This is a genomic window from Cronobacter sakazakii (assembly GCF_000982825.1).
Lineage (GTDB): Bacteria > Pseudomonadota > Gammaproteobacteria > Enterobacterales > Enterobacteriaceae > Cronobacter > Cronobacter sakazakii.
Genome location: NZ_CP011047.1, coordinates 2,057,332 through 2,115,002 on the forward strand (window position 1 = coordinate 2,057,332; position 57,671 = coordinate 2,115,002).

Sequence of the window (57,671 nt, forward strand, 5' to 3'; positions counted from 1 at the left end):
TCCGCCGTGGACAGCGGCGTGCTTAACATCACCGACTACGTCACGCCGGATCCGTGGCGCGGCTTCTTTGGTAAGAAACGCTATGGCGCGGATATCTATGATATCTACGGCCAGGTCATTGAAGGACAGGGCCGTCTGGCGGCGCTGCGCTTTGGTGGCGACGGCGATGAGCTGAACCGCGGCGGCAAACCGCCGGTCAACCATGTGACTATCATCGCTGAACAGGCGGTGCCGGTGCAGTTAAACGACCAGGGTGAAGGCACAATTACGCTGCCTGTCGGCGACTTTAACGGTGAACTGCGCGTGATGGCGCAGGCCTGGAGCGACGACCGCTTCGGCAGCGGCGAAAGCAAAGTGATTGTGGCAGCACCGGTGATTGCCGAGATGAGTACGCCGCGCTTCCTCGCGGGTGGTGATACCTCGCGCCTGGCGCTGGATGTCACGAACCTGACCGAACAGCCGCAGCAGCTTAACGTCACCTTTAGCGCCAGCGGGCTCGTGCGCCTTGATGCGCAGTCGAGCCAGCAGGTGAACCTGAAAGCGGGCGGGCGCACAACGCTGTACGTGCCGGTCGCCGCCAGCAACGGGTTTGGCGATGGCGCGGTACAGGCGCAGATCACCGGGCTTTCACTGCCGGGCGAACGTTTCGCGCCCATCAACCGCGAATGGAAAATCGGTGTGCGCCCGGCGTATCCGGCACAGACTATCAACAGCGGCGCGATGCTGCGCGCAGGTGAAATCTGGACTGTACCGGCCACGCATCTGCAGGGGCTTAACGCCTCCACGCTGGAAGGCCGATTGCTGTTAAGCGGTCGTCCGCCGCTGAACATCGCCCGCTACATTGAAGAGTTGCGCGCGTATCCGTACGGCTGCCTTGAGCAGACTACCAGCGGCTTGTTCCCGTCGCTCTACACCAATGCCGCCCAGCTCAAAGCGCTCGGCATCAAAGGCGACACCGATGAACAGCGCCGCGCGGCGGTGGATATCGGCATTGCCCGCCTGCTGGAGATGCAGCGTGAAGAGGGCGGTTTTGGGCTGTGGGATAAAGAAAGCCCGGAAGAGTACTGGGCGACGGCCTATGTGACCGATTTCCTGGTACGCGCGGGCGAACAGGGCTACAGCGTGCCGGCTGATGCTTTAAATAAAGCTAACGCGCGCCTGCTGCGTTATCTCCAGGATCCGGCCACCATCGCGCTGCGCTACAGCGAAAATAACGCGGCCTCGCGCTTTGCGGTGCAGGCCTATGCGGGCCTGGTGCTGGCTCGTCAGCAGAAAGCGCCGCTCGGCGCGCTGCGCGACCTCTGGGAGCATCGCGCGCAAGCGGGCAGCGGTCTGCCGCTGGTGCAGCTTGGTGTGGCACTGAAACTGATGGGTGATGCGCCGCGCAGTAAGGCCGCGCTGGATCTGGGCCTTAAAACCGAGCGGCCGCATAACGACGTCTGGATTGGCGACTACGGCAGCGATCTGCGTGACGATGCGCTCAAGCTGAGCCTGCTGCAGGAATATAACCTGCAGGCTGACACGCAAAGCACGCTGCTTAACGCGCTCTCCGATGAAGCGTATGGCAAGCGTTGGCTCTCGACTCAGGAAAGCAACGCGCTGTTCCTGGCGGGCCGCAATCTGGTAAACCAGCCGGGGAACTGGCAGGCGCAAACCACGCTGCAAGGCCAGTTCATGGGTGGCGACAAAGCGCAGAGCGTAGCGCTTAACGCCGATCAGCTTGGCGCATTGCAGGTGACTAACACGGCCCAGACCCCGCTCTGGCTGCGTCTTGACAGCCAGGGGTACCCGGACGTTGCGCCGCAGCCGTCAGGCAACGTGTTGCATATTGAGCGTCACTACCTCAACAGCAAAGGCGAGTCGATTTCGCTCTCAAATCTCAAGAGCGGCGAGCTGGTGCTGGTGTGGCTTGAAGTTTCAGCCAGCAAAACGGTGCCTGACGCGCTGGTGGTCGATCTTCTCCCGGCCGGGCTGGAGCTTGAAAACCAGAACCTGGCGAACGCCAGCGCCAGTCTGAGTAGCGCGGGTGAGGCGAGCGATCTCATTAACCGGATGCAGCAGATGGATATTCAGCATATGGAGTTTCGTGACGACCGCTTCGTCGCGGCGCTGCCGGTGAACGAAGGCGTTAACGCCACGCTGGTGTATATGGCGCGTGCCGTGACGCCGGGCACCTACAAAGTGCCCGCGCCGCAGGTGGAGTCGATGTATGTGCCGCAATGGCGTTCGACCGGTGCGACTATCCCTGCGCTGACCATCAACCCCTGACAGGTGAGCTGTGATTAAAAGCCTGTGTAAAAGGCGCCGCCGCTGGATAATTCTGGCGGCGGCGCCGCTTTTATTGTGCGCTGCGCTGTGGCTTGCCGATAAGTGCTGGCCGCTGCCGTTGTATGAAGTGCAGCCCGCGCGCGTGGTCGTGGCCCAGGACGGCACGCCGCTGTGGCGCTTCGCCGACAAAAACGGCATCTGGCGCTACCCGGTCACCATTAACGATGTCTCGCCGCGTTACCTTGAGGCGCTGCTGAACTATGAAGACCGCTGGTTCTGGCGTCATCCCGGCATTAACCCGCTCGCGATCGCGCGCGCGGCCTGGCAGGATCTGCGCTCCGGCTCGGTTGTCTCCGGTGGCAGTACGCTTACCATGCAGGTGGCGCGCCTGCTGGATCCGCATCCGCGTACCTTTGGTGGCAAGCTGCGTCAGGTATGGCGGGCGATGCAGCTTGAATGGCATCTCTCCAAAGCCGAGATCCTCACGCTCTATCTGAATCGCGCGCCGTTTGGCGGCACGCTGCAGGGAATCGGGGCAGCCAGTTGGGTATATCTCGGCAAACCGCCTTCGCAACTTGGCTATTCCGATGCCGCGCTGCTGGCGGTGCTTCCACAGGCACCAAGCAGGCTCCGGCCTGACCGCTGGCCTGACCGCGCGCAGGCGGCGCGCGACAAAGTATTGCGCCGCATGGCGACGCAGGGCGTCTGGAGTGAAAAACAGGTACGCGAGTCGCTGGAAGAACCGGTCTGGCTGGCTCCGCGCCAGATGCCGCAGCTGGCGCCGCTGCTCTCACGGCGGCTGGTGACGCAGCGTCGCGACACCAAAATCACCACTACGCTTGACGCCGCTTTACAGCGTCAGCTTGAAGATCTCGTGCTGAACTGGAAAGGCCGCCTCCCGGCGCGGACATCGCTGGCTATCCTGGTGGTCGATCACACCACCATGGAAGTGCGCGGCTGGGTCGGTTCGGCGGATATTAACGATGATGCCCGCTTTGGTCATGTCGATATGGTGACGGCGATTCGTTCACCCGGTTCGGTGTTAAAACCGTTTGTCTACGGGCTGGCGCTGGATGAGGGGCTTATTCATCCGGCGTCGCTGTTACAGGATGTGCCGCGTCGCTTCGGGGATTACCGGCCCGGCAATTTCGACAGCGGTTTTAACGGGCCGGTGAGCATGAGCGAGGCGCTGGTGCGGTCGTTGAACCTGCCCGCCGTTCAGGTGCTGGAAGCCTATGGGCCGAAGCGCTTTACGGCGAAGCTGCGTAATGTCGGGCTGGCGCTGCGTTTTCCGCCGACGGCGCAGCCAAGCCTCGCGGTGATCCTGGGCGGCGCGGGTGCAAGACTTGATGAGATTGTGGCGGCCTACAGCGCTTTCGCCCGTCACGGTCAGGCGGCGCGCTTGCGGGTGGTGAAGGGCGATCCGCTGGTAGAGCGTCCTCTGATGTCGCCGGGCGCGGCATGGATTATCCGCCGCATCCTTGCGAACGAGGCGCAGCCGCTGCCGGACGGCTCGCTGCCGCAGGTGGTGCCGCTCGCCTGGAAAACCGGCACCAGTTACGGTTATCGCGATGCCTGGGCTGTCGGCGTGACGTCGCGCTATCTGATTGGCGTCTGGACCGGCCGCCCGGATGCGACACCGGTCGCCGGACAGTTTGGTTTCGCAAGCGCCGTGCCGGTGCTGAATCAGGTCAATAACCTGTTACAGGCGGGGGCCGCCTCGGCGGTGCAGCAGGCGAGACAACCCGTCGATCCGCGCCCGGCTTCGGTGTCGGCAGGTACCATCTGCTGGCCGGGCGGGCAGCATTTACCGGCGGGAGACAGCAACTGTCGCCGCCGGTTATCGACGTGGCTTCTTGATAACAGCGAACCGCCAACGCTGCTTGCCGAAGGGCAGGAGGGGAGCCGGGGCATTCAGTTCCCGCTGTGGCTGAATGCGAAGGGCGAGCGGGTGGCAGCGGATTGCCCGCATGTTTCCGAAAGCCGTCTGTTGCTCTGGCCGCTGCCGCTTGAACCGTGGCTGCCGCCCGCCGAGCGGCGGGCCGCCCGCCTGCCGCCGGTTTCAGCGCAGTGTCCGCCAGTTCATCAGCAGGATCAGGTGCCGCTGCTGCTTACCGGCGTGCGCGAAGGGGCTGTGCTGAAACGACTGCCAGGGCAAGCCGCGTTGTCGCTGCCGCTGCGCAGTCAGGGCGGCGGCGGACGCCACTGGTGGTTTTTAAACGGCGAACCGCTCGATAAAGAAGGCGACAGCGTGACGCTGACCTTTGATAAAAGCGGGGATTATCAGGTTTTGCTGATGGATGAAGCCGGGCAGATTGCGGCTGCGCAGTTCCGGGTGAAATAAGGAAAGACGCCTGAAAAGCACGCTTATGGCATGAAGTGTTGCCGAAGCTCATATTATTTTAAAAAAATGTTATCCCCGAAGGTAGGCAAGGCTTTCGATGCTCATTATAATCGCCGCCAATTCTAAACTTGCCTGTCGGGCAAACAGAACAACTTACAGAGGTAATCATGGCAATCGAGCGTACTTTTTCCATCATCAAACCGAACGCAGTCGCTAAAAACGTTATCGGCAGCATTTTCGCGCGTTTTGAATCCGCAGGCTTCAAAATCATCGGTACCAAAATGCTGCACCTGACCGTTGAGCAGGCGCGCGGTTTCTATGCCGAGCACGAAGGCAAGCCGTTCTTTGACGGTCTGGTGGAATTCATGACCTCTGGCCCGATCGTAGTTTCCGTACTGGAAAGCGAAAACGCGGTACAGCGTCACCGTGACCTGCTGGGCGCGACCAACCCGGCAAACGCGCTGGCAGGTACTCTGCGCGCTGACTACGCAGACAGCTTCACCGAAAACGGCACCCACGGTTCCGATTCCGTTGAGTCTGCTAACCGCGAAATCGCCTACTTCTTCGGCGAAGGCGAAATCTGCCCGCGCACTCGCTAATAAGCGAAACGGCAAAGAGACATTTACATTTTATTTTCATGATGTCGCTTTAAGCCGTGGCGTCACTGCCATAGAATTTGTACAATGCTGCGCCCCGGATGAGCCTGCTCTGACCGGGGCGTTTCTTTTTTATCAACCCTCCAGAGGCCGTAACGTGTAACAACGAGGCCAGGATCGAATATGTCTGAACACATTGTCACGCCTGAGGATGCCTCAGCGGCGCCTGCTATTAAATCTGAAAAAATTAACCTCCTCGATCTGAACCGCCAGGCGATGCGCGAGTTCTTCAAAACGCTGGGTGAAAAGCCGTTTCGCGCCGATCAGGTGATGAAATGGATGTATCACTACTGCTGTGATGATTTCGATGAGATGACCGACATCAACAAAGTGCTGCGCGGTAAGCTCAAGGAAGTGGCGGAAATCCGGGCGCCGGAAGTGGTCGAAGAGCAGCGCTCTTCCGACGGCACCATTAAGTGGGCGATTGCGGTCGGCGATCAGCGCGTCGAGACGGTCTATATTCCTGAAGATGACCGCGCCACCCTGTGCGTTTCTTCCCAGGTGGGCTGTGCGCTTGAGTGCAAATTCTGTTCGACGGCGCAGCAGGGCTTTAACCGTAACCTGCGCGTGTCTGAAATTATCGGCCAGGTGTGGCGCGCGGCGAAAATCATTGGCGCGGCGAAAGTGACCGGCCAGCGTCCTATCACCAACGTGGTGATGATGGGCATGGGCGAGCCGCTGCTGAACCTGACCAACGTCGTTCCGGCGATGGAAATCATGCTCGATGATTTTGGCTTTGGGCTGTCTAAACGTCGCGTTACGCTCTCAACCTCCGGCGTTGTGCCGGCGCTGGATAAGCTTGGCGATATGATTGACGTTGCGCTGGCTATCTCCCTGCATGCGCCGAACGATGAAATTCGCGATGAAATTGTGCCTATCAACAAAAAGTACAACATCGAGACGTTCCTCGCTGCCGTGCGTCGTTATATCGGCAAATCCAACGCCAATCAGGGCCGCGTGACCATCGAATACGTCATGCTGGATCACGTGAACGACGGCACCGAGCATGCGCATCAACTGGCGGAACTGCTGAAAGATACGCCGTGCAAAATCAACCTGATTCCGTGGAACCCCTTCCCGGGCGCGCCGTATGGCCGCAGCTCTAACAGCCGTATCGATCGCTTCTCTAAAGTGCTGATGAGCTACGGTTTCACCACGATCGTGCGTAAAACGCGCGGTGACGATATCGACGCGGCCTGTGGACAGCTGGCAGGCGATGTTATCGATCGTACCAAACGCACTATGCGCAAGCGTATGCAGGGTGAGCCGATTGCCGTTAAGGCGGTCTGACAGCGAGCCAAAAGCCGGTAAGGTCACGCGAACAGGCTATCGCGTGACCACTTTCCGCACAGGCGCAGCGATTGCTGCGTAAAGAAGCGTGCAGGGTAAATAATTACGGTGCGTTTCTCTGTGCTTTGAGGCAGTATGTAGCGTCGCAACAACATGTTAGCTGGGGCTTTCTGGCTTATCTGGCGTTACTTAACAGACACCGGATAAAAAGCTGGCTATGGTTAACTAACGTTTCTGCTTATCGCCTGCGGCGTTATGCCGTCTGAGGCGTTAAAATACGGAAACGGGTAACGGATACGCGTTATGTGCGTGTTCGATGAGAATGATTTCGCGGTATGGGCAGACAGGGCAGCGAAACGTTGTCTTATTCCTGCCGGTGCCAGGTTCCTAATGAAAACAGTACCAGCAGTTGTAGCTAATGAATACTGAAGCCACTCACGAAGAAAATGCACCACACACCACGGGTGAGCGTCTGCGCCTGGCCCGTGAACAACTGGGACTCAGCCAACAGGTTGTGGCGGAACGTTTATGCCTGAAGGTATCGACGGTTCGCGACATCGAAGAGGACAAAGCGCCTGCCGATTTGGCTTCCACGTTCCTGCGCGGCTATATCCGTTCTTATGCGCGTCTGGTGCACGTTCCGGAAGAAGAACTGCTGCCGATGCTCGCCAAACAGGCGCCGGTGAGAACCGCTCAGGTTGCGCCGATGCAAACCTACGCGCTTGGCAAAAGCCGTAAAAAACGTGACGGCTGGCTGATGAGTTTCACCTGGCTTGTGCTTTTTGTGGTGGTCGGCCTGACAGGCGCGTGGTGGTGGCAAAACCACAAAGCGCAGCAGGAAGAAATCAGCACCATGGCGGATCAGTCCAGCGCTGAGCTGAGCCAGAACGCGGCCAACAGCCCGCAAGCCGTTCCTCTGAATACCGATAACACCGCTGACGCGTCGCAGGATCAGGCGACGCCGCCTGCCGATTTGCCGTCTGGCGATACGCAGAACACCGCGTCTAACAACCCGCAGCCGACGCCGATGCCGTCGCCAAATACGGCGAGCCAGCAGCCAGTGGTGGTGCCGCCGAGCCAGGCGAACACCGACACCGCGGCGCAGCAGAATACGACGCAGCCGGCACAAAGTCAGCTGCCGGTAGGCCAGGCCTCCACTGCGCCTGCGGCGGACGCCAACGCGCTGGTGATGAATTTCACCGCCGATTGCTGGCTTGAAGTGACTGACGCGACCGGTAAGAAATTATTCAGCGGTCTGCAACGTAAAGATACTAATCTGAATCTGTCCGGTCAGGCGCCGTACCGCCTTAAAATCGGCGCGCCGTCGGCAGTGCAGATTCAGTACCAGGGCAAACCGGTGGATTTGAGCCGTTTTATCAGAACTAACCAGGTTGCACGTCTGACCCTCAATGCCGAACAATCAGTAGCGCAGTAACAGACGGGCAATGAGGGAGATTTGTCATGCATAATGAAGCGCCCATTCAACGTAGAAAATCGAAACGGATATACGTCGGTAACGTCCCCATCGGCGATGGCGCTCCCATCGCCGTGCAGTCGATGACCAATACCCGCACGACGGATGTCGAGGCGACGGTAAATCAAATCAAAGCGCTGGAGCGCGTGGGCGCGGATATCGTTCGCGTCTCGGTGCCGACGATGGATGCCGCCGAGGCGTTTCGTCTCATCAAGCAGCAGGTCAGTGTGCCGCTGGTCGCGGATATTCACTTCGACTACCGCATCGCGCTTAAAGTGGCGGAATACGGTGTCGACTGCCTGCGCATCAACCCCGGCAATATCGGCAATGAAGAGCGCATTCGTACCGTCGTGGATTGCGCACGCGATAAAAACATTCCGATCCGCATCGGCGTGAACGCCGGATCGCTTGAAAAAGATCTTCAGGAAAAGTATGGCGAGCCGACGCCGCAGGCGCTGCTGGAATCCGCCATGCGCCATGTCGATCATCTCGACAGGCTGAACTTCGATCAGTTTAAAGTGAGCGTGAAAGCCTCTGACGTTTTCCTGGCGGTCGAGTCTTATCGCCTGCTGGCGAAACAGATCGATCAGCCGCTGCATCTTGGGATCACCGAGGCGGGCGGAGCCCGTGCTGGCGCGGTGAAATCCGCGATCGGTCTTGGGCTGCTGCTCTCTGAAGGGATCGGCGATACATTGCGTGTTTCGCTCGCGGCCGATCCAGTGGAAGAGATCAAAGTCGGTTTCGACATTCTGAAATCCCTGCGTATTCGCTCGCGCGGCATTAATTTTATCGCCTGTCCGACCTGTTCCCGCCAGGAGTTCGATGTTATCGGCACGGTGAACGCGCTGGAGCAGCGCCTGGAAGATATCATTACGCCGATGGACGTTTCTATCATCGGTTGCGTGGTGAATGGTCCGGGTGAAGCGCTGGTCTCCACACTTGGCGTCACCGGCGGCAACAAGAAAAGCGGCTTCTATGAAGAAGGCGTACGCAAAGACCGCCTCGATAACGACGACATGATTACGCAACTCGAAGCGCGCATTCGCGCCAAGGCCTCGATGCTCGACGAGAGCCGTCGTATCAGCGTGCAGCAGCTGGAAAAATAACGCAAACGTGGGAAGCGGCGTGCTTCCCGTGTATGATTGAACCCGCGAACCGCCCCAGCCACACCGGAGCGGTCTGTTTCGGGTTCATTTTTTGTATAGAAAAAGAGAATAAACGTGGCAAAAAACATTCAAGCCATCCGCGGCATGAACGATTACCTGCCGGGCGATACCGCCATCTGGCAGCGCATTGAAGGCACACTCAAGCAGGTGCTCGGCAGCTACGGTTACAGCGAAATCCGTTTGCCGATTGTAGAGCAGACCCCGTTGTTCAAACGCGCTATCGGTGAAGTGACCGACGTGGTTGAAAAAGAGATGTATACCTTTGAGGACCGCAACGGCGACAGCCTGACCCTGCGTCCTGAAGGCACCGCGGGCTGCGTGCGCGCCGGCATCGAACATGGTCTGCTGTACAATCAGGAACAGCGCTTGTGGTACATCGGCCCGATGTTCCGTCATGAACGTCCGCAGAAAGGCCGCTATCGTCAGTTCCATCAGTTAGGTGCAGAAGTGTTTGGCCTGCAGGGCCCGGATATCGACGCTGAACTCATTATGCTGACGGCCCGCTGGTGGCGAGCGCTGGGCATCGCTGAGCACGTGTCGCTGGAGCTGAACTCCATCGGTTCGCTGGAAGCGCGCGCTAACTACCGCGATGCGCTGATTGCCTTCCTTGAGCAGCACGTCGATAAGCTTGATGAAGACTGCAAACGCCGCATGTATTCGAACCCGCTGCGCGTGCTCGATTCCAAAAACCCGGACGTCCAGACGCTTTTAAACGACGCGCCAGCGCTCGGCGATTATCTGGATGAAGAGTCCCGCGAACATTTCGCGGGGCTGTGCGCGTTCCTTGACGATGCCGGTATCGCTTACACCGTTAACCAGCGCCTTGTGCGCGGCCTCGACTACTACAACCGCACCGTGTTTGAGTGGGTGACCACGAGCCTCGGCTCGCAGGGGACCGTCTGCGCGGGCGGTCGTTACGATGGCCTGGTTGAGCAGTTAGGCGGACGTGCTACCCCGGCGGTGGGCTTCGCGATGGGCCTTGAGCGCCTCGTTTTACTCGTTCAGGCGGTTAATCCGGAATTTACGGCGGATCCTGTTGTCGATATATACCTGATTGCGTCCGGCAACGGCGCGCAGTCGGCGGCAATGCAACTGGCCGAGCGGGTTCGTGACGCGCTGCCGGGCTGCAAGCTGATGACCAACTATGGCGGCGGCAACTTCAAGAAACAGTTCGCGCGCGCGGACAAATGGGGCGCACGCATCGCGCTGGTTCTGGGCGAGGACGAAGTCGCCAACCGTCAGGTTGTGGTGAAAGATTTGCGCTCAGGTGAGCAGCAGGCGCTTGCGCAAAGCGAGCTGGCCGCGCATCTGCAGACGCTGCTGGGCTGATTTCCCGGCGACATATCGTTAAGGAGAAGGACTGCGTGGAAATTTACGAGAACGAAAACGAGCAGCTCGACGCGGTAAAGCGTTTCTTTGCTGAAAATGGCAAAGCGCTGGCGGTGGGTGTGGTATTAGGGATTGGCGCGCTCGTCGGCTGGCGTTTCTGGAACGGGTCGCAGGTCGATTCCGCCCGCGAAGCCTCGCTGCATTATCAGAATGTAATGACCGATGTGCGCGCTGACGATCCGAAAACCCTGAGCGCGGCGCAGCAGTTCGTCGCTCAGAATCAAAACACCTACGGTGCGCTGGCCGCGCTGGAACTGGCGCAGCGTTATGTGGATAAAAACGATCTCACCAACGCCGCGCAGCAGTTACAGAAGGGCCTTAAGAACACGAAGGACGAGAATCTGCGCTCGCTGATTAATCTGCGCCTGGCGCGCATTCAGATCCAGCAGAAACAGGCGGATGCCGCGCTGAAAACCCTGGAAAGCGTCAAAGGCGAAAACTGGTCGGCGATGGTGGCCGATCTGCGTGGCGATGCGCTGCTGAGCAAAGGCGATAAGCAGGGCGCGCGTGATGCCTGGAGCAAAGGGGCGGATGATAAAAATTCTCCGGCGCTTGGCGATATGATGCAGATGAAAATCAATAACTTGTCCATCTGAGAGGGACCCGATGCAATTGCGTAAATTAGTTCTGCCAGCGATGCTTTCCGTCACGCTGTTAAGCGGTTGCTCACTGTTTAGCGGTGAAGAAGACGTAGTGAAAATGTCGCCGCTGCCGACTGTCGAAAACCAGTTCTCGCCGCAAGTCGCGTGGGACACCTCCGTGGGCAGCGGGATTGGCGATTTTTATTCCAACCTGCACCCGGCGTTTCTTGATGGCAACGTCTACGCGGCTGACCGTCGCGGCACGGTGAAAGCCGTGAATTCGCAGGACGGTAAAGAAATCTGGAGCATCGATCTCTCTGAGAAAACCGGCTTCTTCTCCCGTAACCGTCCGGCGCTGCTCTCAGGCGGCCTGACTGCCGTCGGCGCGCACGTTTACGTGGGCAGCGAAAAAGCGCAGGTGTATGCGCTGAACACGTCTGACGGCTCCATCGCCTGGCAGACCAAAGTGGCGGGCGAAGCGCTTTCCCGTCCGGTAGTCAGCGACGGCCTGGTGCTTATCCATACCAGCAACGGTATGCTGCAGGCGCTGAACGAAAGCGACGGCGCGATTAAGTGGACCGTCAATCTGGATATGCCGTCGCTCTCGCTGCGCGGCGAATCCGCACCGGCGTCCGCCTTTGGCGCAGCCATTGTCGGCGGTGATAACGGCCGCGTCAGCGCGGTGCTGATGCAGCGCGGCCAGATGATCTGGCAGCAGCGTATTTCGCAGGCGACAGGTGCGACCGAAATCGATCGTCTGAGCGACGTCGATACAACGCCGGTTGTTGTTAATGGCGTGGTGTATGCGCTGGCGTACAACGGCAACCTGACCGCGCTGGATCTGCGCTCCGGTCAGATTATGTGGAAACGCGAGCTGGGCTCGGTGAATGATTTCATCGTCGATGGCGGGCGTATCTACCTGGTGGACCAGAACGATAACGTGCTGGCGCTGAACGTGGAAGGCGGCGTAACGCTCTGGACACAGACGCAGCTGCTGCACCGTAATCTGACCGCGCCGGTGCTCTATAATGGATCGCTGGTGGTCGGCGACAGCGAAGGTTACCTGCACTGGATGGATACCGATAACGGCCGTTTTGTGGCTCAGCAAAAAGTGGACAGCTCCGGCTTCCAGACTGAGCCGGTCGTGGCGGATAATAAAATCCTGATCCAGGCCAAAGACGGTACGCTTTACGCGATTTCGCGTTAACAGACAGGCGTAGCACAGCTAAAACGGCTCCTGATTAGCGCAGGGGCCGTTTCCTGTTTTCTGAAGCCCGTGGATTTTCTGCGGGTTTAACAATGATTTATCAGTAATGAGGCTTTAAGAATGATACCTGTGGTCGCGCTGGTCGGGCGCCCTAACGTCGGAAAATCCACGTTGTTCAACCGTTTAACCCGCACCCGGGATGCGCTGGTAGCGGATTTCCCGGGGCTGACGCGTGACCGCAAATATGGTCGTGCTGAAGTGGAAGGACGTGAATTTATCTGTATCGATACCGGCGGTATCGACGGCTCGGAAGAGGGCGTGGAAACCCGCATGGCGGAACAGTCGCTGCTGGCGATTGAAGAAGCCGATGTGGTGCTTTTCATGGTAGATGCCCGCGCTGGCCTGATGCCGGCGGATGAGGCAATCGCTAAACATCTGCGCAGCCGCCAGAAACCGACCTTCCTGGTCGCTAATAAAACTGACGGTCTCGATCCGGATCAGGCGGTCTCTGATTTCTATTCGCTTGGCCTCGGTGAAATTCACCCGATCGCCGCTTCTCATGGTCGTGGCGTGACCTCGCTGCTTGAACACGTGCTGGTGCCGTGGATGGACGATGTCGATCCGCCGGAAGAAGTGGATGAAGAAGCCGAATACTGGGCGCAGTTTGAAGCTGAGCAGAACGGTGAACTCGTCGAAGAAGAAGAGGACGATTTCAACCCGCAGGATCTGCCGATCAAACTGGCTATCGTTGGTCGTCCGAACGTAGGTAAGTCCACACTCACTAACCGTATTCTTGGTGAAGACCGCGTCGTGGTTTTTGACATGCCGGGCACCACGCGCGACAGCATCTACATTCCGATGGAGCGCGACGGACGCGAATTCGTCCTCATCGATACCGCGGGCGTGCGTAAGCGCGGCAAAATCACCGATGTGGTGGAAAAATTCTCGGTCATCAAAACGCTGCAGGCGATTGAAGACGCCAACGTGGTGCTGCTGGTTATTGATGCGCGTGAAGGCATTTCCGATCAGGATCTCTCGCTGCTGGGCTTTATTCTCAACAGCGGTCGTTCGCTGGTTATCGTCGTCAACAAGTGGGACGGCCTGAGCCAGGAAGTGAAAGAAGAAGTGAAAGAGACGCTGGATTACCGTCTCGGCTTTATCGATTTCGCCCGCGTACACTTTATCTCTGCGCTACACGGCAGTGGCGTTGGTAACCTGTTTGAATCGGTACGCGAAGCCTATGACAGCTCCACGCGCCGCGTCAGCACGGCGCTGCTGACACGCATTATGAAAATGGCGGAAGAAGACCATCAGCCGCCGATGGTGCGTGGCCGCCGCGTGAAGCTGAAGTATGCGCATGCGGGCGGTTATAACCCGCCGATTGTGGTGATCCACGGCACTCAGGTGAAAGACCTGCCGGATTCCTACAAACGCTATCTGATGAACTACTTCCGCAAATCGCTGGATGTGATGGGTACGCCGATTCGCATTCAGTTTAAGGAAGGCGCGAACCCGTTCGCCAACAAGCGCAACACGCTGACGCCAAACCAGTTGCGTAAGCGTAAGCGCCTGATTAAGCACATCAAGAAAAGTAAATAACCGAAGCGGGAGTCATCATGACTCCCGCTGTGTTTTCAAGGAGGTCTCACGTGGAATTACGTTGTCCGAACTGTCAGCACGAGCTTGAACAAAGCGAGCGCGGCGCGCATTGCTATGCATGTCATCAGGATTACCAGGTCGAGGCGCGCTGCCCGGAGTGCCATCAGCCCCTGGAAGTGCTGAAAGCGTGTGGTGCGGTGGACTATTTCTGCCGTAACGGCCACGGTCTCATTTCCCGTAAACGCGTGGAATTTACGCTGCAGGCGCACTAGTCGCAGATGCAGTCTTCGCCACGCTTCCAGAGCTCGCGCAGCCCTTCCGGCGCGGCGTTTTCCGGCACCAGCAGAACGATGTCGGCGTAGCCCGCCTGATTATGCTGCGTCCAGAGGATCTGGATGCGGAAGTAGCGCTGATCGCCGCCCCCGGGCGAATCGGACTGTCCGGGCGGAAACGCCTGTGGCAGAGCCTGGTGCAGAATATCGATAAGCCGTTGACGCTGCTGGGCGTTTAACTCAGCGACGGCGATACGCCGCTGACCGGCCAGGCGTGGCATATACGCCACGCCGCCTTCACGCGCCAGCTCCACGACGGCGTCATCCGTCAGATCTGGCAAATCCATCACAACACCCCTGTGGTTTTCCACGCCTGTTCAATTGCCTGCGCCACACTGTCGCCGGAGCGTTTACGCCCCTGCTCGATAGTCAGCTTCGCGAAGCTGGCGAAATCCGCATTTTGCGAGAGTGAGCGGTCACAAACCGTGTCATACCACGCATAACCGGCTTTCTCCCAGGCGTACCCGCCGATGGCTGTCGCCGCGAGATAAAACGCGCGGTTAGGTATGCCGGAATTGATATGCACGCCGCCGTTATCCTCGCGGGTTTTCACATAATCTTTCATGTGGCCGGGCTGTGGATCTTTGCCGAGCAGCGGGTCATCATACGCGGTGCCTGGCTCTGACATCGAGCGCAGCCCTTTGCCGTTGATGTCTTCCGCCAGTAGCCCTTCGCCGATGATCCAGTCCGCCTGATCTGCCGTCTGCTGGCGCTGATACTGTTTCACCAGCGAGCCGAAGACGTCAGAAAGCGATTCGTTGAGCGCGCCCGCCTGTTCGAAATAGATAAGCCCGGCTTCGGTTTCCGTCACGCCGTGGCTAAGCTCATGGCCCACCACGTCAATGGCGATAGTAAAGCGATTGAAGATTTCGCCATCGCCGTCGCCAAAGACCATCTGCTGGCCGTTCCAGAAGGCGTTCTGGTATTCCTGCCCGTAATGTACCGTACCGCTGAGCACAAGGCCTTTGTTGTCGAGCGAATCGCGCTTATACGCTTTCCAGAAAAAATCGTGCGTCACGCCCAGATAGTCGTAGGCTTCGTCCACGGCGACGTCGCCGTTGGATGGCGCGCCTTCGCGGCGCACAAGCTCGCCTGGCAGCGTTTCGCGGTTCTGCGCGTCATAGATATCGCGCTCCAGCTTGCCTTTGGCGGAGACATGCGCGGCAGCGGTCTCTTTGGGCTGATGCGCCATCAGGGTCTGGACGTGGGTGAGGGTCTGGCGCGCTTTCTGCTGCTGGGGCTCTGAGCCATGATCGATAATGCGGCGCAGGATGTACGGGGGAATAACGGTTGGATAACGTGACTGGTTCATTAGGGTCTCCTTACACGGCAAGTGCCGTTGAAAAAACCAACACTTGCAGTATAGTTCGCGACCAGTCCGGCGCTGCTGAGGTTTATCCGGTTTTCTTTTTGCGCGTTTTTTTGGCGGGTGTAATTTGACGCACTTCGCTTTCCACCCAGCCGTCGGCAAGCCGCGTAGTCAGCATATCGCCGGGCCGCACCTGCTTCGTCGCCTTCAGCACGTTGCCATCCTGCGCCGTGGTGACGCTGTAGCCGCGTGCAAGTGTTGCGAGCGGGCTGACGGCCTCCAGATGCGTAATGGCGTTGCCGAAGCGCTCACGCGTGTGGCTCAGGCGGGCCGCGATAATCTGCCCGAGGCGATACTCCAGTTGCTGAACGCGCGCCGAGGCGCGATGCAGACGCGGCAGCGGCTGCTGCTGGTTCAGACGTTGCATCAGGCGGGTCTGACGCTGCGTTGCCTGGCGCATCCGGCTGTCCAGCGCGTTATCCATACGCTGGCGCAGGCGCATCAACAGCGTTTGCTGGCGGGCGAGGCGCAGCTGCGGGTGCTGCTGTTCAAGACGGTGATGCAGGCGCGTAAAGCGCTGCTGGCGGTTAGCCAGCGAGTAGTCCATCGCCATTTCCAGACGCTGCTGCAAGGCCTGTACCTGGCGCAGCAGTTCAAGCTGGTTGCGGCTGACTATCTCGGCGGCGGCGGACGGCGTTGGCGCGCGCAGATCCGCGACGAAATCGGCGATAGTGACGTCGGTTTCATGGCCGACCGCGCTGACGACCGGAATGCGGCTTGCGAAAATCGCCCGCGCGACGCGTTCGTCGTTAAAGCTCCACAAATCTTCCAGCGAGCCGCCGCCACGCCCGACGATTAACACGTCGCATTCATCACGCAGGTTGGCAAGCTCAATGGCGCGCACAATCTGCGCGGGCGCGTCGTCGCCCTGTACGGCGGTCGGGTAGATAACCACCGGTAACGACGGATCGCGACGGCGTAAGACATTCAGCACATCGTGCAGCGCTGCGCCGGTTTTCGACGTAATCACGCCCACCTGGCGCGCCGGGGAGGGCAGCGGCTTTTTCAGCGCCGGATCGAACAACCCTTCGGCGGCGAGCTGCTGCTTAAGCTGTTCATAGCGCTGTTGAAGCAAGCCTTCACCGGCAGGCTGCATGCTTTCGACGATGATTTGATAGTCGCCGCGCGGCTCGTAGAGCGTGATATTGGCGCGCACCAGCACCTGCTGGCCATGTTGGGGGCGGAACGTCACGCGACGATTGCTGTTGCGAAACATCGCACAGCGCACCTGGGCGGTGTCGTCTTTGAGCGTAAAGTACCAGTGACCGGACGCGGGCTGAGTGAAGTTGGAGATTTCGCCGCTGATCCAGACCTGGCCCATCTCCTGCTCAAGCAGCAGACGCACGCTCTGGTTAAGGCGGCTGACGGTAAAAATTGAGGGTGTCTGAGTAAGCGGCATGTGAGCTGGATCAAATTTTAAATCAGCGGGTTATTCAATCGATAGTAACCTTCGCGCAGACCAGCGCAACCTTTTTTCGCAAAAAAATGTAGAAGCAATCGGTTACGCTCTGTATAATGCCGCGGCAATATTTTATCTGTTCTCATTCACCCCAGGTTGAGATATTGCCCATGCTACGTATCGCTAAAGAAGCACTGACGTTTGACGACGTCCTCCTCGTTCCCGCTCACTCTACCGTTCTGCCGAACACCGCAGATCTCAGCACGCAACTGACCAAAACCATCCGCTTGAACATCCCGATGCTTTCTGCGGCGATGGATACTGTCACGGAAGCGCGTCTGGCGATTGCCCTGGCGCAGGAAGGCGGCATCGGCTTTATCCACAAAAACATGTCTATCGAGCGCCAGGCGGAAGAAGTTCGCCGCGTGAAAAAACATGAATCCGGCGTCGTGACTGACCCGCAGACCGTCCTGCCGACCACCACCCTGCGTGAAGTGAAAGAATTGACCGAGCGCAACGGCTTCGCAGGCTACCCGGTTGTGACTGAAGAGAACGAACTGGTCGGTATCATCACCGGGCGCGACGTGCGCTTCGTGACCGATCTGAATCAGCCGGTCAGTGTTTACATGACGCCGAAAGCGCGTCTGGTGACCGTTCGCGAAGGCGAATCCCGCGACGTTGTGTTGGCGAAAATGCACGAAAAACGCGTTGAGAAAGCGCTGGTCGTGGATGAGAGCTTCCACCTGCGCGGCATGATCACCGTAAAAGATTTCCAGAAAGCCGAACGTAAACCGAACGCCTGTAAAGACGAGCAGGGCCGTCTGCGCGTCGGTGCGGCGGTGGGCGCGGGTGCCGGTAACGAAGAGCGTGTTGACGCGCTGGTTGCCGCAGGCGTTGACGTGCTGCTGATTGACTCTTCTCACGGCCACTCCGAAGGCGTGCTGCAACGCATTCGCGAAACCCGCGCGAAATACCCGGATCTGCAAATCATCGGCGGTAACGTCGCGACGGCCGCAGGCGCGAAAGCCCTGGCGGACGCAGGCGTCAGTGCGGTGAAAGTGGGCATCGGTCCTGGTTCTATCTGTACCACCCGTATCGTAACCGGCGTGGGCGTACCGCAGATCACCGCCGTGGCGGACGCGGTAGAAGCGCTGGAAGGCACCGGTATTCCGGTTATCGCGGACGGCGGCATTCGTTTCTCAGGCGATATCGCCAAAGCGATCGCGGCGGGCGCAAGCGTCGTGATGGTTGGCTCCATGCTGGCTGGCACGGATGAATCCCCGGGCGAAATCGAACTCTACCAGGGCCGCGCATATAAATCCTATCGTGGCATGGGCTCGCTCGGCGCGATGTCCAAAGGCTCTTCCGACCGCTATTTCCAGACCGATAACGCCGCTGACAAGCTGGTGCCGGAAGGCATCGAAGGCCGCGTCGCGTATAAAGGCCGTCTGAAAGAAATCATCCACCAGCAGATGGGCGGCCTGCGCTCCTGCATGGGCCTGACCGGCTGCGCTACGATCGACGAACTGCGCACCAAAGCGGAATTCGTGCGCATCAGCGGCGCGGGCATTCAGGAAAGCCACGTTCACGATGTGACCATCACCAAAGAGTCTCCGAACTACCGTATGGGTTCTTAATTTTCTTCGCCCGGCGTTCGCGCCGGGCGTTTACTTTGTATCAGCTACTTTCTGGAAAACGCGTCAATGACGGACAACATTCATAAGCATCGTATCCTAATCCTCGACTTCGGTTCTCAGTACACCCAACTGGTGGCCCGCCGCGTGCGTGAGCTGGGCGTTTACTGTGAACTGTGGGCCTGGGACGTGACGGAAGAGCAAATCCGCGGCTTTAATCCGAACGGAATTATCCTTTCCGGCGGCCCGGAGAGCACCACTGAAGAGAACAGCCCGCGCGCGCCGGAATATGTCTTTAACGCCGGTGTGCCGGTGCTTGGCGTTTGCTACGGTATGCAGACCATGGCGATGCAGCTGGGCGGCCATGTGGAAGGTTCTAACGAGCGTGAATTTGGTTATGCGCAGGTAGAAGTTAAAACCGACAGCGCGCTGGTGCGTGGTATTGAAGATGCGCTGAGCGCCGACGGCAACCCACTGCTGGATGTCTGGATGAGCCACGGCGATAAAGTGACCGCCATTCCGTCTGATTTCGTGACCGTCGCCAGCACCGAAACCTGTCCGTTCGCGATCATGGCGAACGAAGAGAAGCGTTTCTACGGCGTGCAGTTCCACCCGGAAGTGACCCACACCCGTCAGGGCCTGCGTATGCTGGAGCGCTTTGTGCGCGACATCTGTGAGTGCGAAGCGCTGTGGACGCCGGCGAAAATCATCGACGACGCGGTTGAGCGCATTCGTCAGCAGGTGGGTAACGATCGCGTGATCCTGGGCCTCTCCGGCGGCGTGGATTCCTCAGTGACCGCCATGCTGCTGCACCGCGCGATTGGCGACCGTCTGACCTGTGTATTTGTTGATAACGGCCTGCTGCGCCTGAACGAAGCCGAGCAGGTGATGGATATGTTCGGCGACCATTTCGGCCTTAACATCGTTCACGTTCCGGCGGAAGCGCGCTTCCTTGACGCGCTGGCGGGCATCGACGAGCCGGAAGCCAAGCGTAAAACCATCGGCCGCGTATTTGTGGAAGTGTTCGACGAAGAAGCGCTGAAGCTAGAAGATGTGAAATGGCTGGCGCAGGGCACTATCTACCCGGATGTGATTGAATCTGCGGCGTCTGCCACCGGCAAAGCGCACGTGATCAAATCTCACCACAACGTGGGCGGCCTGCCGAAAGAGATGAAAATGGGCCTCGTCGAGCCGCTCAAAGAGCTGTTTAAAGACGAAGTGCGCAAAATTGGTCTGGAGCTGGGCCTGCCGTATGACATGCTCTATCGCCACCCGTTCCCGGGGCCGGGTCTCGGTGTGCGCGTGCTGGGCGAAGTGAAAAAAGAGTACTGCGACCTGCTGCGCCGCGCCGATGCTATCTTCATCGAAGAGCTGCGCCGTGCGGATCTCTACGACAAAGTGAGCCAGGCATTCGCGGTGTTCCTGCCGGTGCGCTCTGTCGGCGTGATGGGCGATGGCCGTAAGTATGACTGGGTCGTCTCACTGCGTGCGGTCGAAACCATCGACTTTATGACCGCTCACTGGGCGCATCTGCCATACGATTTCCTGGGCCGCGTTTCCAACCGTATTATCAATGAAATCAACGGCATTTCCCGTGTGGTTTATGATATCAGCGGTAAGCCGCCCGCGACGATTGAGTGGGAATGATTTCGCAGCTTTCCGACGCATTCATAAGCAATTAAACGTCAATCAACCCTCTGTTTATACAGAGGGTTTTTTTATAGTGGCGCATTGCTATTTCACCGGCACCTTCCGGGCGGAATGGTTGAGAGCGGCCTGTCACGGTAATAAAAAACGTGCCCTTAACGGCATGAAAAGGAGCGACAGTTAAAAAGCCGATTCCTGTATCAGGTAAAACAAGGTTGAAACACATGGCAACATGGGTAATGACTCCAACTTATTGATAGTGTTTTATGTTCAGATAATGCCCGATGACTTTGTCATGCAGCTCCACCGATTTTGAGAACGACAGCGACTTCCGTCCCAGCCGTGCCAGGTGCTGCCTCAGATTCAGGTTATGCCGCTCAATTCGCTGCGTATATCGCTTGCTGATTACGTGCAGCTTTCCCTTCAGGCGGGATTCATACAGCGGCCAGCCATCCGTCATCCATATCACCACGTCAAAGGGTGACAGCAGGCTCATAAGACGCCCCTGCGTCGCCATAGTGCGTTCACCGAATACGTGCGCAACAACCGTCTTCCGGAGCCTGTCATACGCGTAAAACAGCCAGCGCTGGCGCGATTTAGCCCCGACGTATCCCCACTGTTCGTCCATTTCCGCGCAGACGATGACGTCACTGCCCGGCTGTATGCGCGAGGTTACCGACTGCGGCCTGAGTTTTTTAAATGGCGGAAAATCGTGTTGAGGCCAACGCCCATAATGCGGGCGGTTGCCCGGCATCCAACGCCATTCATGTCCATATCAATGATTTTCTGGTGCGTACCGGGTTGAGAAGCGGTGTAAGTGAACTGCAGTTGCCATGTTTTACGGCAGTGAGAGCAGAGATAGCGCTGATGTCCGGCGGTGCTTTTGCCGTTACGCACCACCCCGTCAGTAGCTGAACAGGAGGGACAGCTGATAGAAACAGAAGCCACTGGAGCACCTCAAAAACACCATCATACACTAAATCAGTAAGTTGGCAGCATCACCCTGCTCTGCGTCTCGCCGCTCCTGGCCTTTGCATAATCAAGATGAGAGATGATGTGATGAACACTATACACACTGCCGGGCTGTGGGAGAATTTCCTACAGATTGTGAAAACTGAAGTGAAACCGGCGCTGGGCTGTACTGAACCTGTCTCTCTCGCGCTGGCGGCCGCTACGGCGGCATCCTTTCTTGCGGGAGATGCGCAGCGCCTGGAAGCGACCGTATCACCGAACCTGATGAAAAACGGTATGGGAGTCACGATCCCCGGAACGGGGATGACAGGTTTGCCGGTGGCGGCAGCGCTGGGCGCTTTATGCGGGGATCCAGCATGCGGTCTGGAGGTGCTTAAGAATGTCACCCAGACTGATGTCACCGAAGCCATACGGTGGACTGCGCAAAAGCAGGTGCGGATCGCTATTGATCCTGACTGCAAAGCGGTGCTGTATGCGCGGGTTCGGGTCTGGCATGGAGAGCATCATGCCACGGCCACTATTGCTGACGATCATACCAACATCATCCGTATTGAGCAGGGCGACAGGGTGATTTTTCATCGCGACGCCAGCGCGCAGAAAAACCTTACGGTGAATCTGCCTGCGTTCTTCCAGGATATTTCGCTGAAGGATATTTTACACTTCGCCCGGAATGCCGCCTTTAGGGATATTGCGTTTATTCTTGATGCGGCTGCACTAAATGACGCGCTTTCTCTGGAAGGGCTGCGTCAAGAATGGGGGTTGCATATTGGCGCCACGCTGGCGCGGCAGCGCGGGCGGGAGCTTATCGGCGATGATTTGTTAACCCGTATTCTCATCCGTTCTTCTGCGGCTTCTGATGCACGTATGGGGGGCGCACCTCTGCCCGCCATGAGTAATTCCGGTTCAGGGAACCAGGGGATTGCGGCCACCATGCCGGTAGTGGTGGTCGCAGAATATACTCAGGCAAGCCAGGAACAACTGGCGCGGGCGCTGATGCTCTCACACCTGACGGCGGTCTATATTCACAGCAAACTGCCGACGCTATCCGCACTTTGCGCGGCGTCCACGGCCTCAATGGGAGCGGCGGCAGGGATGGCCTGGCTGCTGGGCGGCGATCTGAAAACCATTGCTATGGCGATTAACAGTATGGTAGGGGATATCACCGGCATAATCTGCGACGGCGCTTCGAACAGCTGTGCCATGAAAGTCTCTACCGGGGCAGCCTGCGCGCTCAAAGCGGTGCTGATGGCGCTCGATAATACGGCGGTTACAGGCCGGGAAGGGATTGTCTGCGACGATGTTGAGGATTCGCTGAACGCGCTTTGCTCGCTGGCCTGTCACGCAATGCAATATACCGATAAACAAATTATTACCATGATGATGCATAAACCTGTCTGACCGGAACAGCTAATTCCTGTTAAACATACGCTCGCCGCAAGGCGTTATATCGATAATACAAAAACGCCCGTTAATCGTCGATTGCGGGCGTTTTCTGGCGTCGCAAGGGAAGCTTAAGACACTAGCGCTGCTGCTGTTGCTGCGAGGAGGCGTCGAGAGGCATGCTGATTTGCTGGGCCTGGACTTTATCCTGGTGGTGATACCACGCGCCGATGGCGGAGTAGATAAAGCGACCAAAGAAGAAAAGAAAACTGATAAGCAGTACAATACGGGTCATTCGACCGTTGAATCTGTCCCGTCTTCGTATGCTGGTGGCCTGTGACACGCCTTTACCCTTCAGGTTTACCCGTCAACTGCGGGCGACGTAAATATTAAGGCACAGCGAGCCGAAGAGGTCAATTATTCATCATGTAAATTTCCGTACGAATCTGCCGCGGATGATTTTTATCAATGGATTTAAGCATTTGATGCATAACGCGATAAGAGTCTTTTTCTGCAAATGCCGGTTCGCGTATGGTGCGGTTGCATTACTTGATGTATATCAAAGGAAAGCGGTTTCCTGTGGCTAAGATTGGCTAACCGCGCCGCGTCCGGCTCAGGTCTGTCGCGCTTCTCAACAGCCAGGTCGGATGCCTGCCTGAAATTCTTGCCCGGGAACGGGACCCTGGTATCGAGCATCTATGTTATCGGTTGAAACACTCAAGAAAAATAAAGATCAGTGGTGGGCTCTGCCGCTGGTGTTACCGCTGTTGTTATTACCACTCGCCCGCGCAGGCAATACTTACGTGCATATTGAAGGCGGTCTGGTGGTGCTTTATTACCTGCCGCTGTCGCTGTTTAGCGCCTTTCTGATGATTTATGGCCGTCGCGCGCTGCCCGGCATCGGCCTTGGCATCGTTGTCTATTATCACCGCAATGTGGGGTTATTAGATCTCTCGGTCACGCTGCTGAATTTCTTTGTCCCGATAACGCTGAGCTGGGCAGGCTACCGTATTTTCGCGCCAGGTCAGCACGCGGTTTCCTGGTGGCATTCACGCAGCGGCGCGCAGCGTATGTTCTGGCTGGTGTTCTTTAACGCCTCGGTCTTTATGCTGTTTTACCAGATAGCCGCGTTTCTCGGGCTCTATGAACGTCCAACGTCACTGACGGGCGATAATCCTTTTACCGTATTGACGCTTATCAGCTATCAGGCCGTACTGGTCGGCTGCCTTACGGGGATGCCTTTTTTCTATCTGCTGATTCGCGTGCTGTGCCACCCGCGCTATCTGAAGAGTTTTCTCTCGCAGGCGCGTGCCCAGCGCGATAAGAAAGTCAGCAAAATCGAAGTGGTTGTCTGGCTCGGCGTGATTCTGTTCCTGCTTGGCTGTCTGGTGCAGCCGACGGGCGACAGCAGTTCGCTGTTCAGTACCACCTATACGCTTTCATTACTGTTGCCCGTGATGCTCTGGGGCGCGATGCGGTTTGGCTATTTCTTCATCACAACCGTCTGGATGCCGGTGCTGGCTGTGTTATGTCATTTCTATTATCTCTACTTCCCGTCGGTACCCGGCTACGAAACCCAGATGGTGGTCAATACCTCCAGCTATGGCGTCTTTTCGCTGGTGATTGTCTTTATGGCGCTGACGGCCACCCGCCAGCGCACGATGCATCTGCGCGGCCGTCGTCTGGCGTTAATCGATCCGTTAAGCCACATGCCGAATCTGCGTGCGCTGAACCGGGATCTCGGCAAAGCGCCCTGGTCAGTGCTGTGCTTTATGCGTATTCCCGAGCTTGAGCTGCTGGGGCGCAACTATGGCGTCATGCTGCGCATTCTCTATAAACAGCAGATGGCGGCGTGGTTGCGCCAGATCCTGCTGCCGGATGAGCTGGCGTACCAGCTTTCCGGGCACGATTTAGTGCTGCGTATTCACACGGAATCGTATCTTGAGCGCATCGACGCGCTGGATAAACGCGTGCGGCAGTTCCGCTTTATGTGGGATGGTATGCCGTTACAGCCGCAGGTGGGTATCAGTTACAGCTTTGTGCGCTCGCCGGTCACGCATCTGCATTTGTTGCTTGGTGAAATGAGCACCATGGCGGATCTGTCGCTTGCCACCAATCAGCCCGAAAGCTTGCAGTGTCGTGGCGCAAACCACGTGCAGAAAGCTGTAAAGCTGAAAGTGGATATGCTCAACCGCCTCCAGCAGGCGCTAGATAATCATCATTTCCGGTTGATGGCGCAGCGTATCGAAGGGATGCGCGGCGACAGCTACTACGAAATTCTGTTGCGTATGCGCGGTGATGACGGCGAACTGATTGCCCCGGAGAATTTCCTGCCGGTAGCGCATGAGTTCGGTCTCTCGTCGCGCATCGATCTGATGGTGCTGGAAAGTACACTGCAATTTATGGATGAGTGGCGCGAACAGCTGCCAGGCAGCCGTTTCTCTATCAACCTGACGCCTGCCACAGTCTGTCGCGTGCCGTTTCCGGGCGAGGTCCAGCGGCTGCTGGCGCGTTATCACATTGAGCCCTGGCAACTGATTTTTGAAATCACTGAAAGCCAGTCGTTCACGAATGTCGAACAGACGCAAATGACGCTCTCGCGACTGCGAGCAATGGGGTGTAGCATTGCAATTGACGATTTCGGCACCGGCTATGCGAGCTACGCGCGGCTGAAAAGCATCAATGCCGATATTTTAAAAATCGACGGCAGTTTTATTCGCAATATCGTGACCAGCAGTCTGGATTATCAGATTGTTGAATCGATGTGCCATCTGGCGCGGATGAAAAATATGCAGGTGGTGGCGGAGTATGTTGAAAGCGAAGAGATCAAAAACGTCGCTTGTTCGCTCGGTATCGATTATCTGCAGGGCTATGTGATTGGTAAGCCGCAACCGCTGGAGTCGCTTATCGCGGCGAAGCCCCAAGCGCAGGCATAAAAAAAACGGTGAGCCAGGCTCACCGTTTCGTGTTTCAGGCGGCCACTTCCGGGCTCGCTTCTTCTTCAATATTCAGCTTCCAGCCGGTAACGCCTTCCCAGTACTGCTGCTCACGTTCGAGATCCAGCAGCACCAGCGCGTTCTGGCTGAACCAGTCGTGCGGGAAACGCAGCGTCCAGTGATTCTCATCGGTATTCAGCACCAGCGTCGGCGGTGTGGTGGTCGCCTGACGCTGATTGTTCAGCAGTACGCCAAGGCGCAGCAGCTGGATAAGCGGCAGGAACTGCTTTTTCTTGTACAGCGTAAAGCGCGGCAGCTCGTCGAGCTTAATCGCCTTACGGTGATAGCGCACCAGCGTCGCCATCATCATTTGCTGCTCCTGATTAAAGCCCGGCAGATCGCTGTTCTGAAGGATATACGCCGAATGGCGGTGCAGGCCGCTGTGGTTAATGCCAAGCCCGACTTCATGCAGCATCGCCGCCCATTTCAGGAGCGCCGCCAGCGACGGGTTCGCAAGCTTAGGATTCTGCTGCTCCCACTGCTCATACATCAGCATCGTGGTATCCAGTACCCGGTGCGCCTGTTCTCTGTCGATATGGTACTGATTGGCGAGGCTCTGCGCGGTGCGAATGCGGATATCCTGATGGCGGAAACGGCCTTCCATCTCGTACAGCACGCCTTCGCGCAGCGCGCCGTCTGAGAGACGCAGCTCGCGGATCGCCAGCGCGTCAAACACGCCGCAGAGAATAGCCAGCCCCGGCACGAAGACGACTTTGCGCTCTTCCGACAGGCCCGGCAGGGTAAGCGCGGAGAAGTGGCCGAATTTCAGCACTTCATCGCGCAGCATATCGAGGCGATCCGGCGTGATAAAACCGTCTTTTTCGCCCATCTCTACCAGCACTTCATGCGCGGCTTTGATGGTGCCGGAAGCGCCCAGCGCCACGGTCCAGCCTTTAAGACGATACTGCCAGGCGAGGCTTTCAAGCTTTTGCACGGCGGCGAGACGCGCGCGGCGGAAATTATCCGGCGTTATCTCACCGTTCGGGAAGAAATGCTGCCCGAAACTGACGCAGCCCATGCGGCGGCTTTCCACCAGTTGCGGCTCGAAATCTTCGCCAATCACCAGCTCTGTCGAGCCGCCGCCGATATCGATAACCAGCTTACGCCCGCGCTCTGGCTGCGTATGTTCCACGCCCATGAAAATCAGGCGCGCTTCTTCATTGCCGGAGATAATTTCAATCGGGTAGGGGATAACCTTTTCCGCGCGACGCAGGAAATCCGTCGCGTTAGCGGCCTGGCGCAGCGTGTGGGTGCCCACGATGCAGACTTTCGCCGCGGAAAACCCCTGCAGGCGCTCGGCGAACAGGGAGAGGCAGGCGAGGCCGCGCTCCATGGCCTCTTCGCTCAGCATATTATTTTCGTCCAGCCCATCGGCCAGGTGTACGCGCTGTTTCAGACGACCAATGATTTGCATGGCGCCATCCACCACACGGGCAATCACCATATGGAAGCTGTTAGAGCCGAGATCGACCGCAGCAAATTCCTCCGGTCGTGGAGCATCAGAAGTTATCGGCATAGATTATTCAGGCTGTTCCAGAGATTTTATGTAATCGTAAATCGCCAATTGTGCGCGAACTTTGCGGCGATTACCACGCGGCACATAGCGATTACTCAGTTCTTTGTCCACATAACGGGCCTTCACCGTATCACTGAACAGGATATCAATGATATCCAGAATGCGCTGTTTCAGGCGCGGGTCCAGCAGCGGCGCGGCGACTTCAATGCGGTAGTCGATATTACGCGTCATCCAGTCGGCAGACGACAGATAAACGCGCTTATCGCCGCCATTTTCGAAAATATAAACCCGGTCATGTTCGAGATAGCGGTCAACGATACTGATGACCTGAATATTGTCGCTCAGGCCTTCCAGTTGCGGGATAAGCGAGCACATGCCGCGAATCAGCAGATTCACTTTTACGCCGGAGCCGGACGCCGCGTAGAGCCTGTCCACCAGCCCTTTATCGACGAGGTTATTAAGCTTAAGCGTAATCCCCGACGGCAACCCCTGCTGCGCGTTGGCTATCTCCTGATCGACCATTTCATAAAGCAGGCGGCGCGAGTTTTGCGGCGACACCAGCAGGTAATCGAAACTCACCGGGCGGTAAGGGTTTTCAATAAAGTTAAATACCCGGCGCACTTCGTTGGTGATGCGCGCATCGGCGGTCAGCAACGAGTAGTCGGTATAAAGGCGCGCGGTTTTCTCGTTAAAGTTGCCGGTGCCGATATGCGCGTAGCGCACCACGTCGTCACCCTCTTTACGCGAGATGAGAAACAGTTTGGCATGGATCTTAAGGCCCGGCGCTGAGAAGATCACATGTACGCCCGCTTCGGTCAGGCGTTTCGCCCAGTGAATATTCGCCTCTTCATCAAATCGCGCCTGCAATTCCACCACGACGGTCACTTTTTTGCCGTTGTGGGCGGCGTGGATCATCGAGTCGATAATGCGCGAGTCTTTCGCCACGCGATAGATATTGATTTTGATGGCCAGCACGCTCGGGTCAAACGACGCCTGGCGCAGCAGTTCCAGCACATGCTCGAACGTGTGATACGGGTAGTAGAGCAGCACGTCGCGCTCGCGAATGGCGTCAAAGCCGTTGCGGAATTGATCGAACCAGATGTGGCGCAGGCGCGGCAGCGGTTTGTTGATCAGATTCGCTTTGCCGACATTCGGGAAGCTAATGAAATCTTTAAAGTTATGGTAGCGACCGCCCGGCACGATGGAGTCATAGCGGGAGATAGAGAGCTTCTCGCGCAGCATTTGTACCATCGCATCCGGCATATCGCGCTGGTAAACGAAACGCACCGGCTCGGCGGTGAGACGCTGCTTGAGGCTTGAAGACATCAGCTCCAGCAGGCTCGATTCCATCTCATGCACCAGATCGTATTCCGCGTCGCGCGTCATTTTCATGGAATAGGCGTTCAGCGCGTCGTAATCGAAAAAGCCTTTAAAGATATCATCCAGGCAGAAGCGCAGAATGTTATCCAGCAGGATCATCGGCTTGCGGCGGCGCGGGGTTTCGGGCGGAAGATTCACGAAGCGCGGCACTTTATCCGCCGGGATCTCCAGCAGCGCGTAGCGAATGGATTCGCCGCGAATAATTTCGACCGCCAGATAGGTGTAATCGTCTTTCAGAAACTGCACCAAATCGGTGTCGCGATTAATCAGCGTTGGGGTGACGTGCTGGCGCAGATAGTGTTTGAAGTAGTGACGCAGCCACACCTGCTGGTTTTCAGAAAGCTGGCGTTCGTTAATCAGAAAGATTTGGTTGCGCGCCATCTCCAGCAGCAGATCGTTATACAGGCCGTCGAACTCCTGATCTGCCTTCAGCACCCGCGACTGGATCTTGCCCAGCAGGTGGCGCGAATGAGAGTTAGAACCCTGCTCTTCGCTGATGATAATGCGCCGCTTAAGCTCGGCAAACCGGACCTTATAAAACTCATCAAGGTTGTTAGAGTAGATGCCCAGAAAGCGCATGCGCTCAATCAGCGGGTTAGATTTATCCGCCGCTTCCTGCAATACGCGTTCGTTGAACGATAACCAGCTCAGTTCTTTTTCGATATAAAGCTTTTCCTGACCCATTACTACTCACACTCCGGTTGATTAACTCGGGACGTGGCAAATCCGTCTCGGGGTTATTATGGCGAGCTTTGTCATGCTCTGTCCAACTGTGCCAGAAAAGTATGACAGTTATCCGCAGGCTTACGAGAAAGCGGCAAAAAAGCCTGTGAAACCGTGATGTTGGCGGACAAGTTTTCCGTGTCGATGACGGAATTAACGCCAGACGAGAGAAAAAATAAAGGGCCTCGTGGCCCTTTAATCACTCGTCAGAAGCGTAACCCTGCGGCGGGAGCGGATGCCCGTCCAGCCAGGCGCGGCCCTCGCGCATCGCGAGGCGGCCCTCGACAAACCAGCTCACCACCAGCGGGTAGATGGCGTGCTCTTGCGCCTGAACGCGCGCGGTGACGTCTTCTTCGCTGTCGCCGGGAAAGACCGGGACGCGGGCTTGTAAAATCACCGGGCCGCCGTCCAGCTCGTCCGTGACAAAATGCACCGACGTGCCGTGCTCGTCATCGCCGTTGGCGAGCGCCTGGCGGTGCGTATGCAGCCCCGGATATTTCGGCAGCAGGGAAGGGTGAATATTCAGCAGCCGTCCTTCATAGTGCGCCACAAAGGCCGGGCTCAGAATGCGCATATAGCCCGCCAGCACCACCAGATCCGGCGCGTAGGCGTCTATCTCCTGCATCAGCTCACGGTCAAACGCCTCGCGGCTGGCAAAATCAGATGCGCTTAACGCATGGGCGGGAATGGCGGCCTCGCGCGCGCGTTCAAGGCCGAATGCGTCGGCCTTGTTGCTGAAGACGGCGCTAATCAGGCCGTTGATTTTCTTCTGCGCGCAGGCGTCGATAATCGCCTGTAAATTACTGCCGCTGCCGGAAATCAGCACTACGATGCGCTTCATTACGCAATAACCACGCGTTCCTGGGCATCGGAGGCTTTAATCGCGCCGATTTTCCATGCGGTTTCGCCAAGGCTATTGAGCAGCGCTACCGCGTTATCCGCTTCTGCGGCTGGCAGGGCGATGACCATGCCAACGCCGCAGTTAAAGGTGCGGTACATTTCATGACGGCTGACGTTGCCCGCCTGCTGTAGCCAGTTGAAGACCGCCGGCCACTGCCAGGAGGCTTCATCAATCACGGCCTGGGTGTTGTCCGGCAGCACGCGCGGAATGTTTTCCCAGAAGCCGCCGCCGGTCAGGTGGGCGATGGCATGGACTTCAAGCTTCTCAATCAGCTCCAGCACCGGTTTTACATAGATGCGGGTAGGGGCCAGCAGGTGATCGGCGAGCGGTTTGCCGTCAAGCTCGGTGGTTTGCGGGTCCGCGCCGCTCACTTCAAGAATTTTACGCACCAGCGAGTAGCCGTTGGAGTGCGGACCGCTGGAAGCTAGCGCGACCAGTACGTCGCCATCGGCGACTTTCGAGCCGTCGATAATCTCTGATTTTTCCACTACGCCGACGCAGAAACCGGCCACGTCGTAATCGTCGCCGTGATACATGCCCGGCATTTCCGCCGTTTCGCCGCCCACCAGCGCGCAGCCGGATTGCAGGCAGCCTTCGGCGATGCCGTTAATCACGCTTGCCGCGGTATCCACATCCAGCTTGCCGGTCGCGTAGTAATCGAGGAAGAACAGCGGCTCAGCGCCCTGTACCACCAGATCGTTGACGCACATCGCCACCAGATCGATGCCAATCGTGTCGTGACGTTTCAGATCCATCGCCAGACGCAGCTTGGTGCCGACGCCGTCCGTCCCGGAGACCAGCACCGGCTCGCGGTATTTCTGCGGCAGCGCGCAGAGGGCGCCGAAGCCGCCCAGGCCACCCATCACTTCCGGGCGACGGGTTTTTTTCACGACGCCTTTGATTCGGTCGACCAGAGCGTTACCAGCATCAATATCAACACCGGCATCTTTATAGCTGAGAGAGGTTTTGTCGGTCACTGCTAAAGTCCCCACGCGGTTGCGGTTGGTGGTAGTAGAGAAAACGCGGCAATTCTAACAGTCCAGGCAAACGTTTGCGAGCCCTTGTTGCGTTGAATAAAACACACTAATAAGATGACTGACTTCTGTTCGGTTGATCCCGATCAAGCCCATTACGTATGGCGCGGCCCGCAAAAAGCGGTATAATCCGGCGATTTTTTTTGTGGCTGCCATCTTGCTGGGGAGAAAGAGAATGAAGATCGTTGAAGTGAAACACCCGCTGGTTAAACACAAGCTGGGCCTGATGCGCGAGCATGACATCAGCACCAAGCGTTTTCGTGAACTCGCCTCTGAAGTGGGCAGCCTGCTGACCTATGAAGCCACAGCCGATCTGCTGACGGAAAAAGTGACCATTGAAGGCTGGAACGGCCCGGTGGAAATCGAGCAGATCAAAGGCAAGAAAATTACCGTAGTGCCTATTCTGCGCGCCGGTCTTGGCATGATGGAAGGGGTGCTGGAGAACGTACCGAGCGCGCGTATCAGCGTGGTCGGCGTTTACCGTGATGAAGAAACCCTGGAGCCGGTGCCGTATTTCCAGAAGCTGGTTTCTAATATCGACGAGCGCATGGCGCTGGTTGTCGACCCGATGCTGGCGACAGGCGGTTCGATGATCGCCACTATCGACCTGCTGAAGAAAGCGGGCTGCACCAGCATCAAAGTGCTGGTTCTGGTTGCCGCGCCGGAAGGCATCAAGGCGCTGGAAAAAGCGCACCCGGATATCGAGCTTTATACCGCGTCCATCGACAAGGGGCTTAACGAGCACGGGTACATCATCCCGGGCCTCGGCGATGCGGGCGATAAAATATTTGGTACGAAATAAACATTAAGCCGACTTATTAGTCGGCTTTTTTTTGGTCCCACACTTAACACATCACACATCAACACTCTTGAGGAAAACGCTATGACGCGCCGTGCTATCGGGGTAAGTGAACGTCCGCCGCTCTTACAGACTATCCCGCTTAGTTTGCAGCACCTGTTCGCCATGTTTGGCGCAACCGTGCTGGTGCCCATCCTGTTTCATATTAACCCGGCCACCGTACTGCTGTTTAACGGCATCGGCACGCTGCTGTATCTCTTTATCTGTAAAGGCAAAATCCCGGCGTATCTGGGCTCAAGCTTTGCCTTTATCTCGCCCGTGTTGCTGTTGCTGCCGCTCGGCTATGAGATGGCGCTCGGCGGGTTTATCGTCTGCGGCGCGCTGTTTTGCATCGTGGCGCTGATTGTCAAAAAAGCGGGCACCGGCTGGCTCGACGTGATGTTCCCGCCTGCGGCGATGGGTGCCATCGTCGCGGTTATCGGCCTGGAGCTGGCGGGCGTTGCGGCCAATATGGCGGGCCTGCTGCCTGCAGAAGGCCAGACGGCGGATTCCACTACAATCACTATTTCGCTGGTAACGCTGGCGGTCACGGTGTTTGGCTCGGTGCTGTTCCGCGGTTTTCTCGCGATCATACCGATTCTCATCGGCGTGCTGGCGGGCTATGCGCTCTCCTTCGCGATGGGCGTTGTGGATACCACGCCGATCGCCAATGCTCACTGGTTTGCGCTGCCGACATTCTATACGCCGCGCTTTGAGTGGTTTGCCATCTTCACCATTCTGCCTGCGGCGCTGGTGGTCATAGCCGAGCATGTCGGGCATCTGGTGGTAACGGCGAACATCGTGAAAAAAGATCTGATCCGCGATCCGGGCCTGCACCGCTCGATGTTCGCGAACGGTTTCTCGACGATGATTTCCGGTTTCTTCGGCTCCACGCCGAACACGACCTATGGCGAGAATATCGGCGTTATGGCGATCACCCGCGTTTACAGCACCTGGGTTATTGGTGGCGCTGCGATCATTGCGATTTTGCTCTCCTGCGTTGGCAAACTGGCGGCGGCGATCCAGATTATCCCGGTGCCGGTGATGGGCGGCGTTTCGCTGCTGCTCTACGGCGTGATCGGCGCATCCGGTATTCGCGTACTGATTGAATCCAAAGTGGATTACAGCAAGGCGCAGAACCTGATCCTGACGTCAGTCATCCTGATCATTGGCGTCAGCGGCGCGAAAGTGCATATTGGCGCGGCCGAGCTGAAAGGCATGGCGCTGGCAACGATTGTCGGCGTGGCGCTGAGCCTGATTTTCAAACTTATCAATGTATTGCGCCCGGAAGAGACGGTGCTTGACGCTGACGAGCACGAAAAATCGCCGCACTGATCCGCCTGCCGGGCGGCGCTGTCGCCCGGTTCAACAGCGAAGCGATTGTGTGATAGACTCAATGCGTTTTTTCGTATGTCCTTGAAGAGGTCCTTCTGAACACACCGGCACAGCTCTCCTTGCCGCTCTGGCTGCCCGATGACGAAACGTTTGCCAGCTTCTGGCCGGGCGACAACCCCTCTTTATTAGCCGCACTCCAGACGATGCTGCGCCACGACCGCAGCGGCTACATCTATTTCTGGTCGCGAGAGGGCGGTGGGCGCAGTCATCTGCTGCATGCCGCCTGCGCTGAGCTTTCGCAGCGCGGAGACGCGGTTGGTTATGTGCCGCTCGATAAACGCACCTGGTTTGTCCCGGAAGTGCTGGAGGGCATGGAGCAACTCTCGCTGGTATGCATCGATAATATCGAGTGCATCGCAGGCGATGAGCCCTGGGAAATGGCTATCTTCAATCTCTATAACCGCATTCTGGAATCGGGCAATACCCGGCTGCTCATTACCGGCGACAGGCCGCCGCGCCAGCTCAACCTGAAGCTGCCCGATCTCGCCTCGCGCCTCGACTGGGGGCAAATCTACCGGCTCCAGCCGCTCTCCGATGACGATAAGCTCCAGGCGCTGCAGCTGCGCGCCCGGATGCGCGGTTTTGAACTGCCGGAAGATGTGGGGCGTTTTCTGTTAAAACGGCTCGATCGTGAAATGCGCACGCTGTTCCTGACGCTCGATCAGCTCGATCGCGCCTCGATCAGCGCCCAGCGCAAGCTAACGATCCCGTTTGTGAAAGACACGCTCGGGCTGTAAAAACCGTCGCAGAAAGAAGAACGCCGCGAGGAGTGCCCGCGGCGTTTTTTTTTAGAGGATCTCCAGCACCTGTTCCGGCGGACGCCCCAGTCGCGCTTTGCCGTGGCTAATCACAATCGGGCGCTCAATCAGTTTCGGGTTGTCCACCATTGCCTGAATCAGCGCCTCTTCGCTGAGCGACGGGTCAGACAGATTCAGCGTTTTGTAGAGATCTTCTTTCGTGCGCATCAGCTCGCGCGCCTGGCTGAACCCGAGCTGGTTCAGCAGCGTTTTGATTGTCGCGGCATCCGGCGGCGTCTCCAGATACAGCACGACATCCGGCTCAATGCCGCGTTCGGTCAGCAGGCTCAGGGTTTCGCGGCTTTTTGAGCAGCGCGGGTTATGGTAAATCGTCACGTCCCGGGACATGGTCTCTCCTGTTACATTTTTTCGTAAGGGCGGAAGCGCTGTTGCAGCTGGCGGATCTGATCGATACGGGCGTCATAACGCGCCTGTTGCAGACTGCCAAGTTTCACCTGCGAACTGGCGCTGCTGAGCAGCGTTATCGCTTGATCGAGTTTACCCAGAAGCGCCATTACTTCGGCGCGCGCCGCCAGCTCCTGATCGCGATTGCCAAGCGCCGCCTGCGCCTGCGCCAGCAGATCCCAGCCGTTGGTGTCATCCGGCCAGGTAAAGGTGTAGCGGTTAAGGATAGTCACCGCCTGCGCCGGCTGGCTGCCTTCCAGATACGCGTTAGCAAGGTTCAACTGCAACACCGGATTGGTTTTCAGATCCGGCGCGCTTTTCAGACGGTCAATCGCCTCCTGCGCTTTGTGCTCGCCAAGCGAAATATCGGTGGCAAGGTCGAGATACCAGGCGTTGTCCGGCTGCGCGCGCAACAGCGGTTCCAGCTGCTGGCGGGCTTCGGCGAAGCGTTTATCCTGCATCGCCTGCAGGGCGCGGCCATATTGCGCGGCGTGTTGTTCGCGCTGGTTGCCTTTGGCGAGCGAATCGAGAATATCGCTGGTGAGCTGGTTGCGCCCGGAGTTATACATGCCCAGCGTGCGCACTTTCGCCATGTAGAACGCTTCAGAGGATTGCGATACGACGGGGCGCATCTGGTTCGCGCGGTTACGGGCATCCGACAGACGGCTCTCCGGCAGCGGGTGAGTCAGCAGAATTTCCGGCGGGCGCGTGGAGTAGCGCGCCTGGTCGAGAAGTTTCTCAAGGAAAGTCGGCATCGCCTGCGGATCAAAGCCCGAGCGTTGCAGCACCTGAATACCGATGCGGTCAGCTTCTTGTTCATTCTGTTGAGTAAACGTGATAACGCCCTGCTGCGTACCGGCGAGCGTGCCGGTGAGCGCCGCCATACCCGCCTGCGGGCTCGCCATCGCGAGCAGTATTGAGCCGAGCGCGCCGACCCAGGTGAGCGGGGCGCTGCGTTTTTGATCTTCCATCGCGCGCGCCAGGTGGCGCTGGGTGACGTGGGAGATTTCATGCGCCATTACCGAGGCGAGCTGGCTTTCGTTATCGGCATAGCGGAACAGCGCCGAATGCAGCACCACGTTGCCGCCGAAAAAAGCGAAGGCGTTAATTTCGTCGTTATTAATGAGATAGAAGTGGAAAGGGGTTTTTACCGAATCGGCGTGCGAGACCAGGCGCATACCCAGCCCGTTGATATATTGCACCAGCAGCGGGTCGTTGATCAGGGGCGCGCTGCCGCGCAACTGACGGACGTAGTAATCGCCCATCTGTAACTCCTGACCGATAGAGAGCGTGCTGCCCGCCGAGGTACCCATATCCGGCAAACCGTCGGCCGGGTCCGCTGCAAAGGCGGGCGCAAGCTGGCCTGCCAGCATGCCGCCGATAAGCGTTGCAACCAGTGTCGTTTTCAACTGCCTGAACATAGCCTCTTTCCCGTCTGTATAGAGTCTCTTTTGACCCGCCCGGCATCGCTTTGTTCAGTCCGCGCGCCCGGCTGGGAAGTCCGTTTTACAAATGCGTCGGGAAATCATATTCATCCGGCAACGGGTTGTCTTGCGGGGGGGCACAAAAATCACGGTCTTTTTTGTGACATTTCGATACAATTCGCCCTCACGCCCGTGCCGTCACCCGTGAGGGAAGGTTTTTATGCTTGAAATGTTAACCCAGTGGTATCGTCGTCGCTTCAGCGATCCGGAGGCGATAGCGCTGCTGGCGATTCTGGTCGCCGGTTTTTGTATCCTCTTCTTCCTGCATGGTTTGCTGGCACCGCTGCTGGTCGCTATCGTTCTTGCCTACCTGCTGGAGTGGCCTACGTCGCGGCTGCAACGCATCGGCTGTTCACGTGGCCTTGCCGCAACGCTGGTGCTGGTGCTCTTTATCGGTATTGTGCTGGTCATGGCGTTTGTCGTGGTGCCGGTGGCCTGGCAGCAGGGAATTAACCTGATCCGCGATATTCCCGGCATGCTCAATAAGCTCTCCGATTTTGCGGCGACGCTGCCGAAGCGTTTCCCGGCGCTGATGGACGCGGGCATTATCGACGCCATCGCCGAAAATATGCGCACCCGCATCATCACGCTTGGCGATTCGGTAGTGAAATATTCGCTCGCCTCGCTGGTGGGCCTGCTGACGCTTGCTATCTACCTGATTCTTGTGCCGCTGATGGTGTTCTTTTTAGTCAAAGATAAAGAACAATTGCTGAACGCGGTGCGGCGCGTGCTGCCGCGTAACCGCGGTCTCGCAGGACAGGTGTGGGTGGAGATGAATCAGCAAATTACCAATTACATCCGCGGCAAAGTGCTGGAGATGATTGTGGTGGGTGTCGCGACCTGGATAGGCTTCCTGATTTTCGGCCTTAACTACTCGCTGTTACTGGCGGTGCTGGTCGGCATCTCAGTACTCATTCCGTATATCGGCGCGTTTATGGTGACTATCCCGGTCGTGTGCGTGGCGCTGTTTCAGTTCGGCATGGGCACAGAGTTCTGGAGCTGCTTTGCGGTCTATCTGATTATTCAGGGGCTGGATGGCAACGTGCTGGTGCCGGTGCTGTTCTCCGAAGCGGTCAATCTGCATCCGCTGGTGATTATTCTCTCGGTGGTGATTTTCGGCGGGCTGTGGGGCTTCTGGGGGATTTTCTTCGCCATTCCGCTGGCGACGCTGATTAAAGCGGTGGTTCACGCCTGGCCGGAAACCACGCCGACGGCGCAAGAGTAACGTCATACGGGCCGGGCAGGCGTTGCGCCTCCCGGCAATCTGACTTCAGGCGTGTTCTTTCAGCCAGGCCAGCACCACGTCGTGGTGATTGCTGGTTTTGAAATCATTGAACACATGCTCGATTTTTCCTTCGGCATCGATCAAAAAGCTGATGCGATGAATGCCGTCGTAGGTTTTCCCCATAAAGGACTTTTCACCCCAGACGCCAAACTGGTCGCTCACCTGATGATCTTCATCCGAGAGCAGCGTGAAATTAAGCAGCTCTTTTTCAGCGAAACGCGAGAGCTTTTCAGGTTTATCGGTGCTGATGCCCAGCACTTCCACACCCGCTTTTTTCAGGTCATCCATGTTATCGCGCAGCCCACATGCCTGGACGGTGCAGCCCGGCGTCATGGCTTTGGGATAGAAATAAACCAGAACACGCTGTCCCTGGAAGTCGGTCAAATTTACTTGTTCACCGTCCTGATCGGGCAAGCTAAATTTCGGTGCGATATCACCGGCTTTCAGTGGATTCATCACTACACTCCATCCTGTTCATCTTGCTGTGGATAATTAACCACGCTAATAGTGCCTTGCGCGCCCAGCTCTGTACAGAGTTGACGGAAAGGCTGTTCGATAATCGTCGCATCCTGTGAAGCCGGACTGTGCGCCGTTATCTGAATATAGAGCTGTGCGGACTTATTTTCCTGTGCAGGCTGCGTGCGCGAGATAAGTTCAGCGATATTCATGTCGTGGGAATGGAACAGTTCGGTGAAGCGCTCAATCAAATGCGGCGAGTCTTCCACCTCGACCTGCACCCAGACGGACGCCGGCATCGCCTGGCGCGGGCGGGCGGTGGTGCGTTTCATCACAATCAGCAAATCCAGCTCGGCGCCCTTAAGCGGCAGCGTGGATTCAATCAGCGTAATCGCGTTCCAGCTTCCGGACAGCAGCATGATGAACGTGAACTCCTCTCCCAGCATCGCCAGACGGCTATCTTCGATATTGCAGCCGCAACTGCTAACGTGACGGGTGATAGTGTTAACGATACCCGAGCGGTCGGCTCCCAGCGCGGTAATCACCAGATAATGGGGGGATGAGGATGTCAAACCTGTGCTTCCTGTTGAAACGATGAATTATTCCTTAGGAAACCATAAAAAAATCCGCCATACAACCGCATAGCGCGCCCTGGCCGCTTGCTTTTATTACGGCACCAAACGTACCATTGAGGCTCTTGTTTGCACAGAGGATGGCCAATGTTCACGGGAAGTATTGTCGCGCTTATCACGCCGATGGATGAAAAAGGTAATGTCTGCCGGGCGAGCCTGAAAAAACTGATTGATTACCATGTCGCTAACGGAACGTCGGCGATTGTATCGGTAGGGACGACCGGGGAATCCGCCACGCTCAGCCATGACGAGCATGCTGAGGTGGTGATGATGACGCTGGAACTTGCCGACGGCCGCATTCCGGTTATCGCAGGCACGGGCGCGAACGCCACTTCCGAGGCCATCAGCTTGACTCAGCGTTTCAACGACAGCGGCATCGCAGGCTGTCTGACCGTTACGCCGTATTACAACCGTCCGACCCAGGAAGGCCTGTTCCAGCATTTTAAAGCTATCGCAGAGCATACCGACCTGCCGCAGATCCTCTATAATGTGCCGTCCCGTACCGGTTGCGATATGCTGCCGGAGACGGTAGGTCGTCTGTCGAAAATTAAAAATATTGTCGGTATCAAAGAAGCGACCGGGAACTTAAGCCGCGTTCACCTGATCAAAGAGCTGGTCAGTGAGGATTTCGCGCTGTTAAGCGGCGATGACGCCACGGCGATGGATTTCATGCAGCTTGGCGGCCACGGGGTGATTTCTGTTACCACCAACGTCGCAGCGCGCGATATGGCCGATATGTGCCGGCTCGCGGCGGAAGGGAAGTTTGACGATGCGCGCATCATCAATCGTCGCCTGATGCCTTTGCATCATAAATTATTTGTCGAACCCAATCCTGTCCCGGTGAAATGGGCCTGTAAGGAGTTGGGACTTGTGGCGACCGATACGCTGCGCCTGCCAATGACGCCGATTACCGATGCCGGTCGCGACATTGTTGGCTCCGCGCTTAAGCATGCCGGCCTGCTGTAAAGTTTAGGGAGATTTGATGGCTTACTCAGTACAGAAGTCGCGTGTGGCGAAAGTAGCAACCGTATCGCTGGTGATGCTGCTCGCCGCCTGTAGTTCCGATTCGCGCTACAAGCGTCAGGTGAGCGGCGACGAGTCCTATCTGGACGCGGCTTCGCTGGCAGAACTGCACGCGCCGGCCGGTATGATCCTGCCGGTGCAGAACGGCGACTATAACATCCCGACCCCGCGTACCAACGGCCCGGTTGGCAAACAGCTTGATATTCGCCCGCCCACACAGCCGCTGGCGCTGGTCAGTGGCGCGCGTACGCAGTTCACGGGCGACACCGCGACGCTGCTGCTTGAAAGCGGCCGCAACGGTGCGCTCTGGCCGCAGGTGGTCAGCGTCGTGCAGTCGCTCAACTACACCATTGAAAAACGCGACGACGCCGCTCAGACGCTCAACACCGACTGGGTACAGTGGAACCGCGCCGATGAAGACCAGCAGTATCGCGGTCGCTATCAGGTCAGCGTGAAGCCGCAGGGCTATCAGCAGGCGCTGGTGGTGAAGCTCGTCAATCTTGAGCAGGATGGCAAACCGGTGGCGGATACCGCCTCATTGCAGCGTTACAGCGCCGAAATGCTGAACGCCATTGCCTCCGGTCTTGATAAAAACGAAACCGCGCGTCAGAACGCCGCCGATAACCGCAGCGCGTCGCAAATCGACGTCACCAGCGGTTCCGACGATGTCGGCCTGCCGGTACTGGTGGTGCGCGCGCCGTTCAACGCCGTCTGGAACCGTCTGCCGGATACGCTTGCCAAAGTGGGCATGAAAGTGACCGACTCCACCCGTTCAACGGGCAGCGTCGCCGTGACCTACAAAGCGCTGTCTGACAGCGACTGGCAGGCGCTGGGCGCACGCGATCCGGGCCTCTCTAACGGCGATTACAAACTTCAGGTCGGCGATCTCGATAACCGCACCAGCCTGCAGTTTATCGACCCGAAAGGCCATACGCTGACCCAGTCGCAGAACGATGCGCTGGTAGCCGCCTTCCAGGCTGCATTCAGCAAGTAATACGCAGGGCCGGATCACTCCGGCCCTTTTTTCTGTGGTGGACGCAAACGTGTGCGTCGCCAGAAAATGGCAAGTTTTGTGATAAATCCTCAGGCCGCGCGAGCGGTCACCACACCTGGAGTAATAAAGATGCAAAAGCAAGCTGAGTTGTATCGTGGCAAAGCGAAAACCGTATACAGCACGGAAAACCCGGATCTGTTGGTGCTCGAGTTCCGCAATGATACGTCAGCAGGCGACGGCGCCCGCATTGAACAGTTTGACCGTAAGGGAATGGTGAACAACAAGTTTAACTATTTCATTATGAGCAAACTGGCTGAAGCGGGTATCCCGACGCAAATGGAACAGCTGCTTTCTGATACCGAAGCGCTGGTGAAAAAGCTCGACATGGTGCCGGTGGAGTGCGTTATCCGCAACCGCGCAGCGGGATCGCTGGTGAAGCGTCTCGGCATTGAAGAGGGCATCGAACTCAATCCGCCGCTGTTCGACCTGTTCCTGAAAAACGACGCGATGCACGATCCTATGGTTAACGAATCCTACTGCGAAACGTTCGGCTGGGTGAGCCAGGAAAACCTCGCGCGCATGAAAGAACTGACCTACAAAGCCAATGACGTGCTGAAAAAGCTCTTTGACGACGCGGGCCTGATTCTGGTCGACTTCAAGCTGGAGTTTGGTCTGTTCAAAGGTGAAGTGACGCTGGGCGATGAGTTCTCGCCGGACGGCGCGCGTCTGTGGGATAAACAAACCATGGACAAAATGGACAAAGACCGCTTCCGTCAGAGCCTGGGCGGCCTTATCGAAGCCTACGAAGAAGTCGCGCGCCGTCTTGGCGTGAATCTCGACTAAGCTTTTCCTTCGCATTTTCGCAGGGTATGGCCCTCATACCCTGCGCCTTCCCCCGTTTTCTTATGGTAAAGCGCGCCTGAACCACCTACGATCATTATCATAATAATTGAGAGTGATGAGGTCAGAGTATGCGTTGGCAAGGACGTCGCGAAAGCGACAACGTCGAAGACAGAAGAAACAGCAGTTCGCCGATGATGGGCGGGCGCGGATTCCGCCTGCCTGCCGGGAAGGGTGGGCTGGTACTGCTGGTGGTTGTGGTGGTCGCCAGCTATTACGGTGTCGATCTCACCGGGCTTCTCACCGGCGGCGCGCCGGTCAGCCAGCAGGCGTCGCGCTCCATCAGCCCGAACGACGACGAAGCGGCGAAATTCACCTCGGTGATTCTCGGCACCACCGAAGAGACCTGGGGTCAGCAATTCCAGAAAATGGGGCGTACTTATCAGGAGCCGAAACTGGTGATGTACCGCGGTGCCACCCGCACCGGCTGCGGCACCGGCCAGTCGGTGATGGGGCCGTTCTACTGCCCGGCGGACAGCACCGTGTATATCGATCTCTCTTTCTATGACGAAATGAAAGAGAAACTTGGTGCGGGCGGCGATTTCGCGCAGGGCTATGTCATCGCGCACGAAGTCGGCCACCATGTGCAGAAGCTGCTCGGCATTGAGCCGAAAGTGCGCCAGCTCCAGCAAAACGCCTCTCAGACCGAAGTGAACCGCCTCTCGGTGCGCCTTGAGTTACAGGCGGACTGTTTTGCGGGCGTCTGGGGCAATGCGATGCAGAAAGAGGGCGTGCTGGAAACCGGCGATTTGCAGGAGGCGCTGAACGCCGCGCAGGCGATCGGCGATGACCGCCTTCAGCAGCAGAGTCAGGGGCGCGTGGTGCCGGACAGCTTTACCCACGGTACGTCCGATCAGCGCTACAGCTGGTTTAAACGCGGTTTTGACAGCGGCGACCCGGCCCAGTGCAACACCTTTGGCAACGCGCTGTAACGCAGGCAGGTTGACGTGAATGACAGTCTCGCCACGCTGACGGCGCAGATGGCGGCGGCGGGCATCCGCCGCCTGTTAGTGTTAAGCGGTGATGAAACCTGGAGCTCACAGCAGGCGCGACAGCTGTCGAACGCTCTACCCGGCGACTGGCTGTGGGTAGGCACCGCGCCGGAGATGGCGCTCAACGGCGCGCCGGGCGCTATCAATACGCTGCTCGGGCGCGAATACCTGCATGCGGTCTTTGATGCCCGTAGCGGTTTTGACGCTGCGGCATTTGCCGCGCTCGCAGGCACGCTGAAAGCGGGCAGCTGGCTGGTACTGCTGACGCCGCCGTGGCAGGCCTGGCCCACGCGCGTGGATAACGATTCCTGCCGCTGGAGCGACAGCCGGGAGCCCATTTCTACCCCGCATTTTATCCATCATCTTCAGCGGCTTTTTCTTGATGATCCTGATGTTATCTGCTGGCGTCAGGAGCAGCCGTTACCGTTAAGCCCGTCTGCGCCGCGCCCGCGCTGGCACCCGGCCTGCGGCGAGCCGCAGCAGGAACAGGCGCGGCTATTGGATGAGTTATTAACCACCACTAATGGCGTGACGGTAATCACCGCTGCGCGCGGGCGCGGTAAATCGGCGCTCGCTGGCATGTTTATTCGCGCGCTGCCGGGCAGGGCGCTGGTGACCGCGCCGTCGCGCGCCTCGGCGGAGGTTATCGCCGCGCACGCGGGCGAGAAATTTGTCTTCATGGCACCAGACGCGCTGCTGGCCGCGCTTGAGGATGGCACGCTCGCGCCCTGCGACTGGCTGGTTATTGATGAAGCCGCGGCGCTCCCAGGCCCGGTGCTGCAAAAACTGGTGCGGGCGTTTCCCGCCACGCTTCTGACCAGCACCGTGCAGGGCTATGAAGGCACCGGGCGCGGTTTCCTGCTGAAATTCTGCGCGGGCATCGACGGCCTGCGCTACCGCACGTTGAGTACGCCGGTGCGCTGGGCGCAGGACGATCCGCTGGAGCGGCTGGTCAGTCAGGCGCTGCTGTTTGACGATGACGATTTCGCCCGCACGCCCGCAGGCGACGTACGCTTTTATTCTGTTTCGCAGAACGACTGGCAAACCCGGCCCGACCGCGCGGCCGCGCTGTACCGGCTGCTGGCGGGCGCGCACTATCGCACGTCGCCGCTCGATCTGCGCCGGATGATGGATGCGCCGGGGCAGTCTTTTATCGCCGCCGAGGCGGGCGGCGAGACCGTTGGCGCGCTGTGGTTAGTGGCGGAAGGCGGTCTTGACGCAGCGCTGAGCCAGGCGGTGTGGGCCGGTTATCGCCGTCCGCGCGGCAATCTGGTGGCGCAGTCGCTGGCGGCGCACGGCGGCGATCCGCTCGCGGCCACGCTTGTTGGTCTGCGCGTTAGCCGCGTGGCGGTGCATCCGGGCCGCCAGCGCGAAGGCATTGGACGCCAGTTGATTGAGCAGGCGCGCGCACAAGCGCCTGAAGGCTGCGACTATCTTTCCGTGAGTTTCGGCTATACGCCTGCGCTGTGGCGCTTCTGGCAGCGCTGCGGTTTTACGCTGGTGCGTTTTGGCAGCCATCGCGAGGCCAGCAGCGGCTGCTATAACGCGATGGCGCTCGTGGCGCTGAGTGCGGCGGGCTCACAGCTCGTGCGTGAAGAGCACCAGCGGCTGGCACGCGATGCGACGCTGCTTCAGCGCTGGGTGGATGAAACGCTGCCGCTAACGCCCGCCCCCCAGGCTACCCTTAATAGTGATGACTGGTTAGCGCTCGCCGGATTCGCGTTCGCGCATCGCCCGCTGGAAACCTCTCTCGGCCCGCTCTACCGGTTGCTTGAGGCGAGCCCGCAGGGGTTGCAGGCGCTGCGCGGGCGGCTGGCGCTGCAAATGCCGGTGGATGTGCTCTGCCGTAAGCTCGGGCTTTCCGGGCGTAAGGCGTTGCTTGCCGCGCTGCGTCAGGAAACCGCGCTGGCGCTGGACGCGCTTGATGCGCCGCGTGCCGCGACCTTAAACGCGCAACTAATGCAATGGCAATTTTTCCACTAAGTCCATCAATGAATTGCGATGGTCATCTGTTCAGGCCGGCGTAAACTGGCTGTAACCCATGAAGGAGAGTGCCATGAGACATGATCATTTTGTGGTTCAGAGCCCTGAACTGCCTGCCAGACAACTGCTGCTGCTGTTCCACGGCGTCGGGGATAACCCGGTGGCGATGGGCGAGATAGGCAGCTATTTCGCGCCGCTGTTCCCGGATGCGCTGGTGGTCAGCGTCGGCGGGCCTGCGCCGAGCGGTCCGGCACCCGGCAGAGAGTGGTTTTCCGTGCAGGGCGTCAGCGAATCCAACCGCCAGCAGCGGGTGGATGAAATTATGCCGACGTTTATCGACACCGTGCGCCACTGGCAGCGCGAAAGTGGCGTTAGCCCGGCCGCCACGGCGCTGATCGGCTTTTCGCAGGGCGCGATCATGGTGTTGGAAGGGGTGAAAGCCGCGCCTGGTCTGGCTTCTCGCGTTATTGCGTTTAACGGGCGCTTTGCTGAGTTGCCGACGTCGGCGACAACCGCCACCACGGTGCATCTGATCCACGGCGAAGACGATGAAGTAATCGATTCCCGCTACGCTCAGGCGGCGGCGGATGCGCTGCTGCGCGCCGGTGGCGACGTCACGCTCGATATCGTTGAAGATCTTGGGCATGCGATCGATAACCGCAGCATGCAATTAGCACTCGATCATCTGCGCTATACCGTGCCGAAGCACTATTTTGATGAGGCGTTAAGCGGCGGTAAGCCTGGCGATGACGATGTGATTCAGATGATGTAACGCGAGTGCTCCGTCAGGCGGGCTGCCTGACGGAGAGGCTGGAGAGAATAAGCAGGCGCTTACTTCTTCTTCGGCCAGTCGTCTTCGTCGTCCCACTTATCGTTAAAATCGCGGTGGGGCGGCAGTTCCGGGCGGTTGTCCATAAACTTCTTATGATCCACCCGTTTTAAATCTTTAATCACGTTCAGCAGGACGCCGAGCAGAAACACCAGCACCAGCACCCACCAATATTTTCCAAGCCATTCCATGACGTTATCCTCGTCTTGAGAGCGCGCGTCAGGCGACGAGCTGCTCCATAATGCGTTGATACATACGGGCCAGCAGCTGCAGGTCGGACGCTTTCACGCATTCGTTGATTTTGTGAATCGTCGCGTTGACCGGCCCAAGCTCCACCACCTGCGCGCCCATGCGGGCGATAAAGCGCCCGTCGGACGTGCCGCCGGTGGTCAGCAGCTGCGGTTTAATTTCATTATAGTGGTGAACGGCGTTCACCACCGCATCGACCAGTTTACCGCGCGCGGTTAAGAACGGCTGGCCGGAGAGCCACCAGTCCAGCGTGTAGCGCAGCTGATATTTCTCCAGTAGCGCCACCACGCGCTGTTTAATCATCTCGTCGGTCAGCTCGGTGCTGAAGCGGAAGTTAAACTGTACGTGGAGATCGCCCGGAATCACGTTATTGCTGTCGGTGCCTGCCTGAATATTGGCGATCTGCATGCTGGTGGGCGGGAAAAATTCATTGCCGCGATCCCACTCGATACCGACCAGCTCATTGAGCATCGGCGCGGCGCGATGTACCGGGTTATCCGCCAGATGCGGATATGCCACGTGGCCCTGCACGCCGTGAATGGTCAGGTTGCAGGTGAGCGAGCCGCGACGGCCATTCTTCACCACATCGCCGACCACTTCGCTGCTGGAGGGCTCGCCCACCAGGCAATAATCGAGACGTTCGCCGCGCGCCATCAGCGCTTCGACCACTTTCACGGTGCCGTTGGTGGCACTCGCCTCTTCATCAGAGGTGATCAGAAACGCCAGACGCCCGCGATGATGCGGATGCTGCGCGACAAAACGCTCCGCCGCCACCACCATCGCCGCCAGCGAGCCTTTCATGTCCGCCGCGCCGCGGCCAAACAGCATCCCGTCACGAATGGTCGGCTCAAACGGCGGATTGATCCAGCGCTCGACATCGCCCGCCGGCACCACATCGGTATGCCCCGCGAAGGCCAGCGTCTCGCCGGTGCCGCGCCATGCCCAGAAATTCTGCGTGTCGCCGATATTCATCGGCTCAACCGTAAACCCTACGGCCTGCAGCCGCTCAATCAGCAGCGCCTGACAGCCCGCGTCATCGGGGCTCAGAGAAGGGCGACGAATTAGCTGCTGCGTCAGCTCAATAACCGGGCAAGACATAACACTAGACCTCGTTAAAATAGTGCTGGTAGGTGGATTCACTGAAACCAAGCAGCATAGGCTTACCCGGCGCGCAGAGCAATGGTCGTTTGATGATTGCCGGCATTTCCAGCATCAGCGCGGCCGCGCTGTCGGCGTCGGTAATTGCCGCGCGTTGCGCCTCGTCGAGTTTACGCCAGGTGGTGCCGCGGGTATTCAGCAGCGCCTCCCAGCTCAGCTCAGCGATAAATTTATGCATCATTTGTGCATCAAGGCCGTCGGTACGGTAGTCGTGAAATTGATAATCGACGTGATTATTTTCAAGCCAGCGGCGGGCTTTTTTAATGGTGTCGCAGTTTTTAATGCCGTACATCACGACCATAATTGAATCCTTTTGTCCAAAATCGGTCCAGTTAAACAAATTATCCGAACAGATAATAGGGTAAACAATAGCCTGCTAATATAACGCATCACTGACAATTATGGTTAGCGTATATATCCCTGTTCGTGCATTTTGAATAATTTTTCATCGGTGGCGCAGACCATTCCGCTGGTTAATTCGCGGAATTGATATTTTTTATAAAAAGCGACCTTATCTAAAACTGCATAGATAAAAACTTTACCAAAAGGTAAAAGTGTTTCGAGGATCTCGTCCATTAATTGATTCCCGAAACCGGGTGATGCTGCCAACTTACTGATTTAGTGTATGATGGTGTTTTTGAGGTGCTCCAGTGGCTTCTGTTTCTATCAGCTGTCCCTCCTGTTCAGCTACTGACGGGGTGGTGCGTAACGGCAAAAGCACCGCCGGACATCAGCGCTATCTCTGCTCTCACTGCCGTAAAACATGGCAACTGCAGTTCACTTACACCGCTTCTCAACCCGGTACGCACCAGAAAATCATTGATATGGCCATGAATGGCGTTGGATGCCGGGCAACCGCCCGCATTATGGGCGTTGGCCTCAACACGATTTTCCGCCATTTAAAAAACTCAGGCCGCAGTCGGTAACCTCGCGCATACAGCCGGGCAGTGACGTCATCGTCTGCGCGGAAATGGACGAACAGTGGGGATACGTCGGGGCTAAATCGCGCCAGCGCTGGCTGTTTTACGCGTATGACAGGCTCCGGAAGACGGTTGTTGCGCACGTATTCGGTGAACGCACTATGGCGACGCTGGGGCGTCTTATGAGCCTGCTGTCACCCTTTGACGTGGTGATATGGATGACGGATGGCTGGCCGCTGTATGAATCCCGCCTGAAGGGAAAGCTGCACGTAATCAGCAAGCGATATACGCAGCGAATTGAGCGGCATAACCTGAATCTGAGGCAGCACCTGGCACGGCTGGGACGGAAGTCGCTGTCGTTCTCAAAATCGGTGGAGCTGCATGACAAAGTCATCGGGCATTATCTGAACATAAAACACTATCAATAAGTTGGAGTCATTACCCCGAAACCGCGGCCCTGATAATCGGGATCGACAACAATATCGGCGACGTAACTTGACCATGTCAGATCGCTAATCGCATGCGCGGTCGCGACCAGCTTTCCCTCGTGAAATCCGTACCAGCAGAAGGTGCTATTGCGGTAGCAGCGTTCGACCTCGTGCGGGTCGCGCGCGCCGAGCCCCGCACGTTCAATCAGCGTCGCCAGCGCCTGCCAGTCAGGCGTTTCATGGTCTTGATTTGTGATGATGCGCATGCCAGGTTGCCTCTTTTTCAGTAAAAAATTCCCGAATATTGCCAGCCGTCACACAACAGAAAACTTATCCTCGTCATAGTGAACTGTAAGCCGATAACAAATACATGAGGGAGGCTTATCAATTCGATTGGTTAAATTGTCTTCACTCCGCGTCATTATTTTTGTACCATGCAAACAATAATAAGAGAGGTCATTATGATTGAACATGAACTGGGGAACTGGAAAGATTTTATTGAAGCGATGCTTCGTAAATAAGTCCAGCAATAAGCAAGAGCACATCGCTTTAATAGACACACAGCAGTGATTCCACTCACTGAACATACCAAAAGGCGACCGTTAAGGTCGCCTTTTTCTTTTCGGGGTTATTCTTCCGGCGCAGGCTTAAGCGGAAAACGTCTGCGGATCAGTACAAAAAACAGCGGCACGAAGAAAACTGCCAGCAGCGTTGCGGAGATCATCCCGCCCATCACGCCGGTGCCGACCGCGTGCTGGCTGGCGGAGCCTGCGCCGCTGCTGGTCGCCATCGGCAGCACGCCGAAGATAAACGCCAGCGACGTCATTAAAATCGGCCGCAGGCGCTGGCGGCAGGCATCGAGCGTCGCGGCGATAAGCTCGTGGCCTTTGCTGTTCATCTCGTTGGCGAATTCCACAATCAGTATCGCGTTCTTGGCGGAAAGTCCGATGACCGTCAGCAGCCCCACCTGGAAATAGACGTCGTTCTCAAGCCCGCGCAGCCAGGTGGCGAGCAGTACGCCAATCACGCCGAGCGGCACCACCAGCATCACCGAGAACGGCACCGTCCAGCTCTCATACAGCGCCGCCAGGCACAGGAACACGACCAGCAACGAGAGCGCGTAAAGGGCAGGAGCCTGCGAGCCGGAAAGCCGCTCCTGGTACGACATCGCTGTCCACTCCAGCCCAAAGCCGGTCGGCAGCTGGCTCACCAGTTTCTCCATCACGTCCATCGCGGTGCCGGTACTGACGCCCGGCGCCGCCTCGCCGACAATCTCCAGCGCTGAATAGCCGTTGTAGCGCTCAAGGCGCGGCGAGCCGGTTTCCCAGCGCGACGTCGCAAAGGCCGAGAACGGCACCATTGCACCCGCCTGGTTGCGCACATACCAGCGCGTAATATCTTCCGGCAGCATCCGGTATTTCGCGGCCGACTGCACATAGACCTTTTTCACGCGCCCGCGATCCATAAAGTCGTTCACATAGCTTGAGCCCCACGCGGTTTGCAGCGTGTCGTTAATATCGTCAATGGAAACGCCGAGCGCCTGGGCTTTGCGCTGGTCGATGTCTATCTGCAATTGCGGGCTGTCATCCAGGCCGTTGTGGCGCACGCGGGTCAGCGCAGGCTCCTGGCTTGCCATGTCCAGCAGGCGATCGCGCGCCTGCATCAGCGCGTCATGCCCAAGCCCGGCGTGATCCTGAAGCTCCATATCAAACCCGGCGGAGCTGCCAAGGCCGCTGATGGCAGGCGGGCTGCTCGCGAACACGCGCGCCTCTTTAATATGGCGAAAAGCCTGCGTGGCGCGCTCAATGATGGCATCCGCGCTGCCGGTGTCCGGGTCGCGATCCTCCCACGGATTCAGGCGTACAAACATGCGTGCCACGTTCTGGCCGTTGCCGCCGGGGCCGGAGCCGACGGTCGCGAACACCGAGGCGACGTTGGCTTTTTCTTTCTCAAAGAAATAGCGCTCCACCTGCTGCACCACTTTCAGCGTCTGCTGCTGGGTGGAGCCGGAGGGCTGCTGGACCGAGGTCACAAACATGCCGCGATCCTCCTGCGGCAGAAACGACGTGGGCAGGCGTAAAAAGAGAAACACCATACCGCCGAGCAGCAGGGCGTAGAGCAGAATCCAGCGCAGGCTGCGCTGTAAAATTTTTCCTACGGCGGATTCATAACGCAGCGCGCTGCGCTCAAAGGTGCGGTTAAACCAGCCGAAAAACCCGCGCGAACCGTGGTGTTCGCCTTTTTTCAGCGGCTTAAGCAGCGTGGCGCACAGGGCAGGGGTGAGGATCATCGCGACCAGCACCGACAGTACCATCGATGAGACAATCGTGATGGAGAACTGGCGGTAAATCGCGCCGGTGGTGCCGCCGAAAAACGCCATCGGGATAAACACCGCCGAGAGCACCATGGCGATACCCACCAGCGCGCCCTGAATCTGGCCCATCGATTTACGCGTGGCGGCGCGCGGTGATAGCCCTTCGTCACTCATGATGCGCTCGACGTTTTCCACAACTACGATAGCGTCATCCACCAGCAGACCTATCGCCAGCACCATCGCGAACATCGTCAGGGTATTAATGCTGTAGCCGAAGCTGTAGAGCACCGCGAAAGTGCCGAGCAGCACCACCGGCACCGCGATGGTCGGGATCAGCGTGGCGCGGAAATTCTGCAAAAAGAGATACATCACCAGAAACACCAGCGCGATCGCTTCAAGCAGCGTCTTCACCACGTCGGTAATCGAGGCTTTCACGAAAGACGTGGTCTCATACGCGACTTTATATTCCAGCCCGTGCGGGAAATAGTGCGACAGCTCGTCGAGGCGGTTCAGCACCAGTTGCGCCGTTTCCATCTCGTTCGCGCCGGAGGCGAGCTTCACGCCGAGCCCCGAGGCCGCTTTGCCGTTATAGCGGCTCAGATAATCATATTTCTCGGCCCCCATTTCGACGGTTGCCACGTCGCCGAGCGTGACGGTCGAGCCGTCCTGATTCACGCGCAGCGTAATGGCGCGAAACTGCTCCGGCGTCTGTAACAGCGACTGCGCGTTGATGGTGGCGTTCAGCGCCTGATTATCCACAGACGGCGTGCCGCCGAGCTGGCCGACCGCTATCTGGCTGTTCTGCGATTTAATCGCTGCCACCACATCCGCCGTGGTGAGCTGAAAGCTGGTGAGCTTGTCCGGGTCGAGCCAGATGCGCATGGCGTACTGCGAGCCGTAAGCGTCGATATCCCCGACGCCGTTAATACGGCTGAGCGGCTCCTGAATATTACTCGCCACATAATCGGCGATATCCTGTTTATCCATGCTGCCATCGGTGGAGACAAAGGCGATGGTCAGAATGTTGGTATCGCCGGTTTTGCGCACCGTCACGCCCTGCGTCTGTACGGCCTGGGGGAGCTTTCGCAGCGCGGATTGCAGCTGGTTTTGCACCTGCTGGACCGCTTCATCCGGGGCGGTGCCTGCTTTGAAGTTCAGCGTCACGGTCGCCTGGCCGGTGGCGCTGCTTTGCGACGACATATACATCAGGTTATCGAGGCCGGTCATGTTCTGTTCGATAACCTGCGTAACGGTATTTTCCAGCGTCTGGGCGGAGGCGCCAGGGTAGTTTGCCGTGATGCGCACGTTAGGCGGCGCCAGTTCGGGATATTGCTCAACGGGAAGTGAAAATATCGCCAGTGTGCCGGTCAGGCAGATGAGAATTGCCAGCACCCAGGCAAAAATCGGGCGATCGATAAAGAAATTCGCCATGCGAGTCGGGACCTCTTAAATGCTTAGCGTCGTTATTATTGGTAGCCGCAATCACTGTAGCCTCAGGGCACACAACAAACGTGGAGAAAATAAGGAGATAATGTAAATTATCTCGCGCGACGCCGCGCAGACCCTTACGCGTTCCGGGAGCCCAGAAACAGGACGGTCGCCGCGACGCGCGAACGCACGTTAAGTTTGCGCAGTAAATTGCGAATATGCACTTTTACCGTCTCTTCCGAGATCTGTAACGCCGACGCAATCTGCTTATTGGAGAGCCCGCGCGCCACTTCCTGCAACACGTCAAGCTCGCGCCCGGTCAGCAGCGCAAACGGCGCGTCGCGTTGCTCATCAGGCTTGCGCGCGAGCAGATACGCCTGCACCTGCTCGCTGAACGCGCCAGCACCCGCCGCACCGGCCCGGATGGCCTCCAGCAGCGCTTCCGGTTCGCTGTCTTTCAGCAGATAGCCGTCAGCGCCCGCATCGGTCATGGCAAAAATATCGCTTTGCGCATCAGAGACCGTCAGTACGATAATCCGTGCGTTCACGCCGTCGCGGCGCAGCATCGTCAGCGTATCCAGCCCGCTTAAACCCCGCATATTCAGATCCAGCAAAATGACGTCCGGGGAAAGCGCCCGCGCCTGCGCTATCGCTTCTTCGCCGCTGCCTGCTTCGCCCGTCACCCGAAACCGCGCATCGGTTTCAAGCAACTGTCGCAGGCCGCGACGCATCAGCGGGTGATCGTCAACGATAAGAACGTGCCAGGGGATAATTTGCGACATGCTTACTCCGCTCTGTGGGTTTTTTCTGCGTTGCGGCTGGATAAACCATAGCCTGTGCGTAAGCTTAACCGCCAGACGCCGCCGGCAATGGGCAGAATACCGGAAAAAGCGCCGTTATTCCGGCGACGCGCCGGGGGCGACAAATGGCGTTTCGGGTCGTACTATTCACCCCACACCAGGCGTTTATGGAGTCGCTATGTCGTTAAATGTCGAACTGATAAAAGATAAAATTCTGTCGGAAAACTACTTTGTTCTGCGCAATATCACCTACGATCTGACGCGAAAAGATGGCGAAGTGGTCCGCCACAAGCGCGAAGTCTACGATCGCGGCAACGGCGCTGCCGTACTGTTGTATAACCGCGAGAAAAAAAGCGTCGTGTTGATCCGTCAGTTTCGCGTCGCCACTTGGGTTAACGGTAACCCGGACGGGATGCTGATTGAGGCGTGTGCGGGGCTTCTTGACGATGACGAGCCGGAAGTCTGTATTCGCAAAGAGGCCATTGAGGAAACCGGCTACCGCGTGAACGCGGCGGAGAAAGTCTTTGAGCTTTATACCTCCCCCGGCGGCGTTACCGAACTCATTCATCTGTTCATCGCGGAATATGACGATGCCTCACGCGCGAACGAAGGCGGCGGCGTGGAAGATGAAGAGATAGAAGTGCTGGAAATGCCCTTCAGTGAAGCGTTGGAAAAAGTCAGACAAGGCGTGATTCGCGATGCGAAAACGGTGCTGCTGCTTCAGCATCTTCAGCTACGCGGAATAATGGACTGATTTCCCTCACAATAAGAGGCGGTATTACGGATATTGCTATCCGATAAATCCGATTGAGCCGCCCGTGCAGGGCAACGAAGATAGGCGCGTTTCTTCTACCGCTGTTTACGCCCGGGATACGCGCCGTTCATGCTTTTTCGTCTGCTGTCACTGTTTAGCTGTTCTTTGCTGCTCGCCTCGCCGCTTTGGGCTGCGCCCGCGCAGAAGATTTTTAGTGACTGGCAGGTGACCTGCAATAACCAGAATTTCTGCACGGCCCGTAACATCGGCGGCCATCAGGATCTGGTGATGACGCTGTCGCGCAGCGCCGGTGCGAAACCCGACGCGTCGCTGCGCATCGAGGCGGGCAAACCGGAGGCCGCCGTGAATAAAGCACCGCCGCTTGCCCCGCGTCTCCTGCTGGATGGCAAAACGCTGGTGCCGGCGGGCAGCAAATGGCGTGATATGCCGCGCCGCCTGATGACGGACGACCCGACTACCATTATCGATTTTCTCGATCAGATTAAAGAATCGTCGGTCATTACGCTGAAAGACGGGCCGGGGCGTTTGTCGCTCGACGGGCTGAAAGCCGCGTTGCTGTTTATCGACGCCCAGCAAAAGCGCGTCGGCAGCGAAACCGCGTGGATCAAAAAGGGCAACAACCCGCCGCTCAGCGTGCCGCCTGCGCCTGCGTTAAAGGGCGTCAAAATCACCAACCCGACGCCGACGCCGCTCTCTCACGACGAGCTGAACGAACTGCTCGATTACGGCACCTGGCGGATGACCAACAGCCAGTGCTCGCTTGATCCGATGCGCCGCGAAGTGCGTATTTCCGCGCTTACTGACGACACGGCGCTGATGATAATCAGCTGTGAAGCGGGTGCTTACAACACGGTGGATCTCGCCTGGCTGGTGTCGCGCCAGAAGCCGTTTGCCTCGCGCATGGTGCGCCTGCGCCTGCCGTTCCTGCCTGCCGATAAAGAGCAAGAGCTGGAGCTGATGAACGCGAGCTTCGATGAAAAAACCAAAGAACTGACCACGCTCTCCAAAGGCCGCGGCCTCGGCGACTGCGGCGTCGCGACGCGCTGGCGCTTCGACGGCCAGCGGTTTCGCCTGGTGCGTTACGCCGAAGAGCCAAGCTGCGACAACTGGCACGGTCCGGACGCCTGGCCGACGCTCTGGGTGACTCAATAATCCCGCTTCTGGCGGCGCGCGTTTTTGCGTATATTCCTGTGGCTTAACATAACCAATAACAATGGCAGGGAATGTATGGCTTTCACTCAGGGGCTGCGCGCGGTTCTCGGACTGGCGCTCACAGGACTGACGCTTTGCGCCAGTGCCGCGATGACACCACAGGACGAGCGCGACGCGAACGCGCTGGTCGCGCGCTGGAACGAGTTTAAAAATCATCCCTCCGCCCAGGCAGGCGCGGCGCTTTATGGCGAACAGGTCAGCTGGTACGGCAAAGCGCTTGCGCGCGACGCCGTTATCCAGGAAAACGCCGCCTTCGTGCAAAAACATCCGCACTACGCACAGGCCATCATCAGCAATATCACGCTCACCGAACAGGACGGGCAGCCGCTTGCCGTACAGGCCACGTTTGTGAAACAGGCGGGGCTTGAGCCGCAAACGCCGCGCAACTACCCGGCGCAGCTCACCTTAACGAAACAGGCCGCAGGCTGGCGCATCAGCGAAGAAACCGACTGGATAACCGAGGCGAATCGCCAGAAAACGCGCGATTACCGTCTGGCGGGCGGGCGGTTTAACGGCAGCGCCAAAAGCTACGCCTGGCTGACGGCGCATGACCCGAAAACCAACGGCGTCTGCGATGAGAGCGGTGACTGCGAGTGCCAGCTGTGGAACAGCGATCCGGCGATCAAACCGGCAGCAATTCCCTCCTGCATCGGTGGCGGCGTCGAGGTGCTCTCCAACCTTGACGACAGCGGACGCGACCGTGCGCTGATTTATCCCGAATGGTGGAGCAGCGCCTGGCGGGCGACCTATCTCTATGACGTGCAGCAACAGCAGTGGGTAAAAGCGATTCCCTCGTTTTCCATGAACCTGAACGTGCAGGAGGATGTGGATGGCACGTCGCTGGTGACGCGAGACCCAGAGCATCCTGGGCAGGTGATTGTCTCGCAGGCGCAGTGGGATGAGAAAACGGAAGATATTGTGATAAACAAAAGCGCCGAGACGCTGAACGTTCTGAAATAAAACCGCGCCGGAAATAAAAGCCAGCCTGTTAAGGCTAATTTAAAACCCTTGCGCCGAGGAACGAGAGGCACCCGTTCGATCCTGTTTGCTTGCAGGCGAGTTCTGCCGGGCCGAATCCGGAAATAATCATTTTACGTGGGATAATTTCAGCATTTTTTATCCCACTAAATATTTATGGTTAACGTAATAATTCCATTTTTCATGCTTAAAGGAACTAAGAATGAACTGGAATAAAGACGTTGCTATTTCGCACCTCCGCTCCCGCGCGCATGGTCATTCACATAACGAATGTGCGACCTTTACAAGGGAGGCGATAACTGCTGGCGGCATACGGCTGGAGAGAACGCTAAACGCCAAAGATTACGGGCCTGCATTACTGCGCGCTGGATTTCGTGAAGTCCCGCCGGGCTCAACATTATTGAGCGGCGATGTTGCTGTGATTCAGCCGTATCCCGGAGGAAACCCGAGCGGGCATATGACAATGTATGATGGCACGCAGTGGATCTCCGATTTCAGGCAACGCAGTATGTACCCGGGCCCAGGGTATCGCGCCGCCCAACCGGCTTTCAAAATATACAGGATGAATTGATGCGAGCAGTAATAATGTTATGCGCTTTCTTGCTCTCCGCTTGCGCAGTTAAGCCGGAACAGAGCGCGCCGACGCGAGTACATTCTTTTTATTCTACTTATCTGATGTCTCTTACAAGTAGCGACCATCAATACTCGCTGTCTGATTTGCGCGAATATGTTTCTGCCGACACGATCAAGAGACTGGAGGATATCGAGTCGATATCAGAACAAGACCTGATTGGCTCGGATTACTTCGCTTATGCACAGGACTATGATCCATCATGGATATCGGCGCTAACTGTCGGTGCCGCCAGACCGTTCATGGGGGGCGAGGTAATGCCAGTATGGATTGGCAGGGAGGGCGGGAAAAAAGTAGAGCTGGAAGTGTTTGTTCGTCGGGAGTCAGACATCTGGAAGATATACCGAGTCCGTGATGTCACCGATAACTATGAGCATCCAATATTTAACGCCGGCGCCATCGCTCGCGCGAAGTCTGCTGCTGAAAGCGGCCTGTAGAGAATAACCCCAGGCATCTGCCGTAATGCCGCTCACTTAAGCTTTATGTGATTTAAAGCTGAACGGATAACGAAATCCATATCGTGTGCAGTCATAAAAAAGCCAGAATCAGGAAACTGACTCTGGCTTATTTCTTACTGGCAGAATCGTTCAGATACGCTTAAACGATCGGCCTCAGCCCGTTAAGGCTGGCTTATTTGCCGAGCACTTTGCGGGCTTTTTCTACCACGTTTTCGACGGTAAAGCCGAAGTACGGGAAGAGTTTCTCCGCGGGCGCGGATTCGCCATAGCCGGTCATGCCGACGATAGCGCCTTTCAGGCCGACGTATTTGTACCAGTAGTCGGCGATGCCCGCTTCCACCGCCACGCGCGCGCTGACGTCGGACGGCAGCACCGATTCACGATAGGCTTCATCCTGCGCGTCAAAGACATCAGTCGACGGCAGCGACACCACACGCACCGCCACGCCGTCGCCGCGCAGTTTTTCTGCCGCCTGAACGGCGATTTCCACTTCCGACCCGGTGGCAATCAGGATCAGATCCGGTTTGCCGCCCGCGTCTTTCAGGATATACCCGCCGCGCGCCACATCTTTCAGCTGCTGCGGCGAGCGCTCGATCTGCGCCAGATTCTGACGAGAGAGGATCAGCGCCGTCGGGCCGTTATGGCGCTCGATAGCGGCTTTCCACGCCACCGCGGTTTCCACCTGGTCACACGGACGCCAGGTGCTGAAATTCGGCGTCAGGCGCAGGCTCGCGAGCTGCTCCACCGCCTGGTGCGTCGGGCCGTCTTCCCCAAGACCGATAGAGTCATGGGTGTAGACCATAATCTGCCGCGCCTTCATCAGCGCCGCCATGCGCGCCGCGTTGCGGGCGTATTCGACGAACATCAGGAAGGTGGCGGTGTAGGGCACAAAGCCGCCGTGGTGGGCGATGCCGTTGGCGATGGCCGTCATGCCGAATTCGCGCACGCCGTAGTGAATGTAGTTGCCCGCCGGATCTTCTTTCAGCGATGTCGAGCCCGACCAGATAGTCAGGTTGCTCGGTGCGAGGTCTGCCGAGCCGCCCAGCAACT

At 57.8% G+C, this 57,671-nt stretch carries 51 protein-coding genes and 2 pseudogenes (2 of these 53 only partly in view); 32 read left to right on the forward strand and 21 right to left on the reverse strand.

Annotated features, from left to right (window positions below; genetic code table 11):
* From CSK29544_RS09670 to CSK29544_RS09720, 11 genes are all read left to right on the forward strand, one after another.
* A protein-coding gene (locus tag CSK29544_RS09670) for an alpha-2-macroglobulin family protein (RefSeq protein ID WP_007897271.1) crosses the window boundary here: on the forward strand, positions 1–2,268 show its 3' end. Its footprint begins 2,682 nt before the window's first position; the window shows 2,268 of its 4,950 coding nt (coding positions 2,683–4,950); its start codon lies beyond the left edge, outside the window; its stop codon occupies positions 2,266–2,268.
* A gap of 10 nt (positions 2,269–2,278) precedes the next feature.
* Positions 2,279–4,612 (forward strand): peptidoglycan glycosyltransferase PbpC, encoded by a 2,334-nt coding sequence (gene pbpC, locus CSK29544_RS09675; protein ID WP_007897273.1) that lies wholly within the window; start codon positions 2,279–2,281, stop codon positions 4,610–4,612.
* Positions 4,613–4,779: 167 nt separating this feature from the next.
* Positions 4,780–5,211 (forward strand): nucleoside-diphosphate kinase, encoded by a 432-nt coding sequence (gene ndk / locus CSK29544_RS09680; protein ID WP_004386973.1) that lies wholly within the window; start codon positions 4,780–4,782, stop codon positions 5,209–5,211.
* A 180-nt stretch (positions 5,212–5,391) separates the two neighbouring features.
* On the forward strand, positions 5,392–6,558 hold the full coding sequence (rlmN, locus tag CSK29544_RS09685; RefSeq protein WP_004386974.1) for a dual-specificity RNA methyltransferase RlmN: 1,167 nt from the start codon (positions 5,392–5,394) through the stop codon (positions 6,556–6,558).
* 418 nt (positions 6,559–6,976) lie between these two features.
* Positions 6,977–7,993 carry a cytoskeleton protein RodZ gene (rodZ, locus tag CSK29544_RS09690; protein ID WP_029039322.1) on the forward strand — a complete coding sequence of 339 codons (1,017 nt, stop codon included), beginning with the start codon at positions 6,977–6,979 and terminating at the stop codon, positions 7,991–7,993.
* A 26-nt stretch (positions 7,994–8,019) separates the two neighbouring features.
* Positions 8,020–9,138 (forward strand): flavodoxin-dependent (E)-4-hydroxy-3-methylbut-2-enyl-diphosphate synthase, encoded by a 1,119-nt coding sequence (ispG, locus tag CSK29544_RS09695; RefSeq protein WP_004386976.1) that lies wholly within the window; start codon positions 8,020–8,022, stop codon positions 9,136–9,138.
* A 114-nt stretch (positions 9,139–9,252) separates the two neighbouring features.
* Positions 9,253–10,527: a histidine--tRNA ligase gene (hisS, locus tag CSK29544_RS09700; protein WP_007897282.1), complete on the forward strand. Its 1,275-nt coding sequence runs from the start codon at positions 9,253–9,255 to the stop codon at positions 10,525–10,527.
* 35 nt (positions 10,528–10,562) lie between these two features.
* A complete protein-coding gene (locus CSK29544_RS09705) occupies positions 10,563–11,183 on the forward strand; it encodes a YfgM family protein (RefSeq protein ID WP_007897283.1) in 621 nt (206 codons plus the stop codon).
* A gap of 10 nt (positions 11,184–11,193) precedes the next feature.
* A complete protein-coding gene (gene bamB, locus CSK29544_RS09710; RefSeq protein ID WP_007869979.1) occupies positions 11,194–12,375 on the forward strand; it encodes an outer membrane protein assembly factor BamB in 1,182 nt (393 codons plus the stop codon).
* Between the two features lie 120 nt (positions 12,376–12,495).
* Complete coding sequence (gene der, locus CSK29544_RS09715; RefSeq protein ID WP_004386980.1) at positions 12,496–13,974, forward strand: ribosome biogenesis GTPase Der; 1,479 nt, start codon at positions 12,496–12,498, stop codon at positions 13,972–13,974.
* A 50-nt stretch (positions 13,975–14,024) separates the two neighbouring features.
* Positions 14,025–14,246, forward strand: coding sequence for a zinc ribbon domain-containing protein (locus CSK29544_RS09720; RefSeq protein ID WP_007897286.1), 222 nt, complete (start codon positions 14,025–14,027; stop codon positions 14,244–14,246).
* Here CSK29544_RS09720 and CSK29544_RS09725 read toward each other — a convergent pair.
* The 3 genes from CSK29544_RS09725 to xseA form a co-directional block, all read right to left on the reverse strand.
* Positions 14,243–14,593 (reverse strand): protealysin inhibitor emfourin, encoded by a 351-nt coding sequence (locus tag CSK29544_RS09725; RefSeq protein WP_007897287.1) that lies wholly within the window; start codon positions 14,591–14,593, stop codon positions 14,243–14,245. The two genes, CSK29544_RS09720 and CSK29544_RS09725, sit on opposite strands and share 4 nt — an antisense overlap.
* Positions 14,593–15,618, reverse strand: a complete 1,026-nt coding sequence (locus CSK29544_RS09730) for a M4 family metallopeptidase (RefSeq protein ID WP_007897288.1) — start codon at positions 15,616–15,618, stop codon at positions 14,593–14,595. The genes CSK29544_RS09725 and CSK29544_RS09730 overlap by 1 nt, the downstream gene beginning before the upstream one ends.
* An 82-nt stretch (positions 15,619–15,700) precedes the next feature.
* Entirely contained in the window at positions 15,701–17,074 is a 1,374-nt protein-coding gene (xseA, locus tag CSK29544_RS09735; RefSeq protein WP_007897289.1) for an exodeoxyribonuclease VII large subunit, read from the reverse strand.
* Positions 17,075–17,244: 170 nt separating this feature from the next.
* Here xseA and guaB point away from each other — a divergent pair, with 170 nt between their 5' ends.
* On the forward strand, positions 17,245–18,711 hold the full coding sequence (guaB, locus tag CSK29544_RS09740; RefSeq protein WP_004386985.1) for an IMP dehydrogenase: 1,467 nt from the start codon (positions 17,245–17,247) through the stop codon (positions 18,709–18,711).
* A 66-nt stretch (positions 18,712–18,777) separates the two neighbouring features.
* Entirely contained in the window at positions 18,778–20,355 is a 1,578-nt protein-coding gene (gene guaA / locus CSK29544_RS09745; RefSeq protein ID WP_007897290.1) for a glutamine-hydrolyzing GMP synthase, read from the forward strand.
* Between the two features lie 250 nt (positions 20,356–20,605).
* Here the strand turns inward: guaA and CSK29544_RS09750 are convergent.
* Positions 20,606–21,303, reverse strand: a protein-coding gene (locus tag CSK29544_RS09750) for an IS1-like element IS1B family transposase (RefSeq protein ID WP_242463455.1) whose coding sequence is annotated in 2 segments (ribosomal slippage) — positions 20,606–21,054 and positions 21,054–21,303 — 699 coding nt in all. Because the reading frame shifts where the segments join, the coding sequence is not laid out codon by codon here.
* A gap of 111 nt (positions 21,304–21,414) precedes the next feature.
* Here CSK29544_RS09750 and CSK29544_RS09755 point away from each other — a divergent pair.
* On the forward strand, positions 21,415–22,725 hold the full coding sequence (locus tag CSK29544_RS09755) for an L-cysteine desulfidase family protein (protein WP_007900042.1): 1,311 nt from the start codon (positions 21,415–21,417) through the stop codon (positions 22,723–22,725).
* Between the two features lie 121 nt (positions 22,726–22,846).
* Here CSK29544_RS09755 and CSK29544_RS22700 read toward each other — a convergent pair whose 3' ends face one another.
* A complete protein-coding gene (locus CSK29544_RS22700) occupies positions 22,847–23,050 on the reverse strand; it encodes a YfgG family protein (RefSeq protein WP_004386987.1) in 204 nt (67 codons plus the stop codon).
* Positions 23,051–23,405: 355 nt separating this feature from the next.
* Here CSK29544_RS22700 and CSK29544_RS09765 point away from each other — a divergent pair, with 355 nt between their 5' ends.
* A complete protein-coding gene (locus CSK29544_RS09765) occupies positions 23,406–25,643 on the forward strand; it encodes a sensor domain-containing phosphodiesterase (protein WP_007900044.1) in 2,238 nt (745 codons plus the stop codon).
* Positions 25,644–25,677: 34 nt separating this feature from the next.
* On the opposite strand, the gene ppx is transcribed toward CSK29544_RS09765, so the two are convergent.
* The 4 genes from ppx to purM all read right to left on the reverse strand — a co-directional run bounded on the left by ppx (position 25,678) and on the right by purM (position 31,200).
* Positions 25,678–27,219 (reverse strand): exopolyphosphatase, encoded by a 1,542-nt coding sequence (ppx, locus tag CSK29544_RS09770; protein WP_007900051.1) that lies wholly within the window; start codon positions 27,217–27,219, stop codon positions 25,678–25,680.
* 3 nt (positions 27,220–27,222) lie between these two features.
* Positions 27,223–29,283 (reverse strand): polyphosphate kinase 1, encoded by a 2,061-nt coding sequence (ppk1, locus tag CSK29544_RS09775; protein WP_007900053.1) that lies wholly within the window; start codon positions 29,281–29,283, stop codon positions 27,223–27,225.
* 238 nt (positions 29,284–29,521) lie between these two features.
* On the reverse strand, positions 29,522–30,163 hold the full coding sequence (gene purN / locus CSK29544_RS09780) for a phosphoribosylglycinamide formyltransferase (protein ID WP_007900058.1): 642 nt from the start codon (positions 30,161–30,163) through the stop codon (positions 29,522–29,524).
* The gene (gene purM, locus CSK29544_RS09785) at positions 30,163–31,200 is read right to left on the reverse strand and encodes a phosphoribosylformylglycinamidine cyclo-ligase (protein ID WP_007869947.1); all 1,038 of its coding nucleotides are present in this window, start codon (positions 31,198–31,200) and stop codon (positions 30,163–30,165) included. Before purM ends, purN begins: the two co-directional genes overlap by 1 nt.
* A 232-nt stretch (positions 31,201–31,432) precedes the next feature.
* Between purM and upp the strand changes: the two genes are divergently transcribed.
* The 3 genes from upp to hda all read left to right on the forward strand — a co-directional run bounded on the left by upp (position 31,433) and on the right by hda (position 34,227).
* A complete protein-coding gene (gene upp, locus CSK29544_RS09790) occupies positions 31,433–32,059 on the forward strand; it encodes a uracil phosphoribosyltransferase (protein ID WP_007763150.1) in 627 nt (208 codons plus the stop codon).
* An 81-nt stretch (positions 32,060–32,140) separates the two neighbouring features.
* Positions 32,141–33,430, forward strand: coding sequence for a uracil permease (gene uraA, locus CSK29544_RS09795; RefSeq protein WP_004386993.1), 1,290 nt, complete (start codon positions 32,141–32,143; stop codon positions 33,428–33,430).
* Positions 33,431–33,525: 95 nt separating this feature from the next.
* A complete protein-coding gene (gene hda, locus CSK29544_RS09800; RefSeq protein ID WP_029039616.1) occupies positions 33,526–34,227 on the forward strand; it encodes a DnaA inactivator Hda in 702 nt (233 codons plus the stop codon).
* Positions 34,228–34,278: 51 nt separating this feature from the next.
* On the opposite strand, the gene arsC is transcribed toward hda, so the two are convergent.
* The gene (gene arsC / locus CSK29544_RS09805) at positions 34,279–34,635 is read right to left on the reverse strand and encodes an arsenate reductase (glutaredoxin) (protein WP_007900061.1); all 357 of its coding nucleotides are present in this window, start codon (positions 34,633–34,635) and stop codon (positions 34,279–34,281) included.
* Between the two features lie 11 nt (positions 34,636–34,646).
* Positions 34,647–36,113 carry a beta-barrel assembly-enhancing protease gene (gene bepA, locus CSK29544_RS09810; protein WP_007900062.1) on the reverse strand — a complete coding sequence of 489 codons (1,467 nt, stop codon included), beginning with the start codon at positions 36,111–36,113 and terminating at the stop codon, positions 34,647–34,649.
* A gap of 223 nt (positions 36,114–36,336) precedes the next feature.
* Between bepA and CSK29544_RS09815 the strand changes: the two genes are divergently transcribed.
* Positions 36,337–37,401, forward strand: coding sequence for an AI-2E family transporter (locus tag CSK29544_RS09815; RefSeq protein ID WP_004386997.1), 1,065 nt, complete (start codon positions 36,337–36,339; stop codon positions 37,399–37,401).
* A 45-nt stretch (positions 37,402–37,446) separates the two neighbouring features.
* On the opposite strand, the gene bcp is transcribed toward CSK29544_RS09815, so the two are convergent.
* Both bcp and CSK29544_RS09825 read right to left on the reverse strand, forming a co-directional pair.
* Positions 37,447–37,917 (reverse strand): thioredoxin-dependent thiol peroxidase, encoded by a 471-nt coding sequence (bcp, locus tag CSK29544_RS09820; protein WP_004386998.1) that lies wholly within the window; start codon positions 37,915–37,917, stop codon positions 37,447–37,449.
* Positions 37,918–37,919: 2 nt separating this feature from the next.
* The gene (locus CSK29544_RS09825) at positions 37,920–38,489 is read right to left on the reverse strand and encodes a glycine cleavage system transcriptional repressor (RefSeq protein WP_004386999.1); all 570 of its coding nucleotides are present in this window, start codon (positions 38,487–38,489) and stop codon (positions 37,920–37,922) included.
* A 147-nt stretch (positions 38,490–38,636) separates the two neighbouring features.
* Here CSK29544_RS09825 and dapA point away from each other — a divergent pair, with 147 nt between their 5' ends.
* The 6 genes from dapA to ypfH all read left to right on the forward strand — a co-directional run bounded on the left by dapA (position 38,637) and on the right by ypfH (position 45,213).
* Positions 38,637–39,515, forward strand: a complete 879-nt coding sequence (gene dapA / locus CSK29544_RS09830) for a 4-hydroxy-tetrahydrodipicolinate synthase (RefSeq protein ID WP_007900063.1) — start codon at positions 38,637–38,639, stop codon at positions 39,513–39,515.
* Positions 39,516–39,531: 16 nt separating this feature from the next.
* Positions 39,532–40,566, forward strand: a complete 1,035-nt coding sequence (bamC, locus tag CSK29544_RS09835) for an outer membrane protein assembly factor BamC (protein ID WP_029039617.1) — start codon at positions 39,532–39,534, stop codon at positions 40,564–40,566.
* Positions 40,567–40,695: 129 nt separating this feature from the next.
* Entirely contained in the window at positions 40,696–41,409 is a 714-nt protein-coding gene (gene purC / locus CSK29544_RS09840) for a phosphoribosylaminoimidazolesuccinocarboxamide synthase (protein WP_007721240.1), read from the forward strand.
* A gap of 128 nt (positions 41,410–41,537) precedes the next feature.
* Positions 41,538–42,398 (forward strand): KPN_02809 family neutral zinc metallopeptidase, encoded by an 861-nt coding sequence (gene ypfJ / locus CSK29544_RS09845; RefSeq protein ID WP_007900068.1) that lies wholly within the window; start codon positions 41,538–41,540, stop codon positions 42,396–42,398.
* Between the two features lie 15 nt (positions 42,399–42,413).
* Positions 42,414–44,441, forward strand: coding sequence for a tRNA(Met) cytidine acetyltransferase TmcA (locus tag CSK29544_RS09850; protein ID WP_007900070.1), 2,028 nt, complete (start codon positions 42,414–42,416; stop codon positions 44,439–44,441).
* Positions 44,442–44,514: 73 nt separating this feature from the next.
* Positions 44,515–45,213: an esterase gene (ypfH, locus tag CSK29544_RS09855; protein ID WP_007900072.1), complete on the forward strand. Its 699-nt coding sequence runs from the start codon at positions 44,515–44,517 to the stop codon at positions 45,211–45,213.
* Positions 45,214–45,272: 59 nt separating this feature from the next.
* Here the strand turns inward: ypfH and CSK29544_RS09860 are convergent, their stop codons facing one another.
* The 4 genes and pseudogenes from CSK29544_RS09860 to CSK29544_RS24180 form a co-directional block, all read right to left on the reverse strand.
* Positions 45,273–45,461 carry a YpfN family protein gene (locus tag CSK29544_RS09860; protein ID WP_007700459.1) on the reverse strand — a complete coding sequence of 63 codons (189 nt, stop codon included), beginning with the start codon at positions 45,459–45,461 and terminating at the stop codon, positions 45,273–45,275.
* A gap of 28 nt (positions 45,462–45,489) precedes the next feature.
* The gene (dapE, locus tag CSK29544_RS09865; RefSeq protein ID WP_007900076.1) at positions 45,490–46,617 is read right to left on the reverse strand and encodes a succinyl-diaminopimelate desuccinylase; all 1,128 of its coding nucleotides are present in this window, start codon (positions 46,615–46,617) and stop codon (positions 45,490–45,492) included.
* Between the two features lie 4 nt (positions 46,618–46,621).
* Positions 46,622–46,978, reverse strand: a complete 357-nt coding sequence (locus CSK29544_RS09870) for an ArsC family reductase (RefSeq protein ID WP_007900079.1) — start codon at positions 46,976–46,978, stop codon at positions 46,622–46,624.
* A gap of 104 nt (positions 46,979–47,082) precedes the next feature.
* Positions 47,083–47,271, reverse strand: a pseudogene (locus CSK29544_RS24180) (GNAT family N-acetyltransferase); the annotation flags it as partial.
* A gap of 56 nt (positions 47,272–47,327) precedes the next feature.
* On the opposite strand from CSK29544_RS24180, the gene CSK29544_RS09880 reads away from it, so the two are divergent.
* Positions 47,328–48,025, forward strand: a protein-coding gene (locus CSK29544_RS09880; protein WP_095033700.1) for an IS1-like element IS1B family transposase whose coding sequence is annotated in 2 segments (ribosomal slippage) — positions 47,328–47,577 and positions 47,577–48,025 — 699 coding nt in all. Because the reading frame shifts where the segments join, the coding sequence is not laid out codon by codon here.
* Between the two features lie 14 nt (positions 48,026–48,039).
* Here the strand turns inward: CSK29544_RS09880 and CSK29544_RS09885 are convergent.
* Positions 48,040–48,291, reverse strand: a pseudogene (locus CSK29544_RS09885) (GNAT family N-acetyltransferase); the annotation flags it as partial.
* 195 nt (positions 48,292–48,486) lie between these two features.
* On the opposite strand from CSK29544_RS09885, the gene ypfM reads away from it, so the two are divergent.
* Positions 48,487–48,546: a protein YpfM gene (ypfM, locus tag CSK29544_RS24185; protein WP_100207200.1), complete on the forward strand. Its 60-nt coding sequence runs from the start codon at positions 48,487–48,489 to the stop codon at positions 48,544–48,546.
* A gap of 107 nt (positions 48,547–48,653) precedes the next feature.
* On the opposite strand, the gene acrD is transcribed toward ypfM, so the two are convergent.
* Both acrD and narP read right to left on the reverse strand, forming a co-directional pair.
* On the reverse strand, positions 48,654–51,770 hold the full coding sequence (gene acrD / locus CSK29544_RS09890) for a multidrug efflux RND transporter permease AcrD (RefSeq protein WP_029039419.1): 3,117 nt from the start codon (positions 51,768–51,770) through the stop codon (positions 48,654–48,656).
* Between the two features lie 134 nt (positions 51,771–51,904).
* Complete coding sequence (narP, locus tag CSK29544_RS09895) at positions 51,905–52,549, reverse strand: nitrate/nitrite response regulator protein NarP (protein WP_007893849.1); 645 nt, start codon at positions 52,547–52,549, stop codon at positions 51,905–51,907.
* Positions 52,550–52,745: 196 nt separating this feature from the next.
* Here narP and nudK point away from each other — a divergent pair, with 196 nt between their 5' ends.
* The 5 genes from nudK (at position 52,746) to CSK29544_RS09920 (ending at position 56,600) form a co-directional block, all read left to right on the forward strand.
* On the forward strand, positions 52,746–53,321 hold the full coding sequence (gene nudK / locus CSK29544_RS09900) for a GDP-mannose pyrophosphatase NudK (RefSeq protein WP_004386542.1): 576 nt from the start codon (positions 52,746–52,748) through the stop codon (positions 53,319–53,321).
* A gap of 129 nt (positions 53,322–53,450) precedes the next feature.
* A complete protein-coding gene (locus CSK29544_RS09905) occupies positions 53,451–54,494 on the forward strand; it encodes a DUF1176 domain-containing protein (RefSeq protein ID WP_007893846.1) in 1,044 nt (347 codons plus the stop codon).
* A 75-nt stretch (positions 54,495–54,569) separates the two neighbouring features.
* Positions 54,570–55,514 carry a hypothetical protein gene (locus tag CSK29544_RS09910; RefSeq protein WP_007893843.1) on the forward strand — a complete coding sequence of 315 codons (945 nt, stop codon included), beginning with the start codon at positions 54,570–54,572 and terminating at the stop codon, positions 55,512–55,514.
* 220 nt (positions 55,515–55,734) lie between these two features.
* The gene (locus tag CSK29544_RS09915; protein ID WP_004386545.1) at positions 55,735–56,103 is read left to right on the forward strand and encodes a hypothetical protein; all 369 of its coding nucleotides are present in this window, start codon (positions 55,735–55,737) and stop codon (positions 56,101–56,103) included.
* Positions 56,103–56,600 carry a YqhG/Tai3 family protein gene (locus CSK29544_RS09920; RefSeq protein WP_029039420.1) on the forward strand — a complete coding sequence of 166 codons (498 nt, stop codon included), beginning with the start codon at positions 56,103–56,105 and terminating at the stop codon, positions 56,598–56,600. Before CSK29544_RS09915 ends, CSK29544_RS09920 begins: the two co-directional genes overlap by 1 nt.
* Before the next feature lie 193 nt (positions 56,601–56,793).
* Here CSK29544_RS09920 and tkt read toward each other — a convergent pair whose 3' ends face one another.
* On the reverse strand, positions 56,794–57,671 hold the 3' end of the coding sequence (tkt, locus tag CSK29544_RS09925) for a transketolase (RefSeq protein WP_014728327.1). It continues 1,117 nt past the right edge of the window; 878 of the gene's 1,995 nt are visible here — the last part of the coding sequence; its start codon lies off the right edge, out of view; its stop codon occupies positions 56,794–56,796.

Excerpts from the sequence above, each read along its gene's own strand:
- ypfJ (WP_007900068.1), top strand. The coding sequence starts at position 41,538 with ATGCGTTGGCAAGGACGTCGCGAAAGCGACAACGTCGAAGACAGAAGA.
- purN (WP_007900058.1), bottom strand. The coding sequence starts at position 30,163 with ATGAAGCGCATCGTAGTGCTGATTTCCGGCAGCGGCAGTAATTTACAG.
- guaA (WP_007897290.1), top strand. The coding sequence starts at position 18,778 with ATGACGGACAACATTCATAAGCATCGTATCCTAATCCTCGACTTCGGT.
- uraA (WP_004386993.1), top strand. The coding sequence starts at position 32,141 with ATGACGCGCCGTGCTATCGGGGTAAGTGAACGTCCGCCGCTCTTACAG.
- bamB (WP_007869979.1), top strand. The coding sequence starts at position 11,194 with ATGCAATTGCGTAAATTAGTTCTGCCAGCGATGCTTTCCGTCACGCTG.
- CSK29544_RS09755 (WP_007900042.1), top strand. The coding sequence starts at position 21,415 with ATGAACACTATACACACTGCCGGGCTGTGGGAGAATTTCCTACAGATT.
- CSK29544_RS09765 (WP_007900044.1), top strand. The coding sequence starts at position 23,406 with ATGTTATCGGTTGAAACACTCAAGAAAAATAAAGATCAGTGGTGGGCT.
- CSK29544_RS09920 (WP_029039420.1), top strand. The coding sequence starts at position 56,103 with ATGCGAGCAGTAATAATGTTATGCGCTTTCTTGCTCTCCGCTTGCGCA.
- arsC (WP_007900061.1), bottom strand. The coding sequence starts at position 34,635 with ATGTCCCGGGACGTGACGATTTACCATAACCCGCGCTGCTCAAAAAGC.
- rlmN (WP_004386974.1), top strand. The coding sequence starts at position 5,392 with ATGTCTGAACACATTGTCACGCCTGAGGATGCCTCAGCGGCGCCTGCT.
- upp (WP_007763150.1), top strand. The coding sequence starts at position 31,433 with ATGAAGATCGTTGAAGTGAAACACCCGCTGGTTAAACACAAGCTGGGC.
- xseA (WP_007897289.1), bottom strand. The coding sequence starts at position 17,074 with ATGCCGCTTACTCAGACACCCTCAATTTTTACCGTCAGCCGCCTTAAC.
- ppx (WP_007900051.1), bottom strand. The coding sequence starts at position 27,219 with ATGCCGATAACTTCTGATGCTCCACGACCGGAGGAATTTGCTGCGGTC.
- CSK29544_RS09860 (WP_007700459.1), bottom strand. The coding sequence starts at position 45,461 with ATGGAATGGCTTGGAAAATATTGGTGGGTGCTGGTGCTGGTGTTTCTG.
- guaB (WP_004386985.1), top strand. The coding sequence starts at position 17,245 with ATGCTACGTATCGCTAAAGAAGCACTGACGTTTGACGACGTCCTCCTC.
- ypfH (WP_007900072.1), top strand. The coding sequence starts at position 44,515 with ATGAGACATGATCATTTTGTGGTTCAGAGCCCTGAACTGCCTGCCAGA.
- purC (WP_007721240.1), top strand. The coding sequence starts at position 40,696 with ATGCAAAAGCAAGCTGAGTTGTATCGTGGCAAAGCGAAAACCGTATAC.
- ppk1 (WP_007900053.1), bottom strand. The coding sequence starts at position 29,283 with ATGGGTCAGGAAAAGCTTTATATCGAAAAAGAACTGAGCTGGTTATCG.
- bepA (WP_007900062.1), bottom strand. The coding sequence starts at position 36,113 with ATGTTCAGGCAGTTGAAAACGACACTGGTTGCAACGCTTATCGGCGGC.
- CSK29544_RS09725 (WP_007897287.1), bottom strand. The coding sequence starts at position 14,593 with ATGGATTTGCCAGATCTGACGGATGACGCCGTCGTGGAGCTGGCGCGT.
- CSK29544_RS09905 (WP_007893846.1), top strand. The coding sequence starts at position 53,451 with ATGCTTTTTCGTCTGCTGTCACTGTTTAGCTGTTCTTTGCTGCTCGCC.
- CSK29544_RS09915 (WP_004386545.1), top strand. The coding sequence starts at position 55,735 with ATGAACTGGAATAAAGACGTTGCTATTTCGCACCTCCGCTCCCGCGCG.
- rodZ (WP_029039322.1), top strand. The coding sequence starts at position 6,977 with ATGAATACTGAAGCCACTCACGAAGAAAATGCACCACACACCACGGGT.
- bamC (WP_029039617.1), top strand. The coding sequence starts at position 39,532 with ATGGCTTACTCAGTACAGAAGTCGCGTGTGGCGAAAGTAGCAACCGTA.
- dapE (WP_007900076.1), bottom strand. The coding sequence starts at position 46,617 with ATGTCTTGCCCGGTTATTGAGCTGACGCAGCAGCTAATTCGTCGCCCT.
- der (WP_004386980.1), top strand. The coding sequence starts at position 12,496 with ATGATACCTGTGGTCGCGCTGGTCGGGCGCCCTAACGTCGGAAAATCC.
- CSK29544_RS09730 (WP_007897288.1), bottom strand. The coding sequence starts at position 15,618 with ATGAACCAGTCACGTTATCCAACCGTTATTCCCCCGTACATCCTGCGC.
- ndk (WP_004386973.1), top strand. The coding sequence starts at position 4,780 with ATGGCAATCGAGCGTACTTTTTCCATCATCAAACCGAACGCAGTCGCT.
- dapA (WP_007900063.1), top strand. The coding sequence starts at position 38,637 with ATGTTCACGGGAAGTATTGTCGCGCTTATCACGCCGATGGATGAAAAA.
- CSK29544_RS09870 (WP_007900079.1), bottom strand. The coding sequence starts at position 46,978 with ATGGTCGTGATGTACGGCATTAAAAACTGCGACACCATTAAAAAAGCC.
- nudK (WP_004386542.1), top strand. The coding sequence starts at position 52,746 with ATGTCGTTAAATGTCGAACTGATAAAAGATAAAATTCTGTCGGAAAAC.
- CSK29544_RS09815 (WP_004386997.1), top strand. The coding sequence starts at position 36,337 with ATGCTTGAAATGTTAACCCAGTGGTATCGTCGTCGCTTCAGCGATCCG.
- CSK29544_RS09910 (WP_007893843.1), top strand. The coding sequence starts at position 54,570 with ATGGCTTTCACTCAGGGGCTGCGCGCGGTTCTCGGACTGGCGCTCACA.
- acrD (WP_029039419.1), bottom strand. The coding sequence starts at position 51,770 with ATGGCGAATTTCTTTATCGATCGCCCGATTTTTGCCTGGGTGCTGGCA.
- ispG (WP_004386976.1), top strand. The coding sequence starts at position 8,020 with ATGCATAATGAAGCGCCCATTCAACGTAGAAAATCGAAACGGATATAC.
- narP (WP_007893849.1), bottom strand. The coding sequence starts at position 52,549 with ATGTCGCAAATTATCCCCTGGCACGTTCTTATCGTTGACGATCACCCG.
- bcp (WP_004386998.1), bottom strand. The coding sequence starts at position 37,917 with ATGAATCCACTGAAAGCCGGTGATATCGCACCGAAATTTAGCTTGCCC.